This is a genomic window from Noviherbaspirillum sp., assembly GCF_035654295.1.
GTDB lineage: Bacteria > Pseudomonadota > Gammaproteobacteria > Burkholderiales > Burkholderiaceae_D > Noviherbaspirillum.
In genome coordinates, this window is record NZ_DASRXF010000048.1 from 1 (window position 1) to 46,656 (window position 46,656).

A 46,656-nucleotide genomic window follows, 5' to 3' on the forward strand; every position below is an offset into this window, starting at 1 on the left:
CACACCTGGCCTTCCATGTCTTTGGGAGAAATGGTTTTCTCGGGTGCGTGCAGTTGCGTGAGCGAGAACGACGGCGCCGGTTTGCCGATGAACGGCGACGGGATCTCGCGTGGATTCAGGCGCAGCCCGATGCCGAGGAAAATCAGCAGGCCGACGAATATACCCAGCGGTAACAGGAATCTTTTCATGGTGCTTATGCGTTGATCGGTTTGATGCCGGCGATTTCCTGCGCGGCTTCCTTGCGCTGGCGCGCGGCAACACGATACCGGCGATCGCTTGCAGCGAGCATGCCGCCGAATGCCATGATGATGCAGCCGCCCCAGATCCAGCCTACGAAAGGCTTGTGCTGTACGCGTACGATCCATGCGCCGCCCTGCGTTGCTTCGCCGAGTGACACATAGAGATCGCGGGTGAAGCCGCGGTCGATGCCGGCTTCGGTCATCGGCATCTGCTGCACGGTATACAGGCGCTTCTCCGGATGCAGCGTGGTGATCTTCTTGCCGTTCTGCATCACGTCGAACGTGCCGCGCGCGGCGACATAGTTCGGGCCCTTGTATTCCTCGAGGTCGACGAAGTGGAAGGTGTAGTCATTCACGCCGGCAGTATCGCCGACGCGCATGTTGACATCCTTCTGGTCATCGAAGCCGTTGACCATGGTGACACCGACCACGAAGATACCGATGCCGAGGTGGGCAATCAGCATCGCCCAGTAGCTGCGCGGCTCGCGCGACAGGCGCTTGCGCAGCGGCATGGCGGCCGGTGCGTGGCGTGCACGCTCGACCACGTGGGCAATCGACGCAAACAGAATCCAGACGGCAAACGTCAGCCCGGCAGCAACCATCGGCGATGCGGCGAGCACGAACGCGATTGCCAGTGCCACGCCGACGGCGGCGAGTGCCACCCAGCGCAGGCGGCGCAGCAGTTCCGGAAGCGAGGCTTCCTTCCAGCGCACGAACGGGCCGACCGCGAGCAGCACCAGCACCGGAATCATCAGCGGCACGAATACCGCTTCGAAGTACGGCGGGCCGACCGAAATCTTGCCGAGGCCGAGTGCATCGAGGAACAGCGGATACAGAGTGCCGAGCAGCACGGTGCCGGAAGCCACGAGCAGCAGGACGTTGTTCACCAGCAGCATCGACTCACGCGACACCAGGGCGAAACGGCCACCCAGGCCGACCGACGGCGCGCGCCATGCATACAGCAGCAGCGAACCGCCAATAACGATGGCGAGGAAGATCAGGATGAACAGGCCGCGCTCCGGATCGGTGGCAAATGCATGCACCGAGGTCAGCACGCCGGAACGAACCAGGAAGGTGCCGAGCAGCGACAGCGAGAAGGCGACGATTGCCAGCAGCACGGTCCAGTTCTTGAAGCTGCCGCGCTTTTCCGTCACGGCCAGCGAGTGGATCAGCGCGGTGCCGACCAGCCACGGCATGAAGGAAGCGTTTTCCACCGGGTCCCAGAACCACCAGCCGCCCCAGCCCAGCTCGTAATAGGCCCAGAAGCTGCCCATGAAAATGCCGAGCGTCAGGAACATCCAGGCCACCGAGGTCCAGGGGCGCGACCAGCGCGCCCAAGCGGCGTCGAGCTGGCCGCCCATGAGCGCGGCGATCGCGAACGCGAATGCCACCGAGAAGCCGACATAGCCCATGTAGAGCAGCGGCGGGTGGATGATCATGCCGAAGTCCTGCAGCAGCGGGTTGAGGTCGCGGCCGTCGGGCGCGCCCGGCAGCAGGCGGTCGAACGGGTTGGAGGTGAACAGCAGGAAAGCCAGGAAACCGACGCCGACCAAGCCCATCACGCCGAGCACGCGGGCCACGGTTTCCTCCGGCAGCTGACGGCTGAACAGGGCGACTGCGAAGCCCCACATTACCAGCATCCAGATCCACAGCAGCAGCGAACCTTCGTGGCCGCCCCAGGCGCCCGCGACGCGGTAATACACCGGCAGCGAGGAGTTGGAGTTGGAGGCGACATAGGTCACCGTGAAGTCATTGGTGACGAAGGCATAAACCAGGCAGGCGAAGGCCACCGTGATGAGCAGGAATTGCGCACCCGCGGCGGGACGGGCCAGCGCCATCCAGCGCTGGTTGCCGTTGAAAGAGCCGGCGATGGGCAGGATACCCTGCACCAGGGTCACCGCCAGCGCCAGCATGCAGGCGAAATTGCCAAGTTCCGGGATCATTTATTTCACTTCCTTTGCGTCGGCTGCGACAGGGACGGCCGGAGCGGCGGCGGGGGCCGCGGCCTGTTCGCCCGCCTTCTGTTTGGCGGCATCCTCATGCGCTTTCTTGACCGCGTAGGCTGCTTCGGAGGGCATGTAGTTTTCGTCGTGCTTGGCGAGCACTTCGTCGGCGACGAAATGGCCGTCCTGGCCGAGCTTGCCCTGCGCCACGACGCCCTTGCCTTCCTTGAACAGGTCGGGAAGGATGCCCTTGTAGGTGACCGGGATTTTCTGCGCGGTATCGGTGACGACGAAGCCGACGGTCACGCCGTCGGACTGGCGCTTGACGCTGCCCTCCTCCACCATGCCGCCGATGCGGAAGCTGCGGCCCTTGGGCGCTTCGCCCGAGAAGACTTGCGTGGGCGTGAAGAAAAACACCATGTTCTGCTGGAATGCGGAAAGGACCAGCCACGCTGCCAGTCCCAGTGTGCCAAGCCCTGCCGTGATCAGGATCAGGCGCTTATGCCTCGTTTTCATTGCTTTCCCTCCGGTTGCTGCGTATCCAGCGTCGATGCTGTTTCATGACGGTATTGCGGCGCATGCGCACGGCAATCACTTCTCCTGCGATCAGGACGACCGTCATCAGGACGGAGCCCCACACATAGAGCGCATACCCGCCCATGGCGAAGAAGTCGCTCCAGCTATTCCAGTTCATGCGTTTTTCTCCACGTATTCCTTGACCCAATCCGCGTGCCGCTCGCGCTCGAGCATGATGCAGCGCACGCGCGCCAGTGCCACCGCGACGGTATAGGCCCAGGACGCCAGCGCCATGATGAGCATGCCCAGCAGCATGACCATGGCCATGCTCGGCGCCTTGGTCAGGCTGACCGACGAGCCCTGGTGCAGGGTGTTCCACCACTGCACCGAAAAGTAGATGATCGGAATGTTCACCACGCCGACCAGCGCCAGCACGGCGCCCGCCTTGTCGGCACGGCGCGGGTCGTCGATGGCGGCCTGCAGTGCCATGAAGCCGACGTAGAGGAACAGCAGGATCAGTTCGGAGGTCAGGCGTGCGTCCCACACCCACCAGGTGCCCCAGGTGGGCTTGCCCCAGAGCGCGCCGGTCCACAGCGCGATGAACGTGAACATCGCGCCCGTGGGCGCCAGCGCCGTTGCCATCATCGAGGACAGGCGGGTGTTCAGTGTCAGTCCGACAAAGGACCAGAATGCCATCACGAGATAGATGAACATCGACATCCAGGCCGCCGGCACGTGCAGGAAGATGATCCGGTAGGACTCGCCCTGCTGGTGGTCGGTCGGCGCCACGGCGAAGCCGATGTACAGGCCGACAACCGTGAGGATCACGGCCGCGGTCGCAAACCAGGGAATCATTTTTCCCGCAATCGGGAAAAACGTCTGCGGCGATGCATACTTGAAAATGCCGGAGCCGCTGGAGTCGGCGCGGCGGGCCAGAGTTTGGTTGATTGTGGACACTAAGGCAATGCTCCAAGAAAAATATCGATGTCAGCCGAACCCTGTATCAGGCCTGGAACCGCGCTGACATGTTTCCCGGTTTCGAGAATTTCGCCGACAGCATAGCGCTGTCTGCCTTCGGATTCCACCGCTTCCGCCCTTTCTGGCCCGGTTTTGGCGGGAATTTGGCTGCAGATGCTCGCCGGGAACGCGCGCGCACTATCAAAGCAATCGGTGTGCCACTGGATTTCCGCAAGCACTTGTTTCGCTGGGACAGTGGCGCGAATAAACAGTTGCGGATGGTGCATGCTCATTCAACCGCAATGCGCAGGCCGGCCGCCGTTGCCCAGGGCGCCAGCGCCGCCGCGCCGGCAAGCGCGCCGCCGAGCAGCATCAGGTGGGCGGCGGCGCCCACGCCCGAGACTTCCGCGCCGACGGAACCTGCGCCGAAAATCAACACCGGGATGTACAGCGGCAAAACCAGCAGCGAGACCAGCACGCCCCCGCCCCGCACGCCGAGCGTGAGCGCCGCGCCGATGGAACCGACGAGGCTGAGCACGGGCGTGCCGAGCAGCAGGCTGACGAACAGCACCGCGACCGACGACGACGGCAGGTCGAACTGCACTGCCAGCACCGGCGCCAGCAGCACCAGCGGCAGGCCGGAAACGATCCAGTGCGCGATCACCTTGCCGATGACGATGATGGTCAGCGGCTCGGACGATAGCACCATCTGCTCCAGCGTGCCGTCCGCGTAATCGAGCGCGAACAGCCGACCCAGCGCCAGCATCGACGCCAGCAAGGCCGCGACCCAGAGGATGCCGGGCGCCATGGTGCGCAGCAGTTGCGGCTCCGGCCCCACGCCGAGCGGGAACAGGCTGGCCACGATGATGAAAAAAAATAAAGTCGTGAGCACGTCCGAGCGGCGGCGGAAGGCCAGCAGCAGGTCGCGCCGGATCACGCACATCAGCGCGCTCAGCATACCCGCCCCGCGTTCATGTCCAGGCGCAGGGCGCGCTTTGCAGAAAGGTCGATTTCCTGGTGGGTGGTGTAGATCACCATGCCGCCGCCCGCGAGATGCTTGCCAATCGTGCCGCACAGAGCGGACACGGCACTCTTGTCGAGAGCGGTGAAAGGTTCGTCGAGGATCCATAGCGGCATGCCCAAGCCCAGCGACAGGCGCGCCAGCGCCACGCGCTTGCGCTGGCCCTGCGACAGGGCGCGCGTAGGCAGGTCGGCGGCGCGGCCGAGGCCGAGCTGCTGCAAGGCGTCGTGCGCCTCGTCTTCGCCCACCGGCCTGCCAGCCAGCGTTGTCGAGATGACCAGATTTTCCCACGCCAGCAAGTCGTCCTTCACGCCGTTCGCATGGCCGATGTAGATCAGCTTGCTGCAGAACTCCTCGCGCAGGCTGCGGATATTGCGGCCCTGCCAATGAATCTCGCCCTCCGCCGGCTCGGCCAAGCCGCACAGCATGCGCAAGAGGCTGGTCTTGCCGCTGCCGTTGGTGCCGGACACCCACAGGGCGTCGCCGGGCTGGACATCGAAACTGAGGTCGGCAAAGAGCTGCAGGTCGCCGCGGATGCAGGTAAGCCGGTGGGCCTGCAGGCTCATGCGCGGCCTTTCGCGGGCCGCAGGGCTCGAAGTGTGGAGAGGTGCATGGATGCTAATTGGTCAAGGTTCTGCCGGGTCACGAAATCATCCCGGCGAAAGCCGGGATCCAGCGTCGTGGTCAGACGCCGGCAAAGTCGCTGGACCCCGGCGTTCGCCGGGATGACATTGATCGACCTTGTGTGAACGGCTTGGAATTATATGCCGAGATTGAAAAGCACCCGTGCCGCCCCTTCAGGCAGTGAGCAGCGCCCCAAGACGTTCGTGGTCGAGGATCTTGATACGGCGGCCCATCACGTTGATCAGGCCGTCCGACGAGAAGTCATGCAACAGGCGCGACAGGGTCTCGGGCGTGAGGCTCAGGCGCGATGCGATCAGGGTCTTGCTGGCGATGAGTTCGACCGTATCGCCGGCCTGGTACTGGTTCTGCCGCAGCAGGTAGCCGGCCAGGCGCTGCTTGGCGGTCTGCAGCGAATAGCTTTCGATGTCGCGCGTGAGCGTGTAGAGCTGGCGGCCGACGCAGACCATGAGTTCCTGTGCGAAACCGAAATTGTCCTTGGCGACTTCGAGCACTTTCTCGCGCGTGGTATGGAGCAGCATCGAATCGGTCGTGGTCTTGACGAACGCGAGGTGCTCGCGGTCCAGCAGCATCTCGCCCAGGCCGAAGCACTTGTTCTGGCCGAGGATGGCCAGCGTCTTTTCGCTGCCATCCTTGCGGTCGAAGCCGATCTTCACCTGCCCGTACACCACCACATAGACACCCTTGGGCGCATCGCCCTGGTTGACCACGCAGGTATTGGTCGTCGCGCGGATCGGCTGGGTCGCCGTCGTCAGTTCCTCGAGCTGGCGCTCGTCGAGCATGCGGAACAGCGTTGTATTGGCAAGAATGCGTTTCAGGTTTTGCATGGAATCATCTCGCGGCGATCGAGCACGTTCTAGTGTCATTCTCGGACCTGCGTTATCTGGGCAGCCCTCAAGGCTTGCGTCTTATCAAGGTGAAGGCAAGCATAGCGATCCCCCTCGTATTTTTAATGATCTAGATCAATTTTCTCCAAATGCGCCCGGGCTAGCCTGCCTGCGGTGCGTATTTCCTTGCAGCATCGAGGCCCCGGCTGTCAATGGCTCAATGGCGGCGAGCTCGGAAAACCCTATCCTGGATCAAGGAATCTGGAAGTCGCATGCGAAAAAATGCATCGGACACGGAGAGCGGAGTTCTATACATGGAATCGATTTGCGCCTATCTCAGGCACGACCACCAGCGTTGCGACGAACTCTTCGATCGAGCAGAGACCAGCGTCGCGCAGCGCAAGTGGGAAGCCGCCATCGACAGTTTCCGACGCTTCCAGGACATGCTGCGCCGGCATGTCCGCATGGAAGAATCGGTGCTGCTGCCCGCGTTCGAACAGACGCTTTCAGGCGGCGCAGGCCCGGCTGCGATACTTCGGGCCGAACACAGGCAGATCGACGGCATCGTCGACCGCATGCGCGACGCGATCGAGCGCTTCGACCCTGCCGCTTATGTACTGCATGCGGAGACCCTCACCCTCCTGATGCAACAGCATGCCCTCAAGGAAGAAGACATGCTCTATCCGCTGCTCGACCGCGTGCTTGCATCCAATCGCGACAAGCTCATCAGCGCCATGATGCAATACATCGATCCGCACGCCCCGCAACTCGCGACAAGCTAGCACGCGATCAACCCGGGCAAGGGGTGGCTTGAACTTCAAGCCGCTGCCACCCTCTACTCATCGATTCTTGCCGAGCCAGCGCATTCGGCATGCTCCTTGCTTGGTTCCCGCCCGGAATCTTATGCATTCGCGCAATCCAATCCAGACCTTATGAACGATTTATCTATCCAAACCATCGAGAACGTCACGTACGACGAGCTCGCCGTCGGCCAATCGTCGCGGATGGTCCGCACGCTGACGCTGTCGGACATCCAGGCCTTCGCCGCCGTCTCCGGCGATTTCAATCCGACCCACGTCGACGCCGAATTCGCTGTGCAGACCCTGTTCCACGGCGTCGTTGCCCATGGCATGTGGGGCGCTACCCTGATTTCCAGCCTGCTCGGCACGCAGTTCCCGGGCGCCGGCACGGTCTACGTCGACCAGTCGCTGCATTTCGCGCTGCCCGTGCGCGTCGGCGATACGCTGACGGCCATCGTCACCATCACCGGCAAGGACGACAACAGCAAGCGTGTGGCGCTCGATTGCCAGGTCGTGAACCAGAACGGCGGCATCGTGCTCTCGGGCAGCGCCGTCGTCCTCGCCCCGACGCAGAAGGTGCGCCGCAAGGCGATCAACCCGCCGGAGGTGCGCACCTTCGATCCGCAGGCGCGTTTCGACGCCCTGCTCTCCAGCGTCAGCCACCTCGCCGCCGTGCGCTGCGCCGTGGTGCACCCCTGCGACAGCGAGTCCCTGAAAGGTGCGCTCAACGCCGCCCATTTCAACCTCATCAAGCCGGTGCTGATCGCGCCTGAAGCGAAGCTGCGCGCCGTCGCCGAAGGGGCCGGCCTCGACCTCAACGGCGCCGAGATCATTTCGGTCGAGCACAGCGTCGCCGCCGCCGCACGCGCCGCCGAGATGGCTGCCAATGGCGAAGTCGAGGCGATGATGAAAGGCAGCCTGCACACCGACGAACTGATGAGCGCCGTCGTGACCACGCGCGCGCTGCGCACCAAGCGCCGCCTGTCGCACGTGTTCCGCTTCGACGTCCCGATGTACGACCGCCCGCTGCTCATCACCGATGCGGCGATCAACATCAAGCCCACGCTCGAGGAAAAGGCCGACATCATCCAGAACGCGATCCACCTCGCGCATGCGCTGGGCAACGAGCGCCCGAACGTGGCGATCCTGTCGGCGGTGGAAACCGTGAACGTCAAGATGCAGTCCACGCTCGACGCCGCCGCGCTGTGCAAGATGGCCGACCGCGGCCAGATCAAGGGCGGCGTGCTCGACGGCCCGCTCGCCTTCGACAATGCGATTTCGATGGAAGCGGCACGCATCAAGGGCATTGAATCGAGCGTCTCGGGCAATGCCGACATCCTGGCCGTGCCCGACCTCGAATCCGGCAACATGCTGGCCAAGCAGCTCGAATACCTGGCCGGCGCCACCACCTGCGGCATCGTGATGGGCGCGCGTATTCCAATCGCCCTCACCAGCCGCGCCGACAGCGCCAATGCCCGCGTGGCTTCCGCTGCGCTGGCCCTGCTGATGGCGCACCGGAACAGGAAGGTGCAGCCATGACCCAGGACGCAATCCTCGCGGTCAACGCCGGCTCCTCCTCGCTCAAGTTCGCGCTGTATCCGCAGAACCGCACCGAGATCGGCGCGGCGCCGCTGTCGGGCAATATCGAAGGACTGGAAGCCGGCGGTTCGCCGCTGGTGAAAATCTCGGGCAAGGACGGCAGCAGCAGCGAACAGCTCGACGCCGGCGCAGGCAGCCCGCACGAGCGCGCGCTGTCGGCGCTGCACACCGTGCTAGAGCGCCATGCGCGCGGCATCCGAATCACGGCGGTCGCGCACCGCATCGTGCATGGCGGCGACCGCTTCGCCGCTTCCGTGGTGCTAGACGACGACACCCTCGCCTACCTCGAAACGCTGTGCCCGCTCGCGCCGCTGCACCAGCCGCACAACCTGGCCGGCGTGCATGCCTTCCGCAAGCACTTCCCGGCGCTGCCGCAGATCGGCTGCTTCGACACCGCCTTCCACGCCACGCTGCCGGAAACGGAGTACACCTTCGCCCTGCCGCAGGCATTGCGCGACGAAGGCATCCGCCGCTACGGATTCCACGGCCTGTCGTACCGCTATGTGACCGACCGCCTGCTGGAGCAGACGCCGCGTGCCCGCGGACGCATGATCATCGCCCATCTCGGCAACGGCGCCAGCGCTTCCGCCGTGCAGGACGGCAAGAGCGTCGCGACCACGATGGGCTTCTCGGCGCTGGACGGATTGGTGATGGGTACGCGCGCCGGAGCCATCGATCCGGGCGTGCTGCTGCATTTGTTGCGCCAGGGCTGGAGCTGGGAACAGCTGGAGCGCACGCTGTATCGCGAATCCGGCCTGCGTGGCGTTTCGGGCATCTCGGCCGACATGCGCACGCTGCGCGCCAGCGGCGAAGCGGGCGCGAAACTCGCGATCGCCCTCTTCACCCATCGCCTGGTACGCGAATGCGGCGCGCTCACGGCCTGCCTGCGCGGGCTGGACGTTCTCGCCTTCACGGGCGGGATTGGCGAGCACGACACCGCGCTGCGCAAGAACGTTTGCGAGGCGCTGTCCTACCTCGGCGTGAAGATCGACGAACAGGCCAACAACGAAGCCACGCGCGGCGCCATCATGCCGATTCATGCGCAGGACAGCTCGGTGGAGGTATGGGTGGTGCCGACGGATGAAGGGCGCGTCGCGGCGCAGGATGCGGCGGGGTTGATCAGCAGGCGTTGACGGCGCGAAGAAAGCCGCTGGATCCCGGCCTGCGCCGGGATGACGGGGGACTGGCAGCGCGGCGCTGACGCTGTGGCCCGCACGCGGCCTCCTTCGTTACGAAGGCGGGCGGCCAACGTCCACGCAACCGGAAACCTCCCCCCGTCATCCCGGCGAAGGCCGGGATCCAGCGGCGTTTATCGTCGCTCCAAAAAAAAGGCCGCCTGCAGGCAGGCGGCCAAAGGGCTTTCCCTACGATAGGGAGAGGAGACATTTCCTGCTTCCTCTAAAGCAATTACCTTGCCACCCCTCCAAACCGGCACCCTTCCGGGCGTTAGCCCAAAAAATCCGCAAGATTCCACCAAAATTCCCCTTCCCATTTCCCGAAAGCAAGAATCGCATTCTGATTGCGGGAAAGGATCACAAGCAAGATCCCTTCGATCTTTAACTAAAACGCATAAATCAAGTGACTAAACGTTGCGTTCATGAACTTTTTGCTCGCATATACTTCGTGCAGACTTTCTTACAGCTACAACAACATGAACGCGCGCACGCGCCGCTTCATGACAACTTCATACGAGGATGCACTCCATGACCGCACGTACTTCCGTCCATCGCCTCCAGGTCGCCACGGCCCTGTATCGCTTCATTGAAGACAAGGTCCTGCCGGGCACCGGCATCGACAGCGCCACCTTCTGGAAGGGCTTCGACGCCGTCGCCCACGATCTCGCGCCGAAGAATGCCGCGCTGCTGGCCGAGCGTGACCGGCTGCAAACGGAACTGGACAAGTGGCATCGTGCGAACCCCGGCCCGGTCAAGGACATGGGCACCTACCGCGCCTTCCTGCAGTCGATCGGCTACCTGCTGCCGGCGCCCGGCGACGTCAAGGCAACGACCGCCAACGTCGATGCGGAACTGGCGCTGCAGGCCGGCCCGCAGCTGGTCGTGCCCATCCTCAATGCCCGCTATGCGCTGAACGCCGCCAACGCCCGCTGGGGTTCCCTGTATGACGCCCTGTACGGCACCGATGCACTGCCCGAGACCGACGGCGCGACCCGTGCCGGCCCGAACGGCGAAGGCTACAACCCGGTGCGCGGCGCCAGGGTCATTGCCTTCGCCCGCAAGTTCCTCGACCAGGTCGCCGCGCTGGCCAAGGGCTCGCATGCCGACGCCACCGGCTATCGCGTGGATGGCGGCAAGCTGGTTGTGAGCCTGAAGGACGGCAGCACCACCGGCCTGGCCGAAGAAAACAAATTCATTGGTTTCCAGGGCACGGCCGCTACCCCCTCTTCCGTCCTGCTGAAGAACAACGGCCTGCACATCGATATCCAGATCGACCGCGGCACCACCATCGGCAGCCAGGATGCCGCCGGCGTGGCCGACGTGGTGATCGAAGCCGCGCTGTCGACCATCCTCGACCTCGAAGATTCCATCGCCGCCGTCGACGCCGAAGACAAGGTGACCGCCTACGCCAACTGGCTGGGCATCCTGCAGGCGACCCTGGTGGAGACGGTGTCCAAGGCCGGCAAGACCTTCAACCGCACGCTGAACTCAGACCGCAAGTACAACGCCGGCGCCGGCGCCACCGATGCGAAGGATGGCGTGGTGACCCTGCACGGCCGCTCCCTGCTGTTCCTGCGCAACGTCGGCCACCTGATGACCAACCCGGCCATCCTGCTCGACGGCGGCAAGGAAATCCCGGAAGGCATCATGGACGCGATTGTGACCGTGACCATCGCCCTGCACGACCTCAAGCGCAAGCAAGGCCAGGAGATCGGCAACTCGCGCACCGGCTCGGTCTATATCGTGAAGCCGAAGATGCATGGCCCCGCCGAAGTCGCCTTCGCCGTCGAACTGTTCGCCCGCGTCGAGCAGCTGCTCGGCCTGCCGGTCAACACCGTCAAGCTCGGCATCATGGATGAAGAGCGCCGCACCAGCGTCAACCTCAAGGCTTGCATCAAGGAAGCCGGCGCGCGCATCGCCTTCATCAACACCGGCTTCCTCGACCGCACCGGCGACGAGATGCACACCGCGATGCATGCCGGCCCGATGATGCGCAAGGGCGACATGAAGACCAGCAAGTGGCTGTCCGCGTACGAGCGCAGCAATGTGCTGACCGGCCTGTCCTCCGGCCTGCGCGGCCGCGCCCAGATCGGCAAGGGCATGTGGGCCATGCCGGACCTGATGGCGGCAATGCTGGAACAAAAGATCGCCCATCCGAAGGCCGGTGCGAACACCGCCTGGGTGCCCTCGCCGACCGCTGCCACGCTGCACGCCCTGCACTACCACCAGGTGAGCGTTGCCGACGTGCAGAAGGAACTGGAAAAGATCGACGCCCCGGCGGAAATCGAGCGCCTGCTCAACGAGCTGCTCGAGATCCCGGTCGTGGCCGAAGCCAAGTGGACGCCGGCGGAAATCCAGCAGGAGCTGGACAACAACTGCCAGGGCATTCTCGGCTACGTGGTGCGCTGGGTGGACCAGGGCGTCGGCTGCTCCAAGGTGCCGGACATCCACAACGTCGGCCTGATGGAAGACCGTGCCACGCTGCGCATCTCCAGCCAGCACATCGCCAACTGGCTGCTGCACGGCATCGTTACCGAAGCCCAGGTCACCGAGACCATGCAGCGCATGGCCAAGGTGGTGGACGGCCAGAACGCCGGCGACCCGCTGTACAAGCCGATGGCGCCGGATTTCGAAGCATCCTACGCCTACCGTGCGGCGCGCGACCTGGTGTTCAAGGGCCTGGAACAGCCGAGCGGTTACACCGAGCCGCTGCTGCACGCATGGCGCCTGAAGGTGAAGTCGAACGCCTGATCCCGGGCTTCCAGGCACTGAACGCAAAAGGGCCGGTCACCAGACCGGCCCTTTTGCATTGGCTCAGCCGCCCCCTGCCTGCTGCACTGCCTTGGCACGCAGCCGCTCCTCCTGTTCGCGCAACTCTGGCGTGAAGGCTTCACCGAAGTCTTCGGCTTCGAAAATCTGGCGGATCTCGATCTCAGATTCGCCCAGCATCGGATTCGGGCAGCGCTTGACCCAGTCGATCGCCTCCTGCAGCGAGGCGCACTTCCAGATCCAGAAACCGGCGACCAGCTCCTTCGTCTCCGCAAAGGGGCCGTCGATCACGCTGCGCTCCTTGCCGGAAAAGCGTACGCGCGCGCCCTTCGAGCTCGGGTGCAGGCCCTCGCCGGCGAGCATGACGCCGGCGTTCACCAGTTCTTCGTTGAAGCGGCCCATTTCGGCCAGCAGTTCTTCGCTCGGCATCACGCCCGCTTCGCTGTTCTGGTCGGCTTTTACCAGGATCATGAATCGCATGTGGAACTCCTTTTCGGTCAGGTTAAGGTGGGGAACAGTAGCGCCCCATCCCCACGACGAACGGGGAGGCGCAAAATCGACATCATGGGTGCAAATCGGCGCCGGCGTTATCATTGCTTCCCGGAAGTTTTGCATATCCCCGAATGAACAAGCTTATGCCATCCACATTTCTTAGCAATGGCACCGTGGTCCTGCTGGCCACGCTGTACTGCGCCCAGGGCTTGCCGTCGGGCCTGATCGCGCACGCCCTGCCGGTGCTCATGCGCCAGCACGGCGTCGACCTGGCAACCATCGGGCTGCTCAAGCTGCTGGCCCTGCCGTGGGTGCTCAAGGTCTTGTGGGCGCCGTGGATCGATCGCATCGCTTCGCCGCGCTTCGGCCACCATCGGGGCTGGATCCTGCCGCTGCAGTTCACGGTGCTGGCCATCGTGCTGGCCGTGGCCCTGCTGCCGCCGGACGCCCTGTTCGGCGCCTACCTGCCCGCGCTGCTGGGGCTGCTACTGTGCGTGAACCTGGCTGCGGCGACGCAGGACGTGGCAACCGACGGCCTCGCGGTGCGGCTGCTGCCGCCGCGCTGGCGCGGGCTGGGCAACAGCCTGCAGGTCGGGGGCTACAAGGCGGGGATGATCGTCAGCGGCAGCCTGCTGTTGCTGGTCATCGAGTCCTGGGGATGGAGAAACGCGATCGGGATGATCGCCGCCCTGCTCGCCCTCATGACGGTGCCGGTCCTGCTGTTCCCGGAAAAGCAGCGCCTGCCGTTCGAACCGGCGCGCGCCGAGCCGGCCGGGCCGCTGCTGCTGTGGCGGCATTATCGCGGCTTTCTCGCGCGGCCCGGGCTGGGCGGCTGGATGCTGGTGGTGCTGACCTTCAAGCTCGGCGACGCGCTCGGCTCGCCTATGATCAAGCCGCTGCTGGTGGATCACGGTTGGACGCCGGGGGCGCTGGGCCAGCTCACGCTCATCAGCAGCATCGCGGGCATCGGCGGCGCGGTTCTCGGCGGGCTGGCATATGCACGCCTGCGTGCGCTGCGCTCGCTCATCCTGTTCGGACTGCTGCAGGCGGCGGGGATCGCCGCCTGGGCATGGGTGGCGCAGGCAGGCGGTGACGCCGGCATCGTCTATGGCATCGCGCTGTTCGAGCAGATCGCCGACGGCATGTCCACGGTCGCGCTGTTTGCGGCGATGATGGATCGCTGCCGGCCGGAACACGAGGGCGCGGATTTCACCATCCAGGCCTGCGCACAGGTGGTGCTGGCCGGGGTTATCGGCTCGCTCAGCGGCCTCTCGGCCAAGCTCTTCGGTTACGGCCCCCATTTCCTGCTGGCCGGGGTGCTTGGCGTACTCGCCCTCGGGCTTGTCGTCCGGGGTTTCCGGCCATTCGCCCAGGGCGCCGGCAACTAGTAGGTTGTCCGGGCAGATTCGCCGGGTTTCCATGTTCGCAGGCGCATGGGGAAGGTCAATTCATCACAAGAATCCGACGTCATTCCGACGAAGGCGGGAATCCAGTGCCGTGCGAGTACGCCCATGCTTTCTTCGAATGAACGACGCTGGATTCCGGCTTTCGCCGGAATGACGGGGTGAGAGGAAGCGGGGAATCAGGCGGCGGCGCCCGCATGCGGGCTGCAAAGGTGGCGCACCCATACCCCCCTCCCACGTCATTCCGGCGAAGGCCGGAATCCAGTGTCGTACGAGTGCGCCCATGCTTTCTCCGAGTGAACGCCCCACCGGTCACTCCGCCGGTGCAGGCGCAGGCAGCTTCCTGGATGTCCGCACGCTCAGTACCATGGTGACCGCCAATATCGTGGCCACGACGCCGAGCGAAACGCCCACCGGTATCTTGTACACATCGATCAGGCACATCTTCGCGCCGATGAATACCAGAACGACTGCCAGCCCGTAGTTCAGCAGATGGAATTTGCTGGCCACCGCGGCCAGCAGGAAGTACATCGCACGCAGTCCGAGTATCGCGAACACATTGCTGGTCAACACAATGAACGGGTCGCTGGTGATGGCGAAGATGGCTGGAATCGAGTCGACCGCGAAGATGACGTCGGTCAGTGCGATCAGGCAGATCACCATGAAGAGCGGCGTGGCGATCTTCCTGCCGTTCTCGATCGTGAAGAACTTTTCGCCGTCATACCGGTGACTGACGGTCATGATCCTGCGCAGCAGCTTCAAGGCCGGATTGTCGTTCAGGTCCGACTCCCTGCCCGCGGCCCACCACATCTTGATGCCGGTGAGGATCAGGAAGCCGCCGAACACATACAGCACCCAGTGGAACTGGGACAGCAGCCAGCCGCCCACCAGGATCATGATGGTGCGCAGCACGATCGCGCCGATGATGCCGATCATCAGAACGCGTTTCTGGAACGCGGGCGGAACGGAGAAATACGTAAAGATCATGAGGAAGACAAAGATGTTGTCTACCGCCAGCGATTTTTCGATCAGGTAGCCGGTCAGGAATTCAAGAGACCTGGTATTGGCCATCTCCACCGATCCGGTCGCATCCCTGACCGCCCACCAGAACAAGCCATTGAACAAAAAGCTCAAGAGAATCCAGATGAGGGACCAGTTCAGCGCTTGCTTGACGTTCACGGTCTGCGCGCCCTGGTTCCTGAGCACGACAAAGTCGACAAAAAGTGCTGCCAGCACGATGCCGGCGAACGTACACCATAGCCACACGGGCGCAATCGTTTCCATATCGGATCCTTCGAATATCAGCGTGGTCGAGACACAGGAATTCTTAACCAAACTTCAATGCCAAAGAATCTGTCTCGATTGCAGAGATAATTCGCAAAAACCTGATGACCGGGAAATATCGCGCCCTCCTTTCCGTGCTCCAATATTCCCGACGGGTCAACTGCCGAGGTTCGTGAATACCCCGGCCGCAAGCTCCGCCCACACGTAGAGCAGCGCCAACGTGAACGCGGCGCCGATGGCAAGCCTGTAGTTGCGAGGTGCCTTCCTCGAGACCAGCACGAAGGTGCTTCCGGTACCGAAGAGAAGGAAGCCCATCACGATGAAATCCGTCATGTCCCAGTTCACTTCGCTGGTGAATTGCATGGCGGCCAAGGGAATCAGCAATAGGAGACCGGTCGCCAATGCGATCCGGATGAACACGCCGCAGCGCGCGACGAAGTCGTTGCGTTTTGTGTTCATGAAGTCATATGTCCGTAAAGCGCGCGATGCTCAGCGAACCAGGATTCGAAGCCGTCGGCGGTGACCGGTTTGCAGACGTGGTATCCCTGCGCCTGGTTGCATCCATGCTGGCGGAGGTAGTCCAGGGTTTGCGCCGACTCGATGCCTTCGGCGACGACTTCCAGCGATAGCGACCGACCAAGTGTGATGACGGCCTCTGTCACCGCCCGGCTGACGGCATCATGCTCGAGACGCTGGACGAAGGACTTGTCGACCTTGATCTTGCTGATGGGTAGGCGTGACAGGTAATTGAGGCTGGAGTAGCCGGTGCCGAAATCGTCGAGCGCGATCTTGATGCCGTAGGATCTCAGTTGCGACAGCACCGCGATGGCGTGATCGAGATTCTCCATCATCGATGTCTCGGTCACTTCGACCTGCAGGGCCGAGGGAGCAATTGCGAACTTATGCAGATTTTCCACGAAGGCTCCCGCGAAGTCCTTCTGGCGAAATTGCACCGCCGAGACATTCACCGCGATCGGTATGGGCGGCAGGCCGCGCTCACACCATTTGCGATGCTGGCGGCAGGCTTCCGCAATCACCCATTCACTGAGCGAGTTGATATGGCCGGTCGCCTCCGCGACCGGGACGAACTGGTCGGGACCGATGTCTGCATGCGGCCAGCGCACCAGCGCTTCCACACCGACCAGCCGTGAGCTGTGCATGTCGACCAGCGGCTGGTAATGCAGCTCGAAACCGCCTTGCGCCAACGCGCCCTTCAATTGTTCCTCGATGCGAAGCTGGCGCTGCGAGCGCTCCGCCAGCTCCTGGGAGTAGAACTGCACGTTGTTGCGTCCTGCCTGCTTTGCCTGATACATCGCGGCATCGGCGTTGTTGATCAGCGTGTCGAGCACGTCGCCGTCCCGGGGAAACAGGCTGATCCCGATCGACGCCGACAGCGATATCTCAAGCCCGTGGACCCGATAGGGAAGATGAATGCTGTGTGCCAGATGCCGCGCCACATCGCCGGCCTTTTCGTCGTCGATGTCCGGCACGAGGATGAGAAACTCATCGCCGCCGAGCCGGAACACGATGTCTTCCGCGCGCGTGCATTCGTCCATTCGCATTGCTGCGTCGCGAAGGACGGCGTCGCCTGCTTCGTGTCCATAGGTATCGTTGATCGGCTTGAAGCGGTCCAGGTCGACGAACAAGATTGCGCAGTGCCGGCCGAACCGGCGCGCGCGCCCGAACACGTGCTTGGCATAGTCGAACAGGAGGCCGCGATTGGGCAGGCCGGTAAGAGGATCATGCAGTGCGGCCTGACGGATGCGCTCCTCGGCTTGCTTGCGCTCGCTGATGTCCAGCACGAACGCAAGCAAGTCGTCCTCGTTGCTCAGTATCGACGTGGCAAGCAGCACGGGAACCCGTGTTCCATCCGGACGTACGTACTCCTTCTCGTAAAGGTCTGAAACGCCGGATTCCCGCGCCTGGGCGATCGCCCTCTGGTCCCGCTCCATATACTCCGGCGGGGTCACCTTGGTCCAGCGGATCCGGCCGGTCAGCAGGTCTTCGCGGCTTCTCCCGATGATGCGCAGGTAGGCGGCGTTGGCGTACAGAATGTTTCCGTCCGGCGTTCCACGCACCGTCCCGATGGGGTTCGCTTCCAGCATCATCCGCAGCTGCTGTTCACTGTCGCGCAACGCCTGTTCCGCCAGCTTTTTTTCCGTGATATCCAGCACCGTGCCGATGCAGCGCAACGGCCGGCCGGCAGCATCGAACAGGACGCGTCCCCGCCCTTCCAGCCAGCGTACCTGCTTGTCGACGCCGATCGTCCTTGCTTCCAGTTCGAGCCGCCCGCCGCCGGCTCCCCGCATGGCGGCCTTCAGCGCCTCGTGCACCCTGAGCCTGTCGTCAGGATGGATGCCGGCCAGGAAGCGGTCGTTGGTGACCTGCTGCTCCGGCAGCACCCCGAGGTAGTACTTCATTTCGGGGCTCCATTCGATGCGGTCCGTTTGCGCCGAGTAATCGAACAAGCCCAGCCCGGTCGCCGCGGTGGCGAGCTCCAGGCTCTCCTTGCTCTTTTGCCGCTCCGCTTCCGCCCGCTTGCGGTCGGTAATATCCTTGACGACGGAAATGAAGTACTCCGGCAAGCCGCGATCGTCACGAACGAGCGAGACATTGAGCGCGATCCACATCACCTCGCCGCTCTTGTGCAGATAGCGTTTGTCCATGGAGTAGGAGGCGATCCGGCCCGCCAGCACCTGGCGCATTTGCTGCAGGTCTGCTTCGATATCGTCGGGATGCGTAATGTCCTGGAAAGTCAGCGAGTGCAGTTCTTCTTTCGTGTAGCCGACGATATCGCACAGACGCTGGTTGACCCGCAGCCATTTCCCGTCCGGCGCCACATGGGCGATGCCGACCGAGGCCTGCTCGAACGTCGCGCGGAACGCCTTGGTTGCGCGCTCCAGTTCTGCCGTGCGCTCGACGACCCTGCGCTCAAGTTCCTTCGACAATGCACGCAACTCATCTTCGGCCTGCTGCCGCACCGTCATATCGCGGATAGCGGCAACAACCATCGGCTCGCCATCGAGATCGACCGGATTCAGGCTGATCTCGACCGGAAACTCCCTGCCGTCCGCACGCAAGCCCAGGAGTTGTGTCTTGCCGCCGCCCATAGGCCGTTGCGACGGACGGACACCGAACTGATGGCGCTGCGCCACGTGTTTCGCGTGGAAGCGTTGCGGAATCAGGATTTCGACCGGGCGGCCGACCATCTCGTGCCGTTCATATCCGAACATGCGCTCGGCGTGGGTATTGGCAAGATCGATCGTCCCGTCCCTGCGCATGATGATCGTTGCATCCGGCGCGGCTTCCAGCAACGAACCAAAGCGCTTCTCGGCCAGGCGCGCCATGGTCACGTCACGTACATAGATGGCGGCGAAAACCGGCTGGTGATAGGTATCGAAAATCGGACTGAAGGCGATCTCGTACGTCTTGCGCAGCACGTGCTGGTCGCCGAATTCCTCGTGAACCCGAAATGACTCGCCGCCCAGCGCGCGCCGGCACAAGGCAACCGCCTTGTTTCTGTCTTCGGGCTGGCCGGCAAGCAACTCATCTATCTTTTGCCCCACATCGGGCCGCGTGCCGAAAACGAGTTCGAACTCCTTGCGGTACGCCGCATTCACGGCGACGAAGCGAAGACTGGTGTCCACCGCCGCCACCATATCCTTGCTGTTCTCCAGCAAGGAGGCTGCAAATGACATGACCGCGCTGCTGTGTAGGCCGGAAGTGAGTGAGGGGTTGGGGCCCATGACGGTCTCCTGAAATACGTCCTCTACAGACAATTTCGAGGAGGCACCGTTCGAATTGCCGTACAGCAGGAACCAGACGCATTCGGCGGCGGCAATTGCAGGATGGCTGCCTTCATCAATCCTTCTGAATAAGCTCGACGAGACAATCGATAAGCAGGCGAACATCGGGAAGAAGCCCGCGTGATGGAAAAACGGCCTGCGGGCTGAAGCCCGGTTGCGAGGCGCCCGTCGCAATAGCGAGGGCGCCTGACGTCTGGCACCGCTACTTCTTGCCGGCGATGGTGAAATAGCTGGTCATCAGATTCCGGTAGTTCGGAATATGGCTGGAGAAGAGCGCGCCCAGCCCTTCGATGTCGTTGCGCCAGTCACGGTGCAGCTCGCAGGCCATGCCAAACCAGTTCATCAGTTGCACGCCGGCCGCCTGCATACGGAACCAGGCGCTGTGTCGCGTGACTTCGTTGAATGTACCTGACGCGTCGGTGATCACGAATACATCGTAGCCCTCCTCGATGGCGGAAAGTGCCGGGAAAGCCACGCAGACTTCAGTGACGACACCGGCGATGATGAGCTGCTTCCTTCCCGTTTCCTTGACGGCCTTGACGAACTCCTCGTTGTCCCACGCGTTGATGTTGCCGGGGCGAGCGATATAGGGCGCCTTGGGGAACATTTCTTTCAGTTCGGGAACGAGCGGACCGTTCGGGCCGTTCTCGAAACTGGTCGTAAGTATGGTGGGCAACTTGAAATACTTGCCGCAAGCGGCAACTGCCAGCACGTTGTTCTTGAACTCCCCTGGCGAAAAGTCCTGAACCAAAGAGATCAGGCCTGCTTGATGGTCTACCAATAGCAACGCGGCATCATCTTTCGAAAGCCGCGTGTACGTGAACGGCGTGCTCATGACTGATTGCTCCTAAGTTGGTCGAGTGCTGTTGCCCCGCGACGAGGCTCCGGGTGAACCCGCGGCAGCGCCTCGCCGGGGTTCCTCCAACCTAGCACGCGGGGCGCGCATACCAACCTGAAGAGGGCGTGGGCTTGTGCCTCATCAGCCCTGTATATCAAAGGCATCAGGGCGCTGCCTCGTCGCAACGCCGTCCATGTCCTTTGCGGACAGCTCGTTTCAGCCCTCCTCACATTGCTAAGCGACTGCGTTAAAGAATTGCGCTTCGAGAAAGCCGGTCAAGTCTTGCCCGGACATCGGACGGGCGAACAAATATCCCTGCCCCGCCTCGCAACCCAGCGAGCGCAGAAAAACGGCTTCCTCTTCCGTTTCGATACCTTCGGCCACCGTCCGAAGTCCGAGCCCGCCGGCGAGATGCATGATCGATTCCAGAATGGCCGCGGCCTTCTTGCGGGCGTGCACCTTGGTCACGAACGTCCGGTCGATCTTGAGTTCAGTAAACGGTACCTGGCTCAGCAGTTTCAAGGAAGAGTAGCCCGTCCCGAAATCGTCGATCGACACCTTGAACCCTTGCGTTCGCAGGCAAGCCAGCGAGTGTGCGACGTTGCCGGACCTGTCCGATGGCGCGGTTTCGGTGACCTCGATCGTGATCAGATGCGGTTCAAGTCCGGATTCTCTTAAGAGGCCGCATATTCCGCGGGCCAGTTTGACGTCGCGCAGGCTGACCGGAGAAACATTGAGCGCAAATCCCAGTTCAGTCCCTGTTTCGGCGCAGCCCTTTGCAAATGCAAGTGCTTGAGCAAGGAGGCACTCGGTCAGTTGATCGATCAATCCATACCGTTCCATCAACGGGATAAATTGATCGGGCAACAGCAAGCCGCGTCGTGGATGAGCCCATCTCGCGAGAATCTCGACGCCGACCGGTTGCCCGGTCATCAGGTCGATTTGAGGCTGGTAGAACGGCACGAATTGCCCGTTCCTGATCGCTGCTTGCATTTCCTGCCTGGTCGGTCGCGTATCCGGTTTCATGATATTCACTCTGCGTGCCGATCCCTGGCTCGTCCGGCCGCCAAACGTGCTGATGGTTGAAAGGTTTGCGCGGGGCCGGGAGAGCAGCGGTTCGGCCCCGCGGTATTGGCGCCACTTACGCGCCAAAGTCGGTGGACACCGCCAGCTGACGCCATTCAGCCAGCTCTGCTGCCACAAAGCGGTTTTTCTGCTCGATGCGCTGGACGGTGTCGCTGCCCAGCGGCAGGCGTCGCGGCGGCTTCTGCGCATTGGCCAGCGCAAGGACCGCTTGGGCGAGTTTCGACGGGTCGCCAGGCTGGCCGTGATTCGCGTCTGCTGCGAATTGCCGCATGGCGCCAACCGTCTCCGCGTAATCGTCGATGATTCGTGTCGACTTCTTGAGCGAACTGCTGTCAAGGAAGTCGGTGCGGAAGAATCCGGGCTCGACGACGGTCACGTTGATGCCGAGCGGCTGTAATTCCTGGGACAAGGCTTCCGACAAGCCCTCGACGGCGAACTTCGTCGCGCCGTACACGCCCCATCCCGCGTAGGCCGCGTAACCGCCGATTGAAGAGATGTTAATGACATGCCCTGAGCGCTGCACGCGCATATGCGGCAGGACGGCACGTGTGACGGCGAGCAGCCCGAAAACGTTGGTGGCAAAAAGCCCTTCAGTCTCTTCTGCAGTCGCCTCCTCGACCGCGCCCAGCAATCCGTAGCCGGCGTTGTTGACAAGAACGTCTATGCGCCCGAAGCGCTCGATGGCCTCCCTGGCTGCACGATGCGCCTCGGCCTCCTGCGTCACATCGAGCCTCACGGCAAGGAGCCGTGGATGCTCGCCAAGCTGCGCGATGACCTGTTCCGGATTTCGTGCTGCGGCAACGACATTGTCGCCCGCCTGCAAAGCCCGTTCTGCGATCAACGCACCGAAGCCACGGGAAGCACCAGTAATAAACCATGTACGCATGACAATCTCCTCAAGTAGCAGCGCGGGATGCGCTGGATGACTGTCACTGTATGCAAGGGAGGCCTGTGTGATAATGCCAAGAATCTGAGAATGGGTTATGAATGTGATTCAGTAATGAAGAAAGTCTCACTCACCGATCTCGAGATCTTCCTGATGATCGCCCGCCACCTGAACCTCAGCCGGGCATCCGTCGAACTTGGCATTACGCCTTCTGCGCTAAGCCATGCCCTCCGTGGAATTGAAACGCGTCTCGGGCTCCGCTTGTTCAACCGTACGACCAGGAGCGTCGCGCTCACTGAAGCGGGAAGACGGCTGCTGTCGCGGATCGAGCCGGCCTTTCAGGAGATCGACGATGCCATGGAAGACCTGAACCACCTGCGTGCAAGACCGACAGGCAACTTGCGCATCAGCTGCGGACGCGCATCGACCAGGATGGTTCTCCTGCCCATCATTGCACGGTATCTGGAGTTGTATCCGGAAGTCAGCGTCGAGGTGGTCGATAACGACGCGCTGATCGATGTCGTCTCCGGGGGCTTCGATGCCGGCGTGCGTCTCGGCGAACGCGTCGAAGTAGACATGGTCGCCATACCGATCGGCCCGCCGATGCGTTCCGTTGTCGTCGGCACGCCATCGTTCTTTGAAAAATACAGCATCCCCCGCCATCCGCGTGACTTGCTCGGTCTGCCCTGTATCAGGCACCGCTTTCCAAGCGGCGTCGTGTATCGATGGGAGTTCAACAAGGATGGGGAGAAGCTGGACACCCAGGTGAACGGGCCGCTGATGCTGGGGGACGTCGGGCTCATGATCGAGGCCGCGCTCCATCACGCCGGCCTGGCCTATGTGTTCGAACATATGGTTTCGGAACACCTTGCAGCCGGACGCCTGATCCAGGTACTCGGCGACTGGTGCCCCGCATACCCGGGCTTTTACCTCTACTATCCGAGCCGGCGCCAGCTTCCGGCGGCGCTCAGGGCATTTGTCGAGCTTGTGCAAATATCCGGCAAGTAGATCGAGAGGCTTTCAGAACAGCGTCTGCTGCCGGCTCGTCAACGCGGTGAAATCGTCCCCGAGAAAGGGCAGGATGGCGTCGGCCACGGGTTGCAGCTGGCGCTCGATGTAGTGGGCGTAGTCGATCGGCGCGCGCTGCGTCTCCAGCGGTTCCGGCCCGGCGACCGTGATCACGTACCGGATCCAGCCACCGTTCTGGTATTGCAGCGGACGCCCCTGCTCGCGGTTGTATTCATCGGCGGTGCGCGCGGCGCGCACATGCGGCGGGACGTTGCGTTCATAGTCGTCCAGCGGCCGGCGCAGGCGCTTGCGGTAGACCAGCAGCGCATCGAGTTCGCCCGCCAGCGTACGGTCGACATAGTCGCGCACATAGTCGCGGTAGGCTTCGCCCTTGAAGATGCGCCGGTACAGTCCTTGCTGGAACTGCTGCGCCAGCGGCGTCCAGTCGGTGCGCACCGATTCCAGTCCCTTGAAGACCACTTCCTCGCTGCCGTCCGCATTGCGCACCAGGCCGGCGTAGCGCTTCTTGCTGCCCTCCTCGGAGCCGCGGATGGTGGGCATCAGGAAGCGGCGGTAATGCGTGTCGAATTCCAGTTCGAGCGCGCTGTCGAGGTCGAAGGTTTCCCGCAGGCGCTGCCGCCACCACTGGTTGACGTGCGCCACGAGTGCGTTGCCGACGGCAAGCGCCTGTTCTTCCGTGTGCGCGGTCTTGAGCCAGACGAAGGTGGAGTCGGTGTCGCCATAGATCACCGGATAGCCCTGCCCTTCGATCAGCGCGCGGGTGCGCTGCATGATCTCGTGGCCGCGCATGGTGATCGACGAGGCCAGGCGCGGATCGTAGAAGCGGCAGCCGCTCGATCCAAGCACGCCGTAGAAGGCATTCATGATGATCTTCAGCGCCTGCGACAGCGGCTGGTTGCCTTCGCGCTTGGCCGCCTCGCGCCCCTGCCATATCTGGCGCACGATGGCCGGCAGGCAGTGCTTGTCGCGCGAGAAGCACGCACCGCGAAAGCCCGGCACTGCACTCTCGGGATTGCCGGCGCCTTCGACCAGCCCGACCGGGTCGATCAGGAAGGTGCGAATGATCGAGGGATAGAGGCTCTTGAAATCGAGGACGAGCACCGAATCGTAGAGGCCGGAACGCGAATCCATCACGAAACCGCCGGGGCTGTTCTCGCCCTCGACGTCGCCAAGGTTGGGTGCCACGTAACCCTGGCGGTGCATCATCGGCATGTAGAGGTGTTCGAAGGCGGCGACCGAGCCGCCGCTGCGGTCGGCGGCAAGGCCGGTGACGCTGGCGCGTTCGAGCAGGAAGGCCATGAGCTCGGTCTTGGCGAAGATGCGCGTTACCAGCTCGCAGTCCTTCAGGTTGTAGCGCGCCAGCGCCGGCTTGTCCTCGTGGAAGCGGCGCTCGATCTCGGCCATGCGGTCATACGGGTTGTCGATGGCCTTGCCTTCGCCGAGCAGGGTCTGCGCCACCTGTTCCAGGCTGAACGACGGGAAGTTCCAGGTCGCCGAGCGCAAGGCCTCGATGCCGTCGATGATCAGGCGTCCGGCGGCGGCGGCAAAGAAGTGCTGGCTCCTGCTGTGCTCGCGCCATTCCATCGTGCTGCCGTCGCGGCCCAGGCGCAAGGGGATGCGGTAGCGGTCGGCGTGCTGCTGCAGTATGCGCAGGTCGAATTGCACGAGATTCCAGCCGATGATGGCGTCGGGATCGTGGCGCTCCATCCAGGCATTCAGCTTTTCCAGCAGGCCGGCGCGGCTGTCGCAGTATTCCAGGTCGAAATCGACTGCCTCCCCCGCATCCGCTGCGCCGAGCATGTACACCTGGCGCTGCCCGCAGCCTTCCAGCGCGATGGAATACAGCTCGCCGCGGGCACTGGTCTCGATGTCCAGCGATACCAGCCGCAGGCTTGGGCGGTAACCGGATGCGGGTTTCAGATGGCCGTCGAGCAGCGTGCGTTGCGCACCGGGATCGGGCCGGCCGTCGAAGTGCACCGGCGCCGTAATGAATCTTTCCATCAGGTAGCGCTCCGGCGGCCGTACGTCGGCCTCGAAGACGTCGACGCCGTGCTCCCGCAGGCGCTTCTCCAGCTTCAGCAGGTGGCGGTATTGCCGGCAATACAGGCCGAGCACCGGGCGGCGCTGGAAGTCCTTCAGCGCGAGCGGTCGCAGTTCGCAGCCGCGTTCGCCGCGCAGCACCGCTTCCGCCTGCTCGCGCTGTCCGGCGGGGATGAAGGCGACGGAAGTCTGGGCGGGCAGGCGCACGAGGCGCGCGCCCTCACCGGTCGCGAGCCAGAACTCGACTTCCGTGCCGGCGGCCGTGTCGCGCCAGTGCCTGGTCAGGAGAAAGCCCTGCTTGAGTTGGTCCACCTGCTGCCCTTGAAAGAATCAGGACGCACCGCGTGCGCCCTGACCGTGATTGTAGCCGCAGGCGGGCAACGGTGAATTGTCAGGCGTGTTGCTTGAGCGATGCCATGTCGATGACGAAGCGGTACTTCACGTCGCTCTTGAGCATGCGTTCGTAGGCGTCGTTGATGTCCTGGATGCGGATCATTTCGATGTCGGAAACGATGCCGCGCTCCCCGCAGAAATCGAGCATTTCCTGCGTCTCGGCAATCCCGCCGATCAGCGAACCGGCAAGGCGCCGCCGCTTCATGATGAGGTTGAACACTTGCGGCGACGGATGCGGCGAGGCCGGCGCGCCCACCAGCGTCATGGTGCCGTCGCGCTTGAGCAATTCCATGAAGGGATCGAGCGCATGCGGAGCGGCAACGGTATTGAGGATGAAGTCGAAGCTGTCGCGGTGCTGCGCCATTTCATCGGCATTCTTCGACACCACCACCTCGTCGGCGCCGAGACGCTTCGCGTCCTCGCGCTTGCCGGGCGAGGTGGTGAACAGGACGACCTGCGCGCCCATCGCATGCGCGAGCTTGATGCCCATGTGCCCCAGGCCACCGAGGCCGACGATGCCCACCTTGTGCCCGGCCCCGACCTGCCATTGCCTGAGCGGCGAATAGGTGGTGATGCCGGCGCACAGCAGGGGCGCGGCGCCGGCGGGATCGAGGTTGGCGGGGATGCGCAGCACGAACTTGTCGCGCACGACAATGTTGGTGGCATAACCGCCGTAGGTCATGCCGCCGCTGTGCATTTCCTCGCCGTTATAGGTACCGACGAAGCCGTTTTCGCAATATTGCTCCAGCCCGGACGCACAGGAATTGCAGCGCTGGCAGGAATCCACCATGCAGCCCACGCCCACCAGGTCACCCTGCTTGAAGCGTGTGACCTGGCCGCCGACCGCGGTTACCCGGCCAATGATTTCATGCCCCGGCACGACGGGATAGACGGTGTTGCCCCATTCGTTGCGGGCGGTATGCAGGTCGGAGTGGCAGACGCCGCAGTACAGGATGTCGATCTGGACGTCGTCGGGCGCCGGGTCGCGGCGCTCGAAATCCAGCTTGGAAAGGGGTTCATTGGCGCTGGTAGCGCCGTATCCGGATGATGCAAGCATGGTCGCGGCCTTTCATTTTTCATAATCCACGGAAGTAGCGTGGACTGGGCCGCCTCACCCGAGTTCCGGGCGCTGCTATTCGCGCGAGGAAACGGCCTTGCGCACGGCGATCCAGAGCAGGATCGAGCTGACCAGCGCGGCGGCGAACAGGGTCAGCTGGCCCGGCGTTGCCTCTTTGTCCAATAGGCCGCTGAACAGTCCGCCAGCGCCGTATCCGGCCGCGCATACACTTGCCGACCAAACGATGGCACCGATGAAATCGAGGAAGAGGAAGCGCCATGCCGGCATCCGGCTCATGCCGAGCGCCAGCAGGCCAGCGATGCGCATGCCGTACAGGAAACGCAGAGACAGCACCAGCATGACGTGATGCCGGTGCATGACTTGTTCCAGCCTTTTGCGCCTGCAACGCAACGGCGGGAAGCGGCGCAGGATCCATGGCCCGTAGCGCCGACCGGCAAAGAAATACGGCAGGTCGCCCACGAAGCTCGCCAGCGCCGCGATCCCCATCACCAGGGGGAGCGCGAGATGCCCGTGGTACGCGGCAAGGCTGCCCGCGAGCAGGACAGCCTCCCCTTCCAGGAAGCTGCCCAGGGCAATTGCTGCATATCCATAAGTCTGAATCAGGTGGGCGATATCCATGCCTTGGGTCGTCGGGAGTCGCAACGAAAACGGAAATCCAGCCGGGGCGGCTCCGGAATAGAGCACCCGAGAAGGAAAAAAGTTGCGCCCGCCGGCCTGCGGCAAGTCAGCCCTAGCAGCGCCCCTTCTTGGCTTGCCCCGGCGGGCAATGGTGGCCGCCGTGACCGCCGCCGGTAATGACAACTTGCGCGGCCGGATATTCCGGAACGACAACACAACCCGAAAGGGCCAGCGTGGCTGCGATGAGCGTGAGGAAAAGCGATTTCATGGCGGGGTGCGATGGAAAAATAATGATGGCGCGCACACCTTAGCCGGCGTGTTTCCGAGGGTCAATCGCGGTTATCGAAAGTTACATTCCGCGTGGCCCGACAGCATGCGCCACCGGGGCTATAATTTGCCCCTTCGCCTGTTTGGACCTTTCCCATGTCTCTCCTCGACCACCAGATCGAACTGCTGTCGCCGGCCAAGACCGCCGAGATCGGCCGCGAAGCCGTCCTGCACGGCGCCGACGCCGTCTACATCGGCGGCCCGGCGTTCGGCGCGCGCCATAACGCCAGCAATCCGATCGAGGACATCGCCGCGCTGGTCGAATTCGCGCACCGCTACCATGCGCGTATTTTTGTCACGCTGAATACCATCCTGCACGATGCCGAACTGGAAACGGCGCGCAAGCAGATCTGGCAGTTGTACGATGCCGGCGTCGATGCGCTCATCGTGCAGGACATGGGACTGTTCGAAATGGACTTGCCGCCCATCCAGTTGCACGCCAGTACCCAGTGCGACATCCGCACGGTGGAAAAGGCGCGCTTCCTGGGCGCGGCCGGCTTCTCGCAGCTCGTGCTGGCACGCGAACTGAGCCTGGAGCAGATCCGCGCCATCCGCGCGGCCACCGATACCCCGCTCGAATATTTCGTGCACGGCGCGCTGTGCGTGGCCTTCTCGGGCCAGTGCTACATTTCCCATGCGGATACCGGACGCAGCGCCAACCGCGGCGACTGCTCGCAGGCCTGCCGCCTGCCGTACACGCTTACCGACGGCCAGGGCCGCGTGGTGGCCTATGAAAAGCACCTGCTGTCGATGAAGGACAACGACCAGAGCCGCAACCTGGAAGCCCTGATCGACGCCGGCATCCGCTCGTTCAAGATCGAGGGCAGGTACAAGGACATGGGCTATGTGAAAAACATCACCGGCCACTACCGCCGCCTGCTCGACGAGATCATCGAGCGCCGGCCGGAGTTCGTGCGCGCCTCCAGCGGCCGCACGCGCCTCATGTTCACGCCCGACGTGGACAAGAACTTTCACCGCGGCCACACCGACTATTTCGCGCAGGGCCGCCAGCAAGACATTGGCGCCTTCGATTCGCCGAAATACGTGGGTGTGGAACTGGGCACGGTCAGCCGCATCGCGGCCGACCATTTCGACCTCGTGACGAATGCGCCCATGGCCAACGGCGACGGCCTGAACTACATGCACAAGCGCGACACGGTCGGCATCCAGGCCAACCGCGTCGAAAAGCTGGGCGAGGATGCGGAAGGCCAGCGCTGGCGTATCTTTCCGAACGAAGTGATGAGCGCCCTGCCCGGCCTGAAGGCCGGCACCGTCATCCATCGCAACCGCGACCACCAGTGGGAAGGCGCGCTGCAGAAGAAGTCGGCGGAACGCAAGGTGACGTTGCACCTGACACTTTCCGAACATGCCGGCGGCCTGCGCCTGTCGCTGCGGGACGAGGACGGCATCGTCACTACGACAGACGCATCCATCGCCCTGCAGCCGGCGCAGCAGGCCGCGCAGGCCGAGGCGTCAGTGCGCGCCAGCCTCGGCAAGCTCGGCAATACCATGTTCGAGGCCGGCGACGTTTCGCTGGCGCTGTCGCAAGCCTGGTTCGTGCCCGCGGCGGCCATCAATGCACTGCGCCGCGCCGCCATCGCCGCGCATGAAGAGGCGCGCCTGAAAGCATGGCAGCGTCCGACGCGCAAGCAGGCGGCCGATCCGCTGCCCACCTATCCGGAAACGCAGCTCTCCTATCTCGCCAACGTCTACAACGAAAAGGCGCGCGCCTTCTACCACAAGCACGGCGTGCAGCTGATCGATGCGGCATACGAAGCGCATGAGGAAGCGGGCGAAGTGTCGCTGATGATCACCAAGCATTGCCTGCGCTTCTCGTTCAATCTTTGCCCGAAGCAGGCCAAGGGCGTGCAAGGCGTGCAGGGACAGGTGCGCGCCGAGCCGATGACCCTGGTGAGCGGCAATGAGCGCTACACGTTGCGCTTCGATTGCAAGCCCTGCGAGATGCACGTGGTCGGCGCGATGAAGCCGGGCATCCTCAACGCGCCGCCGCCGTCCGCGGTGCCGTACAGCCCGCTGGTATTCCACCGGAAGCGCCCGGCGACTGCCTGATCGCGTTGCGGCGGGTTTCGCTGCGCTCTACCCACCCTACCGTCCTTTATAAAGAACCGCAGGGTGGGTAAAGCGAAGCGAAACCACCATCCCGTCCTCGATAAAGAACCGTAGGGTGGATAGAGCGCAGCGAAACCCGCCATGCACCCCCACCAGCACTTCCAAACGCACATCGAACGCGCCGCAACCGCACGCGCCTGATGTTCACGCCGAGCGCCCTTACCTTCCCCTGCGCCGGTAGAGGTAATACCCGACGCCGACGATCGCCGCCGTCACCGCCACCTTCCGCGCCAGTCCGGCGCGGTTGTGCCTGAACTCCGCCCGGATGCCCATTTCGCCGAGCACGTTCGGGATGTGCCCGTGCATGAGATCCTCGCCGATCCCCTCGAACATGTTGACGCGGTCGGCAAGCAAGAGCAGCAGCCAATGCCGGATATCGTTCTCGCTGAGCTTGTAGGCCACGTCGCGGATCTTTCCGCTCAGGCCGGAAGGCGGCGTACTGGTGCCGAACACGGGCGTGACGCCGGGCCGCTCCGTCGAGTGGTAGACCTTCATCCGGATCGGCTGGTCTTCGGGGCGATCCCAGTGCACGCCTTCCAGGCGCGGCGGCGTCCTTTCCATCGGATAGGCGGGCCGGTTCTTGTGGTCGAGGTCGGCGCCCCAGCCCTGGATATGCGAAAAATCCCGTTGCGGCGCGGTAGGGCCGGGCGGATGCTGCCCGCTGGTGTCGCGCCCGGCAGCCGTCGTTTCGTTTGCATTCATGATGATCTGCTCCTCAGAGTGGGCTTCAGTGGACAAGCTGCAGCCCCGCGGCAGGCGGGATCAGCACTGTCTTGATGCAGTTGTCGAGCTTGCTGGAAAAGATGTGATAGGCGTCGGACACCTCTTCCAGCGGCACGCGGTGCGTGATGATCTTCCGCGGTTCGAGGCGGCCGGCCTGGATGTGTTCGATCAGCCGCGGCAGGTGCCGCTTCACGCTCGCCTGGTTCATGCGCAGCGTCAGGCCCTTGTTGAGCGCGTTGCCGATCGGGACCGCGTTGAAGGTGGGACCGTATACGCCGACGATCGACACAGTGCCACCCTTGCGCACCGAATTGATCGCCCAATGCAGGGCAGTGGCCGCGCCTGCTTGCAAGGGGATGTAGCGGCCAGTCAGGCTTTGCACCGCGCTGCCGGCGGCCTCGCAGCCCACGGCATCGATGCACACGTCCGCACCCAGCCAGTCCGTCATCTTCTTGATGTGCTCGGCCATGTCCCGCACGTCCTTGAAGTTGACCACTTCGCACTGCGCGAACTGCTGGACGAATTCGAGGCGGTACTCGACGTGGTCGACCACGATCACCCTTCCCGCCCCCATCAGCCAGGCCGACTTCGCCGCGAATATGCCGACCGGGCCGGCGCCGAACACCACGACCGTATCGCCCTCCTCGATCTCGCCCATCTCGGCGGCCTGGTATCCGGTCGGGCAGGCATCGGTGAGCAGGACTGCGTCGTCGACGTGCAAGTCTTGGGGAATGACGGTGGGACCGACATCCGCCAGTGGCACGCGCACGTACTCGGCCTGGCCACCGTCATACCCGCCAGCGGTGTGCGAATAGCCGTAGATCGCGCCGACCGCACTCGCCTGCGGGTTCGTGTTGTGGCAGTTGCCGTAGAGTTCCTTCTGGCAGAAATAGCAGGAGCCGCAGAAGATATTGAACGGGACCAGCACATGGTCGCCCACCTTCAAGTGCTGGACCGACGGCCCGACCTCCTCGACCACGCCTGTGAATTCGTGGCCGAAGGTCATGCCCACGCGCGTGTCGGGCACCAGGCCGTGATACAGGTGCAGGTCGGACCCGCAGATGCAGGACCGCGTCACGCGCACGATGGCGTCGTTCGGGTGCTCGATGACGGGCTCGGGTTTTTGCTGGGCGCGCACGCGGAAGGGGCCGCGGTAGTTCATTGCTAGCATTGCGTACTCCTCAAGAAAGAGAAAGAACGCGGCGGCGCCGGCCAGCTGATCGAGTTGGTCGCGTGAAGGATCGGCGGTGGCTGCCGCCATGCGAATAACAGGGTCCGGCCGGCGCTACCGCCCGGTCGCAGGAGAGGGGCAGGCGATTGACCATCCGCCCATTCGGCTTATCCTGATTTTTTGTTAAGACCCGGGGGGCAGGAAAAGTTTCAGGCCTGCGGGGATTTTTTCGGGCGCTCCGGATCGCGAAGGGCGCCGCTATTCCATGGTAGAGACAGCGTCGCCGGAGAAGCGATCACGATCCAAGTAGGGGGAGAAGTGCCCGAACCGGTCTCCCTCGCCCTGCTGGGTCTCGGACTGGTGGGACTCGGCCTCAGCCGCCCCGGGAAAGCATAAGAAGGAGGGTTGTAAACCAGAAAAGGGGCCAGACCTTTCGATCTGACCCCTTCGATATGGCGCGGCCGGCAGGAATCGAACCCACGACCCCTTGGTTCGTAGCCAAGTACTCTATCCAGCTGAGCTACGGCCGCGAAAAACAAAATTATAGCACCCACTCAACAGAAATTGGAAGTCCCCCGGCTAAAAATGTAAGCCTTCTCCGGCAACCCCCACTCTCCTGCCCCCGCCGGAAACATTGTGATAGAGTCCTCTGGCGATAATTGCCCATTGTCAACAACAGGTCGCGGTACGCGAATTGCTTGCGGCAAACGGGTACCCGGATCCAGGAAAGAAGACACCACATGCTGCAAGCGGAATGGCTGCCCATCGTCATGCAGGGCTCGTTCAGCGAAATCTATCTCGTGGACTGCGATACCTTCCGTTTCGTCCATACGAACCAGGCGGCGCGCAAGAACCTGCACTACACCGCCAGCGAACTCTCGCAGATGACGCCGCTCGACCTCGCGCGCAGCGTCTCGCGCGAGGTGCTGCAGAACATCCTCATGCCGCTCGGCTGCGGCAAATCCAGCCGCGCCTCGCTGGACACGGTCCACACGCGCAAGGACGGCTCCACCTACCCGATCGAGTTCCGGCTGTTCTACTGCGGTTCGCGGCAGCCGGTCTACATCATGATCGGCAACGACATCAGCGCACGCCATGCATCGGCCAAGGCGCTGCGGCTGAGCGAAGCGCGCTTTCGCGCCATCGTGTCCAACACGCCGGGCCTGTTCTTCCAGTTCCAGCAGCGCCCCGACGGCAGCCTGGCCTTCCCCTACCTGAGCGACGGCTGCCATGCGCTGCTCGGCGTCGCGGCGGAGCGCCTGCGCGCGGATTCCAGCCTGTTCCTGAACCTCATCCAGCCGGAAGACCGGCCGTCCTTCCTCAAGACGATGAGCGAGTCGGCGGCCGAGCTGAAGACCTGGAACTGGGACGGCCGCATCTGGATCGAGAAGTGGAAGGACGTCAAATGGATCAACCTCCGCTCCACGCCGCGCGCCCTGCCCGGCGAAGGCGTGCAGTGGGAAGGCATCATGACCAACATCACCGAGAGCAAGCTGGAAGAGGAAGAAATCAAGCGCTCGCGCGCCCAGCTGGCCGAACTGTCGGCGCATATTGAAACGGTGAAGGAAAAGGAACGGACCCGCATCGCGCGCGAGATCCATGACGACGTCGGCGGCAACCTCACCGCCATCAAGATGGCGCTGGCGCTGGTGAAGAAGCGTCTGCCGGCCGAGGATGCTTCTCTCGCGGACAAAGCGGCCTATGTCGAATCCCTGGTCGACCGCACGATCGAGGCCATCCACCGCATTTCAGCCGACCTGAGGCCGGGCATTCTCGATTTTGGGATTGTGGCGGCCATCGACTGGCAGGCGAAGGAGTTCGAAAAACAACTGGGCATTCCCTGCGAGTTCAGCTCCAACAAGAAGGATATCGACCTCCATCCCGACCAGGCGACCGCGCTTTTTCGCATTTTTCAGGAAGCGCTTACCAATATTGGGAAACATGCGCAGGCAACCCGGGTCTCGGTGCGCCTGGCGCGGACCAACCGCAGCGTGCGGCTGGAGATCGCCGACAATGGGCGCGGCATCGAATCTACAGAGCGGTTGAAGCCGAAATCCTTCGGCATCCGCGGCATGACGGAACGGGCCAACGCCTTGGGCGGCCAACTCTCCGTCAGCGCGATTCCGGGGGGAGGCACGGAAGTTGCACTACGAATACCTCTCTCGGAATAACCAACAAATACTTGCAATGATGACAGCTGCCACTGAGACAATTCGCATCCTGATCGCCGACGACCACGCCATCGTGCGTGAAGGCCTCAAGCAGATCCTCGCCGACACCAGGGACATGGTGGTGGCCGGCGATGCCGAGAACGGCAACGACGCCATCAAGCTCGCCCGGCGCGGCGACTCCGACGTCCTGCTGCTGGATATCTCGATGCCCGACCGCAGCGGCATCGAGGTGCTCAAGCAGGTGAAGAAGGAAACGCCCAAGCTCGCCGTGCTGATGCTCTCCATGCACCGCGAAGACCAGTACGCGATCCGCTCGCTCAAGGCAGGCGCGGCCGGCTACCTGAACAAGCAGAGCGCACCGGCGGAGCTGGTGGACGCCATCCGCCAGGTGGCCGCCGGCCGCAAGTACATCAGCCCCGCCCTCGCGCAGGAACTGGCCAACCAGGTCGGCGACGAAAACCGCGAAACGCCGCCGCACGAAACCCTGTCCGACCGCGAATACCAGACGCTGGTCATGATCGCTTCGGGCAAGACGGTCAGCGACATCGCCGCCGAACTGACCCTGTCGGTCAAGACCATCAGCATGTACCGCTCGCGCCTGTTGCAGAAAATGAAAATGCGCCACAACGCCGAGCTCACGCATTACGCGATCAAGAACCATCTCGTGGAATGAACGCCGGGCGCCGGCAAAAAAACTGTACCGGACGGCGGGCTTCATCTTTCCTTTTTGCCCATCGCCCCTTAAAGTAGCAGGTTCCATTCAGTCACGTGCCCGCGGTCATCGGACGACCGGCCGCCCTCGCCATGCAAGACAAGAAAACGGAACAACAAAGTCCTGCCGATATCGCACGGGAAGCCTTCAAACGCCTCGCCGTTCGCCGCATCGTCCCCACGCCGGACGCCTATCGTGAAGTCTATGAAGAGATTTCCGGCAGCCGCAGCCAGGCCGGCGCGGAAAAAGTCCTTGCCGACCTTGCCGCCGGCCTCGCCGACGTGTCCGGCGAAGCCGGGCTGTTCGCCGCGCACTTCCGCCGCGCGCTGGATAAGCGGGATTGGGAAGCGTACAGCCGCGATCTGAACGAACTCATCGACAAGCACCTCGCCGCCGCTACCGCGCTTACCGAGGCCGCCGCGAAAAAAACCGCGGACCCGGCTCCGGCCAAACCGGCATCGATCCCCCTGGTCGATCCGGTGGAAACGCCGCCGCCGCGTTCCATTTCCCTGGTCGACGACGCGCCGCCCCCGCCCCTGAAATCCCAGGGTATCCCGCTGGTGGACGACGCGCCGCTGCCCGTGGTGATCAAACCCGCGAAGGCGGACAAGAGCGACCTGCCGGTGGTCGGCGAAACACGCCAGATGCAGATCCTGCGCGACCTGCTGGTGCGCACCCTGACACTGGCCGTCGGCTCCCTGCTGCGCGGCACGCCCGCCCTGCTGGCCGAAGCCGAACAGCTCGCCGCGGCCATCAAAGAGGCCCGCTCCGAGCAGGACCTCTCCGACATCAGCAACCGTCTCAAACAGCTGTGCTTCAAGGTCGAGCTCAAGGCCGAAGACATGGCAGAGGAACACGAGCTGCTGCTGCGCCTGTTCAAGCTCCTGCTGGAGAATGTCAGCGAACTGCTGGAAGACGATTCCTGGCTCAGCGGCCAGATCGCCAGCGTGATGGACCTCCTGTCCGGCCCGATCAGCTACAGCGCCCTGATGGACGCCACCCGCAGCCTCAAGGAAGTGATCTACAAGCAAAGCCTGCTCAAGCACAGCCTGACCGAAGCCAAGGTCACGGTGAAGAACATGATGGTCACCTTCATCGACCGTCTCGGCGCCGTCGCGGCCAGCACCGGCAACTACCACGAAAAGATGGACCAGTACGTGCACAAGATCGGCCAGGCCAAGGGCATTGCCGAGCTGAACCGCATCCTGCAGGACGTCATGGTCGACACCAAGGTAGCGCAGACCGAAGCCCTGCGCTCGCGCGACGAAATGCTCGCCGCACGGCAGGAAGTGCAGGATGCCGAAGCACGCATCCAGGAACTGGAAGGCAAGCTGGCGGAACTGAGCGAACTGGTGCGCGAAGACCAGCTCACCGGCAGCCTGAACCGCCGCGGACTCGACGAAGTCTTCGAGCGCGAAGTCTCGCGCTCGGAACGGCGCAAGTCGCCGCTGTGCATCGCCATGCTCGACCTCGACGATTTCAAGAAACTCAACGACACCCACGGCCACACCGCCGGCGACCATGCGCTGATCCACCTCGTGAAAGTGGTCAAGGATACCCTGCGCGCGATGGACGTGATCGCCCGATTCGGCGGCGAGGAATTCATGGTCGTGCTGCCCGAGACGCCGTTGGAAGATGCCGTCCAGACCGTCACCCGCGTCCAGCGCGAGCTGACCAAGCAGATCTTCATGTACAACAACCAGAAGCTGCTCATCACCTTCAGCGCCGGCGTGGCATTGCACACGCCCGGCGAAAGCCAGGAATCGATCATCCAGCGGGCGGATGAGGCCTTGTATAAAGCGAAGAAGGCGGGGAAGAACCGGGTGGTCGCGGCCTGAATGTTGGCGTGCAATGCGTCGAGGATTGTGTGGCGGGTTGCACTGATGCTCTGGCCAATCTGCGGTTTTCTCTGTGTGCGGTGGGTTTCGCTGCGCTCTACCCACCCTACCGTCCTTTATAAAGAAACGTAGGGTGGGTAGAGCGAAGCGAAACCCGCCAGACATCCCATAAAGAACCGTAGGGTGGGTAGAGCGCAGCGAAACCCACATGAACATCCCCGACTGACCGCAAGGTGGGCTTTACCAACCACAGCCCCGCGCACAAGCCCGGCTACGGCCTATTACGGCAAATATCAAACAAAACTTTAGGCCCGATTTTTCCACCCCTCCCCCGCCTCGCCGCAAACCCGCGCCGGCACTAGGAAAAGCGGCATTTCAGCGGCCCACAGGGGGATCATCCCGCCCCCGCCCAAAAACAAATAAATCCCTCCATTAAAGATTTCCCCGCCCGATCCGTAGAAGGATGTGTCCGGTCTGAGATCGGATGGGACTGAAAAATAAGCTGAAAATTTCCCTAAACTTTTTCCAGCCCCATCCGATAACGAATTCAACAGCGGTTCAATTGGCCCAACTGGGGTGAACCGAAGTTGAAAAACTTAACCGGAAATCGAACGGCCCCAGTCAATTTAGGAGAAATATCATGGCTGCTTTTATTAACACCAATATCTCGTCGCTCAACGCACAGCGCAACCTGAACTCCTCCCAAGGTGCACTGGCAAGCTCCCTGCAGCGCCTGTCCTCCGGTCTGCGCATCAACAGCGCAAAGGACGACGCAGCCGGCCTGGCGATCACCGAGCGCATGTCCACCCAGATCCGCGGCCTGAACCAGGCAGCGCGCAACGCAAACGACGGCATCTCCCTCGCACAGACCGCTGAAGGCGCACTGGGCGAAATCGGCAACAACCTGCAGCGTATCCGCGAACTGGCTGTGCAATCGCGCAATGCAACGAACTCGTCGGAAGACCGCGCAGCTCTTCAGAAGGAAGTTGCCCAGCTGAAGTCTGAAATCGACCGTGTCGCCAATGACACCTCGTTCAACGGCATCAAACTGCTCGACGGCAGCTTCACCACTCAGGCATTCCAGGTTGGCGCAAACCAAGGTCAGACGATCTCGATCAACTCGATCACGGATGCAAACATCGCCGCACTGGGTAGCTGGACCAGCATCGACACAGCGCATGCTCCGGTCACTGGCGTCGCTGCCGCCGGCAGCGGTGGCTCGGGGGCTGTGCCTGGCACGGGCTCCATCGACTTAAGCGGCGTTACGCCGACCAATGGTGACGGCTTTAACTTCGATGCATTCGATCTTACGATCGGCGGCACCACCTTCACCGTCGCAGCGACGTCCGGCGAAACCAGTGCTGCCGATGGTCGCATTGCTGCGGCAGCCAACATCAAGACCGCGATCGATGCGCAAAACATCGCCGGCCTGACTGTGACGGATAACGGTGACGGCACCCTGGACTTCTCCAATACCGGCGCGGCCGTAACTATCACGGACACCGACAACGTTCTTGGCGGCGACGTCACCGTTACCGCGCAAACCGCAGCAGTGCCTGGCACGTTCAACGCAATCACCGCCGGCCAACTGACGATCAACGGAACCGACATTACAGTCGGCGGCGCAGCCGACGCCGCGACCCGCGTGTCTGACCTGGTCACCGCCATCAACAGCAAGACTGATACCACCGGCGTCAAGGCTGAAGTATCGAGCGGCAATCTGATGCTGACGTCGGTCAGCGGCTCGGGCAACATCAATATCCAGGGTTCTGCCACCGCGGCAGTCATCCTGGAGCAGACCGGCCTGACGAAGGGCGACAATCTGGCCACCCCGGGCACCGCCCAGAACGGCTTTAACACGCTGGACATTTCCACGGTAACCGGCGCCGATAATGCAATCAAGGCAATGGATGCAGCCCTGAACGCAATCAACAGCGCCCGCGCCGACCTCGGTGCAGTGCAAAACCGCTTCACCTCGGTTGTCGCCAACCTGCAGACGACGTCGGAAAACCTGTCCGCTTCGCGCAGCCGTATCCAGGACGCAGACTTCGCAGCAGAAACGGCCTCGCTGACCCGCGGCCAGATCCTGCAGCAAGCCGGTACCGCGATGCTGGCGCAAGCCAACTCGCTGCCGAACAACGTGCTGAGCCTGCTCCGCGGCTAATCCAGACCGTACTAGCGAAAGAAAACCCGGCCAGTTCTCTGGCCGGGTTTTTCCCCATCCAGGGAGGTCATCATGGCAATACAACCGATCAACAGCGCTCCCCTCAGCGGGATTGAAATTGCGCAAAAAAGCAGCGTCGACGCCTCTCAGGCGGCAAAACCCGCTGCCGCTCCCGTGGAAACGGCCGCCGCCGTGCAGCAACCGGACACGATTCCAAGCATGCGCGCGCTGGAAAACGCGGTGAAAGACCTGAACAAGGCCATGCAGGCGCAATCGCAGAGCCTGGAGTTTTCCATCGATACCGATACCGACCGAACGATCGTGAAGGTCGTTGACCAGCAGACCAAGGAAGTCCTGCGCCAGATTCCGTCCGAGGAAGTCCTGCAGATTTCCAAGGCATTGAGCCAGGTGACCGGCCTGCTGATCCGCCAAAAGGCGTAAATCCGGCCGAACAGACAGGGAAATCGCCTTCTAAAGTCAGATTTAATCCTGCCGTTAACGAGTTACATTGTGATTTTCCGCAGGAGGCACGTGTGGCTCTCTCTTCTCCCGGCATCGGCTCCAACCTGGACATCAATGGCATTGTCAGCCAGCTGATGGCGCTCGAGCGGCAGCCTCTGAACAATATCAGCCAGAAGGAAGCCGGTATCAAGGCCAAGTTGTCGGCGATCGGCAACCTGAAAAGCGCACTGTCCACATTCCAGACTGCGGTTCGCTCGCTTTCCAGCGAAAGCAAATTCCAGGCAGTCCGCGCAACCGCCGCAGATACGGCGGTGGCGACCGTGAGCGGCTCCGGCAGCGCGACACCCGGCACCTATTCCCTCGAAGTCAGCAAACTGGCGCAGGCACAGAAACTCGCATCGGCGGGTCAGGCCAGCGACAAGACGGCAATCGGCACAGGCACGATCACCTTCGACTTCGGCACCATCGAGCTCGGCGCGAGCGGTTCGTTCGATCCAGCGACAGGCAAGTACACCGGCGCCACGTTCAAGAGCAACGGCGCGGGTGTCAAGACAGTCAAGATCGACAGCAGCAACAACAGCCTGGCCGGCATCCGCGATGCCATCAACAAGGCCGATATCGGCGTGACGGCATCCATCGTCAATGACGGCGGCACCTCGCCCTACCGCCTGGTACTGACGGAGCAGAGTACCGGCAAGACGAACAGCATGAAGATCTCCGTCGCCGAAGGCGGCGGGCTGGGCAACCTGCTCAACCACGATCCCGGCGGCACGCAGGCCCTTACCGAAACAATGACCGCGCAGAACGCGGAGTTCAAGGTGGACGGCCTCGCGATTTCCAAGCCGACCAACGTTGTCAGCGACGCGATTCCCGGCGTGACGCTGACGCTGGCCAAGACCAACGCAGGCTCGCCGACCAGTATCACTGTGACAAGGGATACCGCGGCCGTCACCACGGCGGTCACGCAATTCGTCACTGCTTATAACCAGATCAATCAGACGCTGACCAACCTGTCTTCGTACAACACGACGACAAAGGTGGCGGGCGTGCTGAACGGCGATGCCACCGTCCGCACCATCCAAACCCAGATCCGCGGCTTGCTGAGCGCACAGGTCGAGGGCGGAGGCGCGTTTTCCACGCTCTCGCAAGTCGGCGTCAGCCTGCAGAAGGATGGCACGCTGGCGGTCGACAACGACAAGTTGAAAAAGGCGATGGAAAGCAACTTCAACGATATTGCTGCCCTCTTCGCCGCCACCGGCAAGGCGACCGACAGCCTGGTGTCGTATGTCAGCGCCACGAACGCGACGGCGCCCGGCACCTATGCGGTCAACGTCACGAAGCTTGCGACCCAGGGGAAAACCGTTGGCCAGGCTGCGGCCGCACTCACCATCGGTGCGTCCAATGACACGCTGGAAGTGAAGCTGGACGGAAAGACGGCCACGATCAAGCTCGAGCAAAAGACCTATGCCAGCGCCGATGCGCTCGCGGCCGAGGTACAGGCCAAGATCAATGGCGCGGCGGATCTGGCCGGTTCTTCGGTCACGGTCTCGCAAACGGGCGGCGTGCTGACCATCATGTCCGCGCGCTACGGCTCCGATTCCAATGTCAGCATCACCGGCGGAAATGGCAAGGCAGGCCTCGTGGGCGGCACACCGACGACCACCGATGGCGTCAACGTCGAGGGCACGATCAACGGCGTAGCGGCCAAGGGCTCAGGACAGTTCCTGACCGGCGCCGATAAGAACGCTGCCGAGGGCCTGAAGGTGCAGATTACCGGAACCGCGCTTGGAAACCGCGGCACCGTCAGCTATTCAAAAGGCTACGCGTATCAATTCGACAAGATGATCGACTCGATGCTGGCCACCAAGGGCCCTGTTTCCTCCCGTACGGACGGTTTCAACGAGTCGCTCAAGAGCCTCGACAAGCAGAAGGAGCGGATCAATGACCGGCTGGAACAGGTCGAGAAGCGATACCGGGCGCAATTCGCCGCACTGGATGTGATGCTGGCGAATATGACGAAAACCAGCAATTACCTGGCACAACAGTTGGCAAACCTGCCCACGTCGCAATAAAGGGGAAGTGAATGTTTGGATCGACGCGCACTGGCGCAAACGCTTATGCCACGGTCGGAATCGAAACCGGTGTGGCCGCGGCAAGCCCGCACAAGCTGGTCGTCATGCTGTTCGAGGGTGCAATGATCGCCATCAGTAGTGCGATCCAGCATCTCCAGTCTGGCAACACTGCCGCCAAGGGCCAGGCAATTTCAAAGGCCATCACAATCATCGAGAACGGGCTTCGCGCCAGCCTCGACAAGAAGGTGGGCGGCGATATCGCATTGAATCTCGATGCGTTGTACGAATACATGTGCAGCCGCCTCATCATCGCCAACGCGAAAAACCAGGTTGCGGTGCTCGAAGAAGTGTATCAACTGCTGAAAGGCTTGAAGGATGCGTGGGAGTCGATCCCTGCGGCGGCCAACCCGCAACCCTCGCCTGCAGCGCCCAAGCCCGTGGCCTATGACCCGCTCGCTCCGCAGCAACCGTCACGTCTCATGAAAGCCTGATCATATGGATAACCAGGAAATCATCTCCCTCTACGAGGCCGTTGCCGACACTACTGACAAGATGCTCGCCGCGGCGCGCGTCGGGGACTGGGAACAATTGGCAGCCCTTGAGACGCACTGCTCGAACCAGGTCGAGATCATCAAGCAGAACGACCAGCAGCGGTTGCCGCTCACCCCGACCGCACGCGAGCGCAAGGTGAAGATCATCAAGAAGATTCTCGACGACGACCGCCAGATTCGTGACATTACCGAGCCGTGGATGGCGCAGCTGTCCGCCATGATCAACAGCGCCGGCACCGAGCGTAAACTCTCCCAGGCTTACGGCGCGAACCAGAGCGGTTGACCGTCATGCTGCCGCGGGCCGACCTTAATCAAACCCGGCCCCCGGCCTCCCTAGAGGCCGCAACGACGCTTGTTTCGTCGACCGATGCGCGCCTCGAAGTATTCCGCCGCCTCAACCAGATCGCCATCGGCCGCGAGCTGCAGGGGACCGTGGATGCGATGCTCGATGACGGCACCTACCTGGTCAAGGTGGCCGATGCCACCGCCCGCATGGCCTTGCCGGTCGGCACCAAGGTCGGCGACAACCTTTCCCTCGTGCTCATTGCCAAGGACCCGCGCCTGACATTCCTGCTGACCCAGCAGCAAGGCAGCGCCCCTGCATCGCTGAGCACGACCGCGCGCCTGGTCGACCATCTCCTGCAATCTGCGCCACAGGACGGCACGCCTGCCGCCGTCACGACGCGCACTCCCCTCGTCCCTGCGCCCGGCGCGCTGGAGCCGAAACAGGTCGCGGCCGCGCTGCAGAATGCGCTATCGGGGAGCGGGCTGTTTTATGAGTCGCACCTGCACGAGTGGATCAGCGGAACACGAACCGCCGCCGAGCTCAAGCAGGAACCGCAATCCCAGCTGACCGCGAGCCTGAAGCCTCCTGCCGCGCAGGACGCCGCGAACGTCGACCTCGCGCGATTGGCCGCGAACTTCCGCGAGCTGGGCGAAGGCGCGCAGAAACTGGTCCACCTGATCCGTGAGGCGCAGTTGCCCGCTGCCGGCGGCGCGACCGACGCCGACCTCATTGCACCGCCCCAACCCGCCCTGCCCACCGTCGAACCCGAAGCCGCCCGCATCATCAACCTGCAGCTCAACACCCTGGAAAACCAGATGGTGCGCTGGCAGGGCCAGCTCTGGCCGGGCATGCCGATGGAATGGGAAGTCCAGGAAGACAAGCCGGAAGGCGGCGGCGCGCAGGGCGACCCGCAGCAATCGGTGTGGACCAGCACCGTGCGCTTCGAGCTGCCCCATCTCGGCGACGTCTCCGCCACCATCCGCCTCGCGGGCGACCGGGTGCACGTCCAGCTCAGCACCGGCACGGAGGATGCCGCGTCGACCGTGCGCGCCTTCGGCGGCCTGCTGGCCGAGCGGCTGGATGCGGCAGGCGCGCCGCTCGACTCATTCACGGTGAACCGGCATGGATCGCCCTAAGCCTTCACAGAACGCGGTCGCGCTCGCCTACCAGACCGGCGACCTCGCGCCGAAGGTCGTGGCCAAGGGCCGCGGGCTGATTGCAGAGGAAATCATCCGGCGCGCGCGCGAGAACGGCGTGTTCGTGCACGAATCGAAGGAGCTGGTCGCGCTGCTGATGCAGGTTGACCTGGATAGACATATTCCACCAACTTTGTACCGGGTAGTGGCGGAATTGCTCGCATGGCTTTACCATATCGACGCGCTCAAGCACACTGGAGACAAGGGGCCGCATCCCCGCCCCCTACAAAGACCCGAGAAGCAGGAATAAATGTCATTCGCAAACAAGTTCGGAATGGAGGACGTCAGCCCGTACCAGGTGCACTCGCGCCGGGAGATCATCGGGCTGCTGCGCTCCATGCAGGAACGCAACCAGCTCGTGACCATGCAGGCTGCCGGCGGCGCGGACGCGGTCGTCACGTCCATCCTGGAAGTCGACGAGCAGAGCGGCATGGTGGTCATCGACCGCGCCCCGACCAATACGATGAACCAGCGGTTGATGGGCAGCGACAACGTCTCCTTCGAAACCGTCCTCGATAACATCCGCATTCTGTTTTTCACGAACAAGGTCGGGGAATGCCTCTATGACAACCTTCCCGCCCTCTACATCGCCATCCCGTCCAGCCTGATCCGGCTGCAACGCCGCGAGTACTATCGCGTGCCGACGCCGGTCGCCAACCCGGTGCGCTGCTCCATCCGCGTCCCTCCCGACGACGAATCCGCCGGGCCGGGCACCACGGTCGTCGTCACGCTCAAGGACATCAGCGGCGGCGGCATCGGCGTGATCGACGAGAAGAAGCTGCTGGACAACACCATCGGGCGCGTCTACAAGGAGTGCAGGATCGACCTGCCGGGCGGGACGGTGGTGACCTGCGCGCTGCAGGTTCGGAATTCACATGACCTGACGCTGGCAAGCGGCAAATCGATCCGCAAGATCGGATGCATGTTCGTCAACCTGCCCAGCCCGATGCTCGCGGCGGTGCAGCGTTACATTACGAAGCTGGAACGCGAACGGAATGCGAAGGCGACGGGGTTGACCTGAGGTGTTGCGGTGGGTTTCGCTGCGCTCTACCCACCCTGCCGTTCTTTAGGTGCATGGTGGGTTTCGCTTCGCTCTACCCACCCTACGTTTCTTTATAGAGGACCGTAGGGTGGGTAGAGCGAAGCGAAACCCACCAGCGCCTCTAAAACATCAAACCGACATATTCATGATGTCGTGATACGCCGACACCAGCTTGTTGCGGACCTGGATGGTCGCCTGGAATGCGATATTGGCTTTTTGGGAGTTGATCATGACGTCCGAGAGGTTGATGGTGTCGTCGCCCATCACGAAGCGCTTGGCGAGATCCTCGGATTTCGTTTGCGCGCTGTTGACCTGGTCCAGCGCGGATTTGAGGGCGCCGGCAAAATCGGCACGGGCGGCTGCCTTTTCCCCCTGCACGGGACCGAGCGCGCTTTCCGGACGGGTTGCCGCAGCCTTGAGCTGGGCGATCATCGACTCGATCTTGCTTGCATCGATCATTCCGGTTTTCATGCACTCCTCCTTGCGGCATTGCCTTTTTTCACAGCGCTAAGGTAACACGCGAAAAAACCGCTACGGGCGGTGATAAACACAGAAAAAAGTGCTCTGTTCCAACGATCGAATTTGCTTAACAGGAAGAAAATCCCGTACTAAGGGAAAAACCTCGAAAACCTCGAAGTGCAGGACCAACATGACCAATAACATCAAGTTCGACAGCATCGCTGGAGGCGCATTGTGGCGGTAGCCGGCGAAGGCGCCGTCGTACCGGCGTCCCCGGGAGGGATCGTCGGTTTCGCCCAGACGCCGGGCGGGCGCAACTTTTTCCTGATGCTTGGCGTCGCCGCCGTGGTCGGCGTCATGTCCGGTGTCTGGCTCTGGAGCCAGCAGCCGGACTACCGCGTGCTGTTCTCGAATTTCTCCGACCGCGACGGCGGCGCCATCGTGGCCGCGCTGCAGCAGTCGAACGTCCCCTACAAGTTCGCCGACGGCGGCAGCGCCATCCTGGTGCCGGCCGACCAGGTGCACGATGTGCGCCTGAAGCTCGCCGCACAGGGCCTGCCCAAGGGCGGCAACGTCGGCTTCGAGCTGATGGAAAACCAGAAGCTGGGCGTGTCCCAGTTCCTCGAACAGGTCAATTTCCAGCGCGCCCTCGAAGGCGAGCTGGCTCGCTCCATCCAGTCGCTCGGCGCGGTCCAGGCCGCGCGTGTTCACCTTGCGCTGCCCAAGGCTTCCGTCTTCGTCCGCGACCAGCAGAAGCCGACCGCATCGGTCCTGCTGAACCTGCATGCCGGGCGCACCATGGACCCGCAACAGGTCAGCGCCATCGTGCACCTGGTCGCCAGCAGCGTGCCCGACCTGCCGACCAAGAACGTGACCGTGGTCGACCAGAACGGCAACCTCCTGTCCGAAACCGGCAAGACCAACAGCAACGGCCTCGACCCGACCCAGCTCAAGTACGTGCATGAACTGCAGCAGAGCATCATCAAGCGGATCGAATCCATCGTCTCGCCCATCGTCGGCGCAAACAACGTGCGTGCCGAAGCGACGGCAGACGTCGATTTCTCGCATACCGAGCAGGCCGCCGAAATCTACAAGCCGAACGGTACGCCGAACGCCTCCGCCATCCGCAGCCAGCAGACCAGCGAGTCGCAGAGCAATTCTCCCCTGGGTGCGGCCGGCGTGCCCGGTGCGCTGAGCAACCAGCCGCAGCCCAACGCCACCGCGCCGATCGCCGGCAGCCCGCAGCAGCCGGCGGCCAACATGGCAGCGCCGAGCGGCAACGTGCAGAAAGACATGACCGTCAATTACGAAGTCGACAAGACGGTGCGCTACGTGCAGCAGCCGATGGGCGGCATCAAGCGTCTGTCGGTGGCCGTGGTGGTCAACTACAAGAAGGAAGTCGGCAAGGACGGCAAGGTGACGATGAAGCCGCTGACCGACGATGAGAAGACCCAGATCACCGACCTGGTGAAGGAAGCGATGGGCTTCAACAAGGATCGCGGCGACAGCCTGAACGTGGTCAACAGCCCGTTCGCCGGCGCGGAGAAGGAAGTGATTCCGGAAATGCCGCTCTGGAAGCGTCCGGAAGTGATCGATATGGGACTGAGCGGCGGCAAGTACGCGCTGGGCATCGGCATCCTGCTCTACCTGTTCTTCGCCGTGCTCAAGCCGTTGTTTGCGAAGATCATGAAGACCTTCGAGCCGCCGCCTCCGCCCCAGATCGAGCAGGATGCGGTCGTGCAGCTCTCGCATGACGTGGAACCGATGGGCCAGAAGCCGCGCAGCTATCAGGACAACCTCGAAGCCGCCAAGACGCTGGCCCGGAACGATCCGAAAATGGTTGCAAATGTAGTCAAGGCATGGGTAGGAACAAATGAATGAGGATGGCGTAACAAAAGGGGCGATCCTGAT

The 46,656-nt window shown here is 62.9% G+C and carries 42 protein-coding genes, 1 tRNA gene and 1 pseudogene; 20 read left to right on the forward strand and 24 right to left on the reverse strand.

Annotated features, from left to right (window positions below; translation table 11 throughout):
• From VFF99_RS05560 to VFF99_RS05600, 9 genes and pseudogenes are all read right to left on the reverse strand, one after another.
• Nucleotides 1–188: pseudogene (locus tag VFF99_RS05560) on the reverse strand (DsbE family thiol:disulfide interchange protein); the annotation flags it as partial.
• A 5-nt stretch (nt 189–193) separates the two neighbouring features.
• Nucleotides 194–2,182 carry a heme lyase CcmF/NrfE family subunit gene (locus VFF99_RS05565; protein ID WP_325015775.1) on the reverse strand — a complete coding sequence of 663 codons (1,989 nt, stop codon included), beginning with the start codon at nt 2,180–2,182 and terminating at the stop codon, nt 194–196.
• Entirely contained in the window at nt 2,183–2,698 is a 516-nt protein-coding gene (gene ccmE, locus VFF99_RS05570) for a cytochrome c maturation protein CcmE (protein ID WP_325015777.1), read from the reverse strand. It lies immediately after the preceding gene.
• Nucleotides 2,682–2,876, reverse strand: coding sequence for a heme exporter protein CcmD (gene ccmD, locus VFF99_RS05575; protein WP_325015779.1), 195 nt, complete (start codon nt 2,874–2,876; stop codon nt 2,682–2,684). The genes ccmE and ccmD overlap by 17 nt, the downstream gene beginning before the upstream one ends.
• Entirely contained in the window at nt 2,873–3,553 is a 681-nt protein-coding gene (locus VFF99_RS05580) for a heme ABC transporter permease (protein ID WP_325015846.1), read from the reverse strand. Before VFF99_RS05580 ends, ccmD begins: the two co-directional genes overlap by 4 nt.
• 101 nt (nt 3,554–3,654) lie before the next feature.
• A complete protein-coding gene (locus tag VFF99_RS05585; RefSeq protein WP_325015781.1) occupies nt 3,655–3,942 on the reverse strand; it encodes a hypothetical protein in 288 nt (95 codons plus the stop codon).
• A gap of 2 nt (nt 3,943–3,944) precedes the next feature.
• Nucleotides 3,945–4,613, reverse strand: a complete 669-nt coding sequence (gene ccmB, locus VFF99_RS05590; protein ID WP_325015783.1) for a heme exporter protein CcmB — start codon at nt 4,611–4,613, stop codon at nt 3,945–3,947.
• Nucleotides 4,607–5,242, reverse strand: coding sequence for a cytochrome c biogenesis heme-transporting ATPase CcmA (gene ccmA / locus VFF99_RS05595; protein ID WP_325015784.1), 636 nt, complete (start codon nt 5,240–5,242; stop codon nt 4,607–4,609). The genes ccmB and ccmA overlap by 7 nt, the downstream gene beginning before the upstream one ends.
• Nucleotides 5,243–5,473: 231 nt before the next feature.
• A complete protein-coding gene (locus VFF99_RS05600; protein WP_325015786.1) occupies nt 5,474–6,145 on the reverse strand; it encodes a Crp/Fnr family transcriptional regulator in 672 nt (223 codons plus the stop codon).
• 314 nt (nt 6,146–6,459) lie between these two features.
• Between VFF99_RS05600 and VFF99_RS05605 the strand changes: the two genes are divergently transcribed.
• From VFF99_RS05605 to VFF99_RS05620, 4 genes are all read left to right on the forward strand, one after another.
• Entirely contained in the window at nt 6,460–6,927 is a 468-nt protein-coding gene (locus tag VFF99_RS05605) for a hemerythrin domain-containing protein (protein ID WP_325015788.1), read from the forward strand.
• 150 nt (nt 6,928–7,077) lie between these two features.
• Nucleotides 7,078–8,484, forward strand: coding sequence for a bifunctional enoyl-CoA hydratase/phosphate acetyltransferase (locus tag VFF99_RS05610; RefSeq protein WP_325015790.1), 1,407 nt, complete (start codon nt 7,078–7,080; stop codon nt 8,482–8,484).
• Nucleotides 8,481–9,677 carry an acetate/propionate family kinase gene (locus VFF99_RS05615; protein WP_325015792.1) on the forward strand — a complete coding sequence of 399 codons (1,197 nt, stop codon included), beginning with the start codon at nt 8,481–8,483 and terminating at the stop codon, nt 9,675–9,677. Before VFF99_RS05610 ends, VFF99_RS05615 begins: the two co-directional genes overlap by 4 nt.
• 570 nt (nt 9,678–10,247) lie before the next feature.
• Nucleotides 10,248–12,470: a malate synthase G gene (locus tag VFF99_RS05620; RefSeq protein ID WP_325015794.1), complete on the forward strand. Its 2,223-nt coding sequence runs from the start codon at nt 10,248–10,250 to the stop codon at nt 12,468–12,470.
• A 63-nt stretch (nt 12,471–12,533) separates the two neighbouring features.
• Here VFF99_RS05620 and VFF99_RS05625 read toward each other — a convergent pair whose 3' ends face one another.
• On the reverse strand, nt 12,534–12,968 hold the full coding sequence (locus VFF99_RS05625; protein WP_325015796.1) for a YciI family protein: 435 nt from the start codon (nt 12,966–12,968) through the stop codon (nt 12,534–12,536).
• A 155-nt stretch (nt 12,969–13,123) separates the two neighbouring features.
• On the opposite strand from VFF99_RS05625, the gene VFF99_RS05630 reads away from it, so the two are divergent.
• A complete protein-coding gene (locus VFF99_RS05630; RefSeq protein ID WP_325015798.1) occupies nt 13,124–14,368 on the forward strand; it encodes an MFS transporter in 1,245 nt (414 codons plus the stop codon).
• A 327-nt stretch (nt 14,369–14,695) separates the two neighbouring features.
• Here the strand turns inward: VFF99_RS05630 and VFF99_RS05635 are convergent, their stop codons facing one another.
• From VFF99_RS05635 to VFF99_RS05660, 6 genes are all read right to left on the reverse strand, one after another.
• On the reverse strand, nt 14,696–15,667 hold the full coding sequence (locus VFF99_RS05635; protein WP_325015800.1) for a TerC family protein: 972 nt from the start codon (nt 15,665–15,667) through the stop codon (nt 14,696–14,698).
• 156 nt (nt 15,668–15,823) lie between these two features.
• Nucleotides 15,824–16,126: a hypothetical protein gene (locus tag VFF99_RS05640; RefSeq protein WP_325015802.1), complete on the reverse strand. Its 303-nt coding sequence runs from the start codon at nt 16,124–16,126 to the stop codon at nt 15,824–15,826.
• Nucleotides 16,123–19,365 (reverse strand): PAS domain S-box protein, encoded by a 3,243-nt coding sequence (locus VFF99_RS05645; RefSeq protein ID WP_325015804.1) that lies wholly within the window; start codon nt 19,363–19,365, stop codon nt 16,123–16,125. Before VFF99_RS05645 ends, VFF99_RS05640 begins: the two co-directional genes overlap by 4 nt.
• A gap of 310 nt (nt 19,366–19,675) precedes the next feature.
• The gene (gene ycaC, locus VFF99_RS05650; protein ID WP_325015806.1) at nt 19,676–20,308 is read right to left on the reverse strand and encodes an isochorismate family cysteine hydrolase YcaC; all 633 of its coding nucleotides are present in this window, start codon (nt 20,306–20,308) and stop codon (nt 19,676–19,678) included.
• A gap of 237 nt (nt 20,309–20,545) precedes the next feature.
• The gene (locus VFF99_RS05655) at nt 20,546–21,337 is read right to left on the reverse strand and encodes an EAL domain-containing protein (protein ID WP_325015808.1); all 792 of its coding nucleotides are present in this window, start codon (nt 21,335–21,337) and stop codon (nt 20,546–20,548) included.
• A 115-nt stretch (nt 21,338–21,452) separates the two neighbouring features.
• Nucleotides 21,453–22,283, reverse strand: a complete 831-nt coding sequence (locus VFF99_RS05660; protein WP_325015810.1) for an oxidoreductase — start codon at nt 22,281–22,283, stop codon at nt 21,453–21,455.
• Between the two features lie 114 nt (nt 22,284–22,397).
• Here VFF99_RS05660 and VFF99_RS05665 point away from each other — a divergent pair, with 114 nt between their 5' ends.
• A complete protein-coding gene (locus VFF99_RS05665; protein ID WP_325015812.1) occupies nt 22,398–23,291 on the forward strand; it encodes a LysR family transcriptional regulator in 894 nt (297 codons plus the stop codon).
• A 12-nt stretch (nt 23,292–23,303) separates the two neighbouring features.
• Here VFF99_RS05665 and VFF99_RS05670 read toward each other — a convergent pair whose 3' ends face one another.
• The 4 genes from VFF99_RS05670 to VFF99_RS05685 form a co-directional block, all read right to left on the reverse strand.
• Complete coding sequence (locus tag VFF99_RS05670; RefSeq protein WP_325015814.1) at nt 23,304–25,664, reverse strand: DNA polymerase II; 2,361 nt, start codon at nt 25,662–25,664, stop codon at nt 23,304–23,306.
• Nucleotides 25,665–25,743: 79 nt separating this feature from the next.
• Nucleotides 25,744–26,802, reverse strand: a complete 1,059-nt coding sequence (locus tag VFF99_RS05675) for an NAD(P)-dependent alcohol dehydrogenase (RefSeq protein WP_325015815.1) — start codon at nt 26,800–26,802, stop codon at nt 25,744–25,746.
• A gap of 75 nt (nt 26,803–26,877) precedes the next feature.
• Nucleotides 26,878–27,441 carry a DedA family protein gene (locus tag VFF99_RS05680; protein WP_325015817.1) on the reverse strand — a complete coding sequence of 188 codons (564 nt, stop codon included), beginning with the start codon at nt 27,439–27,441 and terminating at the stop codon, nt 26,878–26,880.
• Nucleotides 27,442–27,553: 112 nt separating this feature from the next.
• On the reverse strand, nt 27,554–27,709 hold the full coding sequence (locus VFF99_RS05685; RefSeq protein ID WP_325015818.1) for a hypothetical protein: 156 nt from the start codon (nt 27,707–27,709) through the stop codon (nt 27,554–27,556).
• Nucleotides 27,710–27,864: 155 nt separating this feature from the next.
• On the opposite strand from VFF99_RS05685, the gene VFF99_RS05690 reads away from it, so the two are divergent.
• Complete coding sequence (locus VFF99_RS05690) at nt 27,865–29,838, forward strand: U32 family peptidase (RefSeq protein ID WP_325015820.1); 1,974 nt, start codon at nt 27,865–27,867, stop codon at nt 29,836–29,838.
• 219 nt (nt 29,839–30,057) lie between these two features.
• Here the strand turns inward: VFF99_RS05690 and VFF99_RS05695 are convergent, their stop codons facing one another.
• Nucleotides 30,058–30,600 carry a hypothetical protein gene (locus VFF99_RS05695; RefSeq protein ID WP_325015822.1) on the reverse strand — a complete coding sequence of 181 codons (543 nt, stop codon included), beginning with the start codon at nt 30,598–30,600 and terminating at the stop codon, nt 30,058–30,060.
• Between the two features lie 25 nt (nt 30,601–30,625).
• Nucleotides 30,626–31,792, reverse strand: coding sequence for a zinc-dependent alcohol dehydrogenase (locus tag VFF99_RS05700; RefSeq protein WP_325015824.1), 1,167 nt, complete (start codon nt 31,790–31,792; stop codon nt 30,626–30,628).
• A gap of 318 nt (nt 31,793–32,110) precedes the next feature.
• Between VFF99_RS05700 and VFF99_RS21305 the strand changes: the two genes are divergently transcribed.
• Nucleotides 32,111–32,188: a PEP-CTERM sorting domain-containing protein gene (locus VFF99_RS21305; protein ID WP_414691504.1), complete on the forward strand. Its 78-nt coding sequence runs from the start codon at nt 32,111–32,113 to the stop codon at nt 32,186–32,188.
• 57 nt (nt 32,189–32,245) lie between these two features.
• Here VFF99_RS21305 and VFF99_RS05705 read toward each other — a convergent pair.
• Nucleotides 32,246–32,322 (reverse strand) — tRNA-Arg (locus VFF99_RS05705).
• 210 nt (nt 32,323–32,532) lie between these two features.
• On the opposite strand from VFF99_RS05705, the gene VFF99_RS05710 reads away from it, so the two are divergent.
• The 11 genes from VFF99_RS05710 (at nt 32,533) to VFF99_RS05760 (ending at nt 44,265) form a co-directional block, all read left to right on the forward strand.
• Complete coding sequence (locus tag VFF99_RS05710) at nt 32,533–33,963, forward strand: PAS domain-containing sensor histidine kinase (RefSeq protein WP_325015826.1); 1,431 nt, start codon at nt 32,533–32,535, stop codon at nt 33,961–33,963.
• A 16-nt stretch (nt 33,964–33,979) separates the two neighbouring features.
• Nucleotides 33,980–34,636 carry a response regulator transcription factor gene (locus tag VFF99_RS05715; protein ID WP_325015827.1) on the forward strand — a complete coding sequence of 219 codons (657 nt, stop codon included), beginning with the start codon at nt 33,980–33,982 and terminating at the stop codon, nt 34,634–34,636.
• A gap of 131 nt (nt 34,637–34,767) precedes the next feature.
• Nucleotides 34,768–36,513 carry a diguanylate cyclase gene (locus tag VFF99_RS05720; RefSeq protein ID WP_325015829.1) on the forward strand — a complete coding sequence of 582 codons (1,746 nt, stop codon included), beginning with the start codon at nt 34,768–34,770 and terminating at the stop codon, nt 36,511–36,513.
• Between the two features lie 640 nt (nt 36,514–37,153).
• Entirely contained in the window at nt 37,154–38,677 is a 1,524-nt protein-coding gene (locus VFF99_RS05725) for a flagellin (RefSeq protein ID WP_325015831.1), read from the forward strand.
• A gap of 72 nt (nt 38,678–38,749) precedes the next feature.
• Complete coding sequence (locus tag VFF99_RS05730) at nt 38,750–39,118, forward strand: flagellar protein FlaG (protein WP_325015833.1); 369 nt, start codon at nt 38,750–38,752, stop codon at nt 39,116–39,118.
• A 92-nt stretch (nt 39,119–39,210) separates the two neighbouring features.
• Nucleotides 39,211–41,211, forward strand: a complete 2,001-nt coding sequence (gene fliD, locus VFF99_RS05735; RefSeq protein ID WP_325015835.1) for a flagellar filament capping protein FliD — start codon at nt 39,211–39,213, stop codon at nt 41,209–41,211.
• Between the two features lie 11 nt (nt 41,212–41,222).
• A complete protein-coding gene (gene fliS, locus VFF99_RS05740) occupies nt 41,223–41,702 on the forward strand; it encodes a flagellar export chaperone FliS (protein ID WP_325015837.1) in 480 nt (159 codons plus the stop codon).
• A gap of 4 nt (nt 41,703–41,706) precedes the next feature.
• Complete coding sequence (locus VFF99_RS05745; RefSeq protein ID WP_325015839.1) at nt 41,707–42,045, forward strand: flagellar protein FliT; 339 nt, start codon at nt 41,707–41,709, stop codon at nt 42,043–42,045.
• Nucleotides 42,046–42,050: 5 nt separating this feature from the next.
• Entirely contained in the window at nt 42,051–43,184 is a 1,134-nt protein-coding gene (locus VFF99_RS05750; RefSeq protein WP_325015848.1) for a flagellar hook-length control protein FliK, read from the forward strand.
• Entirely contained in the window at nt 43,171–43,494 is a 324-nt protein-coding gene (locus VFF99_RS05755; protein WP_325015840.1) for an EscU/YscU/HrcU family type III secretion system export apparatus switch protein, read from the forward strand. The genes VFF99_RS05750 and VFF99_RS05755 overlap by 14 nt, the downstream gene beginning before the upstream one ends.
• The gene (locus tag VFF99_RS05760; protein ID WP_325015842.1) at nt 43,495–44,265 is read left to right on the forward strand and encodes a flagellar brake protein; all 771 of its coding nucleotides are present in this window, start codon (nt 43,495–43,497) and stop codon (nt 44,263–44,265) included.
• A 150-nt stretch (nt 44,266–44,415) separates the two neighbouring features.
• Here the strand turns inward: VFF99_RS05760 and fliE are convergent, their stop codons facing one another.
• On the reverse strand, nt 44,416–44,757 hold the full coding sequence (gene fliE / locus VFF99_RS05765) for a flagellar hook-basal body complex protein FliE (RefSeq protein ID WP_325015844.1): 342 nt from the start codon (nt 44,755–44,757) through the stop codon (nt 44,416–44,418).
• Between the two features lie 315 nt (nt 44,758–45,072).
• Here fliE and fliF point away from each other — a divergent pair, with 315 nt between their 5' ends.
• Nucleotides 45,073–46,626, forward strand: coding sequence for a flagellar basal-body MS-ring/collar protein FliF (fliF, locus tag VFF99_RS05770; protein ID WP_325015850.1), 1,554 nt, complete (start codon nt 45,073–45,075; stop codon nt 46,624–46,626).
• Nucleotides 46,627–46,656: the final 30 nt, after the last annotated feature.

What these genes read in the sequence shown, in the direction of transcription:
- VFF99_RS05645 (WP_325015804.1), bottom strand. Translation starts at nt 19,365, where the DNA reads ATGTCATTTGCAGCCTCCTTGCTGGAGAACAGCAAGGATATGGTGGCG.
- VFF99_RS05585 (WP_325015781.1), bottom strand. Translation starts at nt 3,942, where the DNA reads ATGCACCATCCGCAACTGTTTATTCGCGCCACTGTCCCAGCGAAACAA.
- VFF99_RS05665 (WP_325015812.1), top strand. Translation starts at nt 22,398, where the DNA reads ATGAAGAAAGTCTCACTCACCGATCTCGAGATCTTCCTGATGATCGCC.
- VFF99_RS05680 (WP_325015817.1), bottom strand. Translation starts at nt 27,441, where the DNA reads ATGGATATCGCCCACCTGATTCAGACTTATGGATATGCAGCAATTGCC.
- fliS (WP_325015837.1), top strand. Translation starts at nt 41,223, where the DNA reads ATGTTTGGATCGACGCGCACTGGCGCAAACGCTTATGCCACGGTCGGA.
- VFF99_RS05725 (WP_325015831.1), top strand. Translation starts at nt 37,154, where the DNA reads ATGGCTGCTTTTATTAACACCAATATCTCGTCGCTCAACGCACAGCGC.
- VFF99_RS05720 (WP_325015829.1), top strand. Translation starts at nt 34,768, where the DNA reads ATGCAAGACAAGAAAACGGAACAACAAAGTCCTGCCGATATCGCACGG.
- VFF99_RS05750 (WP_325015848.1), top strand. Translation starts at nt 42,051, where the DNA reads ATGCTGCCGCGGGCCGACCTTAATCAAACCCGGCCCCCGGCCTCCCTA.
- ccmD (WP_325015779.1), bottom strand. Translation starts at nt 2,876, where the DNA reads ATGAACTGGAATAGCTGGAGCGACTTCTTCGCCATGGGCGGGTATGCG.
- VFF99_RS05625 (WP_325015796.1), bottom strand. Translation starts at nt 12,968, where the DNA reads ATGCGATTCATGATCCTGGTAAAAGCCGACCAGAACAGCGAAGCGGGC.
- VFF99_RS05630 (WP_325015798.1), top strand. Translation starts at nt 13,124, where the DNA reads ATGCCATCCACATTTCTTAGCAATGGCACCGTGGTCCTGCTGGCCACG.
- VFF99_RS05675 (WP_325015815.1), bottom strand. Translation starts at nt 26,802, where the DNA reads ATGCTTGCATCATCCGGATACGGCGCTACCAGCGCCAATGAACCCCTT.
- ycaC (WP_325015806.1), bottom strand. Translation starts at nt 20,308, where the DNA reads ATGAGCACGCCGTTCACGTACACGCGGCTTTCGAAAGATGATGCCGCG.
- VFF99_RS05600 (WP_325015786.1), bottom strand. Translation starts at nt 6,145, where the DNA reads ATGCAAAACCTGAAACGCATTCTTGCCAATACAACGCTGTTCCGCATG.
- VFF99_RS05580 (WP_325015846.1), bottom strand. Translation starts at nt 3,553, where the DNA reads ATGATTCCCTGGTTTGCGACCGCGGCCGTGATCCTCACGGTTGTCGGC.
- VFF99_RS05710 (WP_325015826.1), top strand. Translation starts at nt 32,533, where the DNA reads ATGCTGCAAGCGGAATGGCTGCCCATCGTCATGCAGGGCTCGTTCAGC.
- VFF99_RS05640 (WP_325015802.1), bottom strand. Translation starts at nt 16,126, where the DNA reads ATGAACACAAAACGCAACGACTTCGTCGCGCGCTGCGGCGTGTTCATC.
- VFF99_RS05695 (WP_325015822.1), bottom strand. Translation starts at nt 30,600, where the DNA reads ATGAATGCAAACGAAACGACGGCTGCCGGGCGCGACACCAGCGGGCAG.
- VFF99_RS05635 (WP_325015800.1), bottom strand. Translation starts at nt 15,667, where the DNA reads ATGGAAACGATTGCGCCCGTGTGGCTATGGTGTACGTTCGCCGGCATC.
- ccmE (WP_325015777.1), bottom strand. Translation starts at nt 2,698, where the DNA reads ATGAAAACGAGGCATAAGCGCCTGATCCTGATCACGGCAGGGCTTGGC.
- VFF99_RS05745 (WP_325015839.1), top strand. Translation starts at nt 41,707, where the DNA reads ATGGATAACCAGGAAATCATCTCCCTCTACGAGGCCGTTGCCGACACT.
- VFF99_RS05730 (WP_325015833.1), top strand. Translation starts at nt 38,750, where the DNA reads ATGGCAATACAACCGATCAACAGCGCTCCCCTCAGCGGGATTGAAATT.
- fliF (WP_325015850.1), top strand. Translation starts at nt 45,073, where the DNA reads ATGCTTGGCGTCGCCGCCGTGGTCGGCGTCATGTCCGGTGTCTGGCTC.
- VFF99_RS05690 (WP_325015820.1), top strand. Translation starts at nt 27,865, where the DNA reads ATGTCTCTCCTCGACCACCAGATCGAACTGCTGTCGCCGGCCAAGACC.
- VFF99_RS05615 (WP_325015792.1), top strand. Translation starts at nt 8,481, where the DNA reads ATGACCCAGGACGCAATCCTCGCGGTCAACGCCGGCTCCTCCTCGCTC.
- VFF99_RS05605 (WP_325015788.1), top strand. Translation starts at nt 6,460, where the DNA reads ATGGAATCGATTTGCGCCTATCTCAGGCACGACCACCAGCGTTGCGAC.
- ccmB (WP_325015783.1), bottom strand. Translation starts at nt 4,613, where the DNA reads ATGCTGAGCGCGCTGATGTGCGTGATCCGGCGCGACCTGCTGCTGGCC.
- VFF99_RS05685 (WP_325015818.1), bottom strand. Translation starts at nt 27,709, where the DNA reads ATGAAATCGCTTTTCCTCACGCTCATCGCAGCCACGCTGGCCCTTTCG.
- VFF99_RS05565 (WP_325015775.1), bottom strand. Translation starts at nt 2,182, where the DNA reads ATGATCCCGGAACTTGGCAATTTCGCCTGCATGCTGGCGCTGGCGGTG.
- VFF99_RS05620 (WP_325015794.1), top strand. Translation starts at nt 10,248, where the DNA reads ATGACCGCACGTACTTCCGTCCATCGCCTCCAGGTCGCCACGGCCCTG.
- VFF99_RS05660 (WP_325015810.1), bottom strand. Translation starts at nt 22,283, where the DNA reads ATGCGTACATGGTTTATTACTGGTGCTTCCCGTGGCTTCGGTGCGTTG.
- VFF99_RS05655 (WP_325015808.1), bottom strand. Translation starts at nt 21,337, where the DNA reads ATGAAACCGGATACGCGACCGACCAGGCAGGAAATGCAAGCAGCGATC.
- VFF99_RS05760 (WP_325015842.1), top strand. Translation starts at nt 43,495, where the DNA reads ATGTCATTCGCAAACAAGTTCGGAATGGAGGACGTCAGCCCGTACCAG.
- ccmA (WP_325015784.1), bottom strand. Translation starts at nt 5,242, where the DNA reads ATGAGCCTGCAGGCCCACCGGCTTACCTGCATCCGCGGCGACCTGCAG.
- fliE (WP_325015844.1), bottom strand. Translation starts at nt 44,757, where the DNA reads ATGAAAACCGGAATGATCGATGCAAGCAAGATCGAGTCGATGATCGCC.
- VFF99_RS05715 (WP_325015827.1), top strand. Translation starts at nt 33,980, where the DNA reads ATGATGACAGCTGCCACTGAGACAATTCGCATCCTGATCGCCGACGAC.
- VFF99_RS05755 (WP_325015840.1), top strand. Translation starts at nt 43,171, where the DNA reads ATGGATCGCCCTAAGCCTTCACAGAACGCGGTCGCGCTCGCCTACCAG.
- VFF99_RS05610 (WP_325015790.1), top strand. Translation starts at nt 7,078, where the DNA reads ATGAACGATTTATCTATCCAAACCATCGAGAACGTCACGTACGACGAG.
- VFF99_RS05700 (WP_325015824.1), bottom strand. Translation starts at nt 31,792, where the DNA reads ATGCTAGCAATGAACTACCGCGGCCCCTTCCGCGTGCGCGCCCAGCAA.